This is a genomic window from Streptomyces sp. NPDC003027 (assembly GCF_053591435.1).
Genome location: NZ_JBSFTU010000039.1, coordinates 1 through 55,906, shown reverse-complemented (window position 1 = coordinate 55,906; position 55,906 = coordinate 1). Strand labels below are relative to the sequence as shown.

General features: G+C 71.7%; 52 protein-coding genes, 1 tRNA gene and 1 riboswitch (1 of these 54 cut by a window edge). Of the genes, 21 read left to right on the top strand and 32 right to left on the bottom strand.

Translation table 11 applies throughout. The features are described from left to right. From ACWDX6_RS24580 to ACWDX6_RS24550, 7 genes are all read left to right on the top strand, one after another. Positions 1 to 628, top strand: partial view of a diaminopimelate decarboxylase gene (locus tag ACWDX6_RS24580; protein WP_451487047.1) — the 3' end only. It extends 701 nt beyond the left edge of the window; the window shows 628 of its 1,329 coding nt (coding positions 702–1,329); its start codon lies off the left edge, out of view; it ends in the stop codon at positions 626 to 628. Positions 629 to 651: 23 nt separating this feature from the next. Continuing rightward, complete coding sequence (locus ACWDX6_RS24575) at positions 652 to 1,116, top strand: SRPBCC family protein (protein WP_451487046.1); 465 nt, start codon at positions 652 to 654, stop codon at positions 1,114 to 1,116. 163 nt (positions 1,117 to 1,279) lie between these two features. After that, positions 1,280 to 2,638, top strand: coding sequence for an APC family permease (locus tag ACWDX6_RS24570; RefSeq protein WP_451487045.1), 1,359 nt, complete (start codon positions 1,280 to 1,282; stop codon positions 2,636 to 2,638). Positions 2,639 to 2,778: 140 nt separating this feature from the next. Continuing rightward, positions 2,779 to 3,192, top strand: coding sequence for a hypothetical protein (locus tag ACWDX6_RS24565; RefSeq protein WP_451487044.1), 414 nt, complete (start codon positions 2,779 to 2,781; stop codon positions 3,190 to 3,192). Next, positions 3,189 to 3,947: a transcriptional regulator gene (locus tag ACWDX6_RS24560; RefSeq protein WP_451487043.1), complete on the top strand. Its 759-nt coding sequence runs from the start codon at positions 3,189 to 3,191 to the stop codon at positions 3,945 to 3,947. The genes ACWDX6_RS24565 and ACWDX6_RS24560 overlap by 4 nt, the downstream gene beginning before the upstream one ends. Continuing rightward, positions 3,947 to 4,381 carry a roadblock/LC7 domain-containing protein gene (locus ACWDX6_RS24555; protein WP_451487050.1) on the top strand — a complete coding sequence of 145 codons (435 nt, stop codon included), beginning with the start codon at positions 3,947 to 3,949 and terminating at the stop codon, positions 4,379 to 4,381. Before ACWDX6_RS24560 ends, ACWDX6_RS24555 begins: the two co-directional genes overlap by 1 nt. Positions 4,382 to 4,442: 61 nt before the next feature. Further along, complete coding sequence (locus tag ACWDX6_RS24550; RefSeq protein WP_451487042.1) at positions 4,443 to 4,814, top strand: hypothetical protein; 372 nt, start codon at positions 4,443 to 4,445, stop codon at positions 4,812 to 4,814. Between the two features lie 32 nt (positions 4,815 to 4,846). Here ACWDX6_RS24550 and ACWDX6_RS24545 read toward each other — a convergent pair whose 3' ends face one another. Beyond that, positions 4,847 to 5,710, bottom strand: a complete 864-nt coding sequence (locus ACWDX6_RS24545) for a MurR/RpiR family transcriptional regulator (RefSeq protein ID WP_451487041.1) — start codon at positions 5,708 to 5,710, stop codon at positions 4,847 to 4,849. 376 nt (positions 5,711 to 6,086) lie between these two features. Between ACWDX6_RS24545 and ACWDX6_RS24540 the strand changes: the two genes are divergently transcribed. Then, positions 6,087 to 6,866, top strand: a complete 780-nt coding sequence (locus ACWDX6_RS24540) for a LuxR C-terminal-related transcriptional regulator (RefSeq protein ID WP_451487040.1) — start codon at positions 6,087 to 6,089, stop codon at positions 6,864 to 6,866. A gap of 95 nt (positions 6,867 to 6,961) precedes the next feature. Here ACWDX6_RS24540 and ACWDX6_RS24535 read toward each other — a convergent pair whose 3' ends face one another. The 6 genes from ACWDX6_RS24535 to ACWDX6_RS24510 all read right to left on the bottom strand — a co-directional run bounded on the left by ACWDX6_RS24535 (position 6,962) and on the right by ACWDX6_RS24510 (position 12,038). Then, positions 6,962 to 7,345 carry a hypothetical protein gene (locus tag ACWDX6_RS24535; RefSeq protein WP_451487039.1) on the bottom strand — a complete coding sequence of 128 codons (384 nt, stop codon included), beginning with the start codon at positions 7,343 to 7,345 and terminating at the stop codon, positions 6,962 to 6,964. Then, the gene (locus ACWDX6_RS24530) at positions 7,342 to 8,397 is read right to left on the bottom strand and encodes a fatty acid desaturase family protein (protein WP_451487038.1); all 1,056 of its coding nucleotides are present in this window, start codon (positions 8,395 to 8,397) and stop codon (positions 7,342 to 7,344) included. Before ACWDX6_RS24530 ends, ACWDX6_RS24535 begins: the two co-directional genes overlap by 4 nt. A gap of 31 nt (positions 8,398 to 8,428) precedes the next feature. Further along, entirely contained in the window at positions 8,429 to 9,385 is a 957-nt protein-coding gene (locus ACWDX6_RS24525) for an iron-containing redox enzyme family protein (protein ID WP_451487037.1), read from the bottom strand. Positions 9,386 to 9,499: 114 nt separating this feature from the next. Beyond that, a complete protein-coding gene (locus ACWDX6_RS24520) occupies positions 9,500 to 10,528 on the bottom strand; it encodes a DMT family transporter (RefSeq protein WP_451487036.1) in 1,029 nt (342 codons plus the stop codon). Further along, positions 10,525 to 11,250 carry an aspartate/glutamate racemase family protein gene (locus tag ACWDX6_RS24515; RefSeq protein WP_451487035.1) on the bottom strand — a complete coding sequence of 242 codons (726 nt, stop codon included), beginning with the start codon at positions 11,248 to 11,250 and terminating at the stop codon, positions 10,525 to 10,527. Before ACWDX6_RS24515 ends, ACWDX6_RS24520 begins: the two co-directional genes overlap by 4 nt. Positions 11,251 to 11,411: 161 nt before the next feature. Continuing rightward, positions 11,412 to 12,038 carry a short chain dehydrogenase gene (locus tag ACWDX6_RS24510; protein WP_403293440.1) on the bottom strand — a complete coding sequence of 209 codons (627 nt, stop codon included), beginning with the start codon at positions 12,036 to 12,038 and terminating at the stop codon, positions 11,412 to 11,414. A gap of 71 nt (positions 12,039 to 12,109) precedes the next feature. Between ACWDX6_RS24510 and ACWDX6_RS24505 the strand changes: the two genes are divergently transcribed. Continuing rightward, positions 12,110 to 13,030: a LysR substrate-binding domain-containing protein gene (locus tag ACWDX6_RS24505; protein ID WP_451487034.1), complete on the top strand. Its 921-nt coding sequence runs from the start codon at positions 12,110 to 12,112 to the stop codon at positions 13,028 to 13,030. A gap of 259 nt (positions 13,031 to 13,289) precedes the next feature. On the opposite strand, the gene ACWDX6_RS24500 is transcribed toward ACWDX6_RS24505, so the two are convergent. Next, complete coding sequence (locus ACWDX6_RS24500) at positions 13,290 to 14,687, bottom strand: cystathionine beta-synthase (protein ID WP_451487033.1); 1,398 nt, start codon at positions 14,685 to 14,687, stop codon at positions 13,290 to 13,292. A 104-nt stretch (positions 14,688 to 14,791) separates the two neighbouring features. On the opposite strand from ACWDX6_RS24500, the gene ACWDX6_RS24495 reads away from it, so the two are divergent. The 3 genes from ACWDX6_RS24495 (at position 14,792) to ACWDX6_RS24485 (ending at position 18,621) form a co-directional block, all read left to right on the top strand. After that, complete coding sequence (locus ACWDX6_RS24495; RefSeq protein WP_451487032.1) at positions 14,792 to 15,901, top strand: SGNH/GDSL hydrolase family protein; 1,110 nt, start codon at positions 14,792 to 14,794, stop codon at positions 15,899 to 15,901. Positions 15,902 to 16,161: 260 nt separating this feature from the next. Further along, complete coding sequence (locus ACWDX6_RS24490) at positions 16,162 to 17,382, top strand: acetyl-CoA C-acetyltransferase (RefSeq protein WP_403293433.1); 1,221 nt, start codon at positions 16,162 to 16,164, stop codon at positions 17,380 to 17,382. A gap of 387 nt (positions 17,383 to 17,769) precedes the next feature. Beyond that, positions 17,770 to 18,621 carry a hypothetical protein gene (locus ACWDX6_RS24485; protein WP_451487031.1) on the top strand — a complete coding sequence of 284 codons (852 nt, stop codon included), beginning with the start codon at positions 17,770 to 17,772 and terminating at the stop codon, positions 18,619 to 18,621. 65 nt (positions 18,622 to 18,686) lie between these two features. Here the strand turns inward: ACWDX6_RS24485 and ACWDX6_RS24480 are convergent, their stop codons facing one another. Continuing rightward, positions 18,687 to 19,016, bottom strand: a complete 330-nt coding sequence (locus ACWDX6_RS24480; protein ID WP_403293429.1) for a hypothetical protein — start codon at positions 19,014 to 19,016, stop codon at positions 18,687 to 18,689. A 100-nt stretch (positions 19,017 to 19,116) separates the two neighbouring features. Here ACWDX6_RS24480 and ACWDX6_RS24475 point away from each other — a divergent pair, with 100 nt between their 5' ends. Next, on the top strand, positions 19,117 to 19,347 hold the full coding sequence (locus tag ACWDX6_RS24475; RefSeq protein ID WP_331919624.1) for a DUF4287 domain-containing protein: 231 nt from the start codon (positions 19,117 to 19,119) through the stop codon (positions 19,345 to 19,347). Between the two features lie 574 nt (positions 19,348 to 19,921). Here ACWDX6_RS24475 and ACWDX6_RS24470 read toward each other — a convergent pair. Both ACWDX6_RS24470 and ACWDX6_RS24465 read right to left on the bottom strand, forming a co-directional pair. Next, complete coding sequence (locus ACWDX6_RS24470; protein WP_451487030.1) at positions 19,922 to 20,803, bottom strand: Bax inhibitor-1/YccA family protein; 882 nt, start codon at positions 20,801 to 20,803, stop codon at positions 19,922 to 19,924. 142 nt (positions 20,804 to 20,945) lie between these two features. Beyond that, positions 20,946 to 21,026, bottom strand: a tRNA-Leu gene (locus tag ACWDX6_RS24465). Positions 21,027 to 21,437: 411 nt separating this feature from the next. Between ACWDX6_RS24465 and ACWDX6_RS24460 the strand changes: the two genes are divergently transcribed. Both ACWDX6_RS24460 and ACWDX6_RS24455 read left to right on the top strand, forming a co-directional pair. Then, positions 21,438 to 22,208 (top strand): ABC transporter ATP-binding protein, encoded by a 771-nt coding sequence (locus tag ACWDX6_RS24460; RefSeq protein WP_403293424.1) that lies wholly within the window; start codon positions 21,438 to 21,440, stop codon positions 22,206 to 22,208. Between the two features lie 156 nt (positions 22,209 to 22,364). Continuing rightward, on the top strand, positions 22,365 to 24,890 hold the full coding sequence (locus ACWDX6_RS24455) for an ABC transporter permease (protein WP_451487029.1): 2,526 nt from the start codon (positions 22,365 to 22,367) through the stop codon (positions 24,888 to 24,890). 93 nt (positions 24,891 to 24,983) lie between these two features. On the opposite strand, the gene ACWDX6_RS24450 is transcribed toward ACWDX6_RS24455, so the two are convergent. The 10 genes from ACWDX6_RS24450 to ACWDX6_RS24405 all read right to left on the bottom strand — a co-directional run bounded on the left by ACWDX6_RS24450 (position 24,984) and on the right by ACWDX6_RS24405 (position 36,950). Continuing rightward, positions 24,984 to 26,234: a phospholipase D-like domain-containing protein gene (locus tag ACWDX6_RS24450; RefSeq protein ID WP_451487028.1), complete on the bottom strand. Its 1,251-nt coding sequence runs from the start codon at positions 26,232 to 26,234 to the stop codon at positions 24,984 to 24,986. Positions 26,235 to 26,379: 145 nt separating this feature from the next. Then, positions 26,380 to 27,684, bottom strand: a complete 1,305-nt coding sequence (locus ACWDX6_RS24445; RefSeq protein WP_451487027.1) for a class I SAM-dependent methyltransferase — start codon at positions 27,682 to 27,684, stop codon at positions 26,380 to 26,382. 191 nt (positions 27,685 to 27,875) lie between these two features. Continuing rightward, entirely contained in the window at positions 27,876 to 29,258 is a 1,383-nt protein-coding gene (locus tag ACWDX6_RS24440; RefSeq protein WP_356889146.1) for an NAD(P)/FAD-dependent oxidoreductase, read from the bottom strand. 369 nt (positions 29,259 to 29,627) lie between these two features. After that, positions 29,628 to 30,542 carry a Ppx/GppA phosphatase family protein gene (locus ACWDX6_RS24435; protein ID WP_451487026.1) on the bottom strand — a complete coding sequence of 305 codons (915 nt, stop codon included), beginning with the start codon at positions 30,540 to 30,542 and terminating at the stop codon, positions 29,628 to 29,630. Further along, positions 30,539 to 31,093 (bottom strand): DUF501 domain-containing protein, encoded by a 555-nt coding sequence (locus ACWDX6_RS24430; RefSeq protein WP_451487025.1) that lies wholly within the window; start codon positions 31,091 to 31,093, stop codon positions 30,539 to 30,541. Before ACWDX6_RS24430 ends, ACWDX6_RS24435 begins: the two co-directional genes overlap by 4 nt. A gap of 104 nt (positions 31,094 to 31,197) precedes the next feature. Continuing rightward, positions 31,198 to 31,662, bottom strand: coding sequence for an FtsB family cell division protein (locus tag ACWDX6_RS24425; protein WP_451487024.1), 465 nt, complete (start codon positions 31,660 to 31,662; stop codon positions 31,198 to 31,200). 108 nt (positions 31,663 to 31,770) lie between these two features. Continuing rightward, entirely contained in the window at positions 31,771 to 33,063 is a 1,293-nt protein-coding gene (gene eno, locus ACWDX6_RS24420) for a phosphopyruvate hydratase (protein ID WP_451487023.1), read from the bottom strand. Positions 33,064 to 33,444: 381 nt separating this feature from the next. Further along, positions 33,445 to 34,140 carry a transglycosylase family protein gene (locus tag ACWDX6_RS24415; protein WP_451487022.1) on the bottom strand — a complete coding sequence of 232 codons (696 nt, stop codon included), beginning with the start codon at positions 34,138 to 34,140 and terminating at the stop codon, positions 33,445 to 33,447. A gap of 3 nt (positions 34,141 to 34,143) precedes the next feature. After that, a riboswitch (cyclic di-AMP (ydaO/yuaA leader) is annotated at positions 34,144 to 34,319 on the bottom strand. A 258-nt stretch (positions 34,320 to 34,577) separates the two neighbouring features. Next, positions 34,578 to 35,573, bottom strand: coding sequence for a transglycosylase family protein (locus ACWDX6_RS24410; RefSeq protein ID WP_451487021.1), 996 nt, complete (start codon positions 35,571 to 35,573; stop codon positions 34,578 to 34,580). 114 nt (positions 35,574 to 35,687) lie between these two features. Continuing rightward, positions 35,688 to 36,950 (bottom strand): cytochrome P450 family protein, encoded by a 1,263-nt coding sequence (locus ACWDX6_RS24405; RefSeq protein ID WP_451487020.1) that lies wholly within the window; start codon positions 36,948 to 36,950, stop codon positions 35,688 to 35,690. A 187-nt stretch (positions 36,951 to 37,137) separates the two neighbouring features. On the opposite strand from ACWDX6_RS24405, the gene ACWDX6_RS24400 reads away from it, so the two are divergent. After that, positions 37,138 to 38,349, top strand: a complete 1,212-nt coding sequence (locus ACWDX6_RS24400) for a globin domain-containing protein (RefSeq protein WP_451487019.1) — start codon at positions 37,138 to 37,140, stop codon at positions 38,347 to 38,349. A gap of 110 nt (positions 38,350 to 38,459) precedes the next feature. Here the strand turns inward: ACWDX6_RS24400 and ACWDX6_RS24395 are convergent, their stop codons facing one another. The 4 genes from ACWDX6_RS24395 to ACWDX6_RS24380 form a co-directional block, all read right to left on the bottom strand. Beyond that, entirely contained in the window at positions 38,460 to 39,428 is a 969-nt protein-coding gene (locus ACWDX6_RS24395) for a nucleoside triphosphate pyrophosphohydrolase (RefSeq protein WP_451487018.1), read from the bottom strand. Between the two features lie 44 nt (positions 39,429 to 39,472). Then, positions 39,473 to 40,117: a SurA N-terminal domain-containing protein gene (locus ACWDX6_RS24390; RefSeq protein WP_451487017.1), complete on the bottom strand. Its 645-nt coding sequence runs from the start codon at positions 40,115 to 40,117 to the stop codon at positions 39,473 to 39,475. A gap of 81 nt (positions 40,118 to 40,198) precedes the next feature. Next, positions 40,199 to 40,615, bottom strand: a complete 417-nt coding sequence (locus tag ACWDX6_RS24385) for a GtrA family protein (RefSeq protein ID WP_451487016.1) — start codon at positions 40,613 to 40,615, stop codon at positions 40,199 to 40,201. A 10-nt stretch (positions 40,616 to 40,625) separates the two neighbouring features. Next, positions 40,626 to 41,588: a glycosyltransferase family 2 protein gene (locus ACWDX6_RS24380; RefSeq protein ID WP_451487015.1), complete on the bottom strand. Its 963-nt coding sequence runs from the start codon at positions 41,586 to 41,588 to the stop codon at positions 40,626 to 40,628. 125 nt (positions 41,589 to 41,713) lie between these two features. Here ACWDX6_RS24380 and ACWDX6_RS24375 point away from each other — a divergent pair, with 125 nt between their 5' ends. Then, a complete protein-coding gene (locus ACWDX6_RS24375; RefSeq protein WP_451487014.1) occupies positions 41,714 to 44,137 on the top strand; it encodes a YfhO family protein in 2,424 nt (807 codons plus the stop codon). Here ACWDX6_RS24375 and ACWDX6_RS24370 read toward each other — a convergent pair. From ACWDX6_RS24370 to ACWDX6_RS24350, 5 genes are all read right to left on the bottom strand, one after another. After that, complete coding sequence (locus ACWDX6_RS24370) at positions 44,127 to 44,534, bottom strand: LppU/SCO3897 family protein (RefSeq protein WP_451487013.1); 408 nt, start codon at positions 44,532 to 44,534, stop codon at positions 44,127 to 44,129. The two genes, ACWDX6_RS24375 and ACWDX6_RS24370, sit on opposite strands and share 11 nt — an antisense overlap. 172 nt (positions 44,535 to 44,706) lie before the next feature. Then, the gene (locus ACWDX6_RS24365; protein WP_451487049.1) at positions 44,707 to 45,978 is read right to left on the bottom strand and encodes a phospholipase D-like domain-containing protein; all 1,272 of its coding nucleotides are present in this window, start codon (positions 45,976 to 45,978) and stop codon (positions 44,707 to 44,709) included. A 59-nt stretch (positions 45,979 to 46,037) separates the two neighbouring features. Further along, entirely contained in the window at positions 46,038 to 47,555 is a 1,518-nt protein-coding gene (locus ACWDX6_RS24360; protein WP_451487012.1) for a protein kinase domain-containing protein, read from the bottom strand. After that, positions 47,552 to 48,148 carry a hypothetical protein gene (locus ACWDX6_RS24355; RefSeq protein WP_451487011.1) on the bottom strand — a complete coding sequence of 199 codons (597 nt, stop codon included), beginning with the start codon at positions 48,146 to 48,148 and terminating at the stop codon, positions 47,552 to 47,554. Before ACWDX6_RS24355 ends, ACWDX6_RS24360 begins: the two co-directional genes overlap by 4 nt. A 118-nt stretch (positions 48,149 to 48,266) precedes the next feature. Beyond that, entirely contained in the window at positions 48,267 to 50,405 is a 2,139-nt protein-coding gene (locus ACWDX6_RS24350; RefSeq protein WP_451487010.1) for an N-6 DNA methylase, read from the bottom strand. 185 nt (positions 50,406 to 50,590) lie between these two features. On the opposite strand from ACWDX6_RS24350, the gene ACWDX6_RS24345 reads away from it, so the two are divergent. Continuing rightward, positions 50,591 to 51,412, top strand: a complete 822-nt coding sequence (locus ACWDX6_RS24345; protein WP_451487009.1) for a DUF4352 domain-containing protein — start codon at positions 50,591 to 50,593, stop codon at positions 51,410 to 51,412. Positions 51,413 to 51,611: 199 nt separating this feature from the next. Beyond that, positions 51,612 to 52,370 (top strand): hypothetical protein, encoded by a 759-nt coding sequence (locus ACWDX6_RS24340; RefSeq protein ID WP_451487008.1) that lies wholly within the window; start codon positions 51,612 to 51,614, stop codon positions 52,368 to 52,370. A 107-nt stretch (positions 52,371 to 52,477) separates the two neighbouring features. Here the strand turns inward: ACWDX6_RS24340 and ACWDX6_RS24335 are convergent, their stop codons facing one another. Continuing rightward, positions 52,478 to 53,224, bottom strand: a complete 747-nt coding sequence (locus ACWDX6_RS24335; RefSeq protein WP_451487007.1) for an N-acetyltransferase — start codon at positions 53,222 to 53,224, stop codon at positions 52,478 to 52,480. 43 nt (positions 53,225 to 53,267) lie between these two features. Then, positions 53,268 to 53,969, bottom strand: a complete 702-nt coding sequence (locus tag ACWDX6_RS24330) for an HNH endonuclease family protein (RefSeq protein WP_451487006.1) — start codon at positions 53,967 to 53,969, stop codon at positions 53,268 to 53,270. Between the two features lie 119 nt (positions 53,970 to 54,088). On the opposite strand from ACWDX6_RS24330, the gene ACWDX6_RS24325 reads away from it, so the two are divergent. Next, positions 54,089 to 54,289, top strand: a complete 201-nt coding sequence (locus ACWDX6_RS24325; RefSeq protein WP_451487005.1) for an antitoxin — start codon at positions 54,089 to 54,091, stop codon at positions 54,287 to 54,289. Positions 54,290 to 54,544: 255 nt separating this feature from the next. Further along, positions 54,545 to 55,870, top strand: coding sequence for an SGNH/GDSL hydrolase family protein (locus tag ACWDX6_RS24320; RefSeq protein ID WP_451487004.1), 1,326 nt, complete (start codon positions 54,545 to 54,547; stop codon positions 55,868 to 55,870). Positions 55,871 to 55,906 lie beyond the last annotated feature (36 nt).

The window sequence follows — 55,906 nt, the reverse complement described above, 5'->3', positions numbered from 1 at the left end:
CACGCTCGACATCGGCGGCGGACTGCCGGTGAACTTCGACACCGACGAGGAGACCCCGACCTACGCCGAGTACGCCCGGCTGCTCGCCGCGACCGTCCCCGGCCTGTTCGACGGGCGCTACGCCCTGGTGACCGAGTTCGGCCGGTCGCTGCTGGCCAAGCACGGCACGATCCTGGCCCGCGTCGAGTACACCAAGACCTCCGGCGGCCGCCCGATCGCCGTCACCCACGCCGGGGTCCAGGTCGCCACCCGGACCGTCTACGCCCCCGAATCCTGGCCGTTGCGCATCCTCGCGTACGACGCCGACGGCCGGCCCCGCACCGGTCCCGAGATCCCCCAGGACGTCGTCCAGGACGTGGCCGGACCCGCCTGCTTCACGGGCGACATGCTCGCCACCGCCCGCGCCCTGCCGCTGCTCCGGCCGGACGACATCGTCGCCGTACCGGACACCGGCGCCTACTACTTCGCCCACCACTACGCGTACAACAGCCTGCCCAGACCCGGCATCCACGGCTTCACCGTCACCGACGGGGGAGGCGTCGCCTTCGCGACCGTGCGCGAACCCCAGACGCTCGACGAGATCGTCGCCGAGTCGGGCGGCGGCCTCGCCGACGCGTTGCTGGACTGACGCACCGGTGGTTCCGTGGAGCCATGGCTACCAAGAGCGTCGTCGTCGAGCGCCGGATCCGGGCCACTCCCGGCCCCGTCTGGGAGACCATGACGGACCTGAAGGACATGGAGCGGATCCTCACCGGCGTCGACCGGGTCGAGGTGCTCACCGAGGGTGCCTTCGGGGTCGGCACCCGCTGGCGCGAGACCCGCAGGATGTTCGGCAAGGAGGCCACGGAGGAGATGACCGTGACCGAGAGCGTTCCGCCCGACCGGTACGTGACGGTGGCCGACTCCCACGGCATGCACTACGTCTCGGAGATCGCCCTGCGCCCGGACGGGGCCGACGCGACGACCGTACGGATGACGTTCTCGGCCCGCCCGGCCGACGGCCGCTCCACGGGCCTGTTCACCAGGCTCCTCGGCGGACTCGGCGTCCGGGCGGTGCGCCGGGCGCTCGCCAGGGACCTCGACGACGTCGCCGCCTCGGTGGAGCGCCGCGGCTGAGCCCGCAACCCGTGCCCGCACCGCACAGCCCGTACGGACGGGCCCGCACCCGCGAGCCCGTACCCCCCAGTCCGTACGTCCGTAGGAGTGACAGCGCGGCGGGCATCAGGCGTGTGCCGCCGGGGCAGGGACCTTCCCATCGGCAAACGGGAAAGGGGTCTCCATGGCCACATCCGCGTCCACCACCGAGCCCGCAGAGCCCGCGCAGCCGCCGCTCAAGCGCGCCATCGGGCCCAAGCTCCTCATCCTCTTCGTCATCGGCGACATCCTCGGCACCGGCATCTACGCGACCACCGGCAAGGTCGCCGGGAAGGTCGGCGGCGCGCTCTGGCTGCCGTTCGCGATCGGCTTCGTCGTCGCCCTGCTGACCGCCGCCTCGTACGTGGAGCTCGTCGGCAAGTACCCCAAGGCGGCCGGCGCCGCGCTCTACACCCAGAAGGCGTTCAAGGTCCCCTTCCTCACCTTCATCGTGGCGTTCATGGTGATGTGTTCGGGGCTCTCCTCGGCGAGCGCGGCGGCCCGGGCGTTCAGCGGGGACTACTTCCAGGAGTTCACGGACGCGATCCCGCCCACCCTGATCGCGATCGTCTTCATCGTCGCCCTCGCCTCTCTCGCACTGCGCGGGGTCTCGGAGTCCGTGAAGACGAACGTCGTCCTCACCCTCGTCGAGCTGACCGGACTCCTGATCATCCTCGCGATCGGAGCCTGGGCCGTGTTCACGGGCGACGGAGAGCCGTCGCGGCTCGGCGAGTTCGAGGCGTCCGGCACCGGATTCGCCCTGATGACCAGTGTGCTCGGAGCCACCGCGCTGGGCTTCTTCGCCTTCGTCGGCTTCGAGGACTCGGTCAACATGGCGGAGGAGACCCAGGATCCGGTCCGCACCTTCCCCCGGGCCATCTTCACCGGCGTCGCCGTCACCGGCACCATCTACGTCCTGGTCGCCCTGGTCTCCTCGCTGCTGGTGGACCACGGCACCCTGGAGAGGTCCAGCGGTCCGCTCCTGGAGGTCGTGAAGGCGGGCGGGGTCGACTTCCCGCCGAAGCTCTTCGCGCTCATCGCCCTGTTCGCGGTCACCAACTCCGCGCTCATCAACATCATGATGGCCTCCCGGCTCTGCTACGGCCTGGCCAACGAGAAGGTCCTGCCGCGCGCGATGGGCAAGGTCCTGAAGAACCGCCGTACGCCTCTCACCGGCATCGTCTTCGTCACCCTCCTCGCCATCGGCCTGGTGTCCACCGGCGAGATCGAGGGCCTCGGCGACACCACCGCGTTCCTCCTGCTGTGCGTCTTCGCCGTGGTCAACATCGCCGTCCTCGTCCTGCGCAAGGACCGGGTGGAGCACGCCCACTTCCGCACCCCGACGGTGCTTCCGGTGCTCGGCGCGATCACCGCCGTGATCCTGGCCAGCCCGCTCGCGGACCGTTCGGCGGACGTGTACATCCGGGCCGGGGTGCTGCTCGCCATCGGTATCGGCCTGTGGGCGGTCAACAAGGCCGTGCTGCGGATGCGCCGGGAAGGCTGACGGCGGAGGGCTCAAGTCCGGGACTGATCGACTGGCATGTTCCGATGGAAAATGCCAGAACTCCTGACGGCAGGCACGACGTTGAGTAACGTCACCGTCACTGCCGTACGCCCGCGCGCCGCATCGGGAGGGGAGTCCGCGTGCCCGGAATCGACGAGTGCCTGCGGGAGGCCATGGCCGTGCCGGGTGCGCGGGGAGCCTCCCTGGTCGACTGGACCAGCGGGCTGGCTCTCGGCACGGCGGGCGAATCGCCGGTCGGCGACCACGAGACGACCGCCGCCGAGACGGCCGAACTGGCCCGCGCGGCGGCGGAGTACGACTCCTTCACGGCCGGAGGCAAGGAGTCCGCGGAGTCTGCGGAGTCCTTATCGAAGGGGCCACCCGTCGAGGACCTGATCGTCACCACCCGCGGCGGCTACCACCTCCTCCGCTTCGTCGAGACGGCCTTCGACAGCAGCGTCTTCCTGCACCTGTGGCTGGATCGCGACACCGGGAACCTGGCCCTCGCCCGGATCCGGCTGCGCGACCTCGCCGAGAGGCTGGTCCTCGGATGACCGTCTCCCCGATGCTCACCCGCCTCGCCGCCGAACGCGCCACCGGCGCCCTGCTGCGCGACCACGGCACGCTCTACCTCGTCGACGGCCGGGTGGTGCACGCCGAGAGCCCCGCCGCACCCGGTCTCGACGTCCTCCTCACCGCCGGCGGCCGGCTGCCCCGGGAGGGCTGGGACGAGGCGGTGGACCGGGCCGGGGCCCGGCAGGCGGTGGGCCGGTTCCTGGTGGACAGCGGCCGGCTGGGCGACGGCGAGCTGGAGATCTGCCATCTGGAGGCCGTCTTCGACGCGGCGTTCTTCGCCCTCTCGCCCACCGCGGGCCCGACCCGCTTCCGGTACGGCGTGAGCCACTGGCTCGGCACGGTGCGGCCGGTCTCCACCGAGGCCGTCGAGCGCGAGACCGTACGCCGCCGTGAACTCCTCGACAGCGTCTGGCCGTACGACGCCGTGGACACCGCCCCGGTACGGCCCCGCGCCCCCGCTCCCGGCCAGACGGCGAGCCCGCGGCAGCGGTCCCTGCTGGCCGCCGCCGACGGAGCGCGCACCCCCGCGGACATCGCGCGGCTGCTCGGCCGCCCGGCCTTCCACACCCTCCTCGACGTCCGCCGCCTCGCGGCCGCCGGCCTCGTCGAGACCCCGCCCGCCCCCGTGCCGACCGCCCCGCCCGCCGTGCCCGCCTGGGTCGGCGAGGCCACGGCGGAACCGGACATCGCCCTGCTGCGCCGGCTCCGTGACGCCCTGGAGGCAAGTCCGTGATGCGACGCGCCCTGCGCCTGCGCGCCGAGAGGAGACAACTGATGTCGGCGGAAGCCGAGGTACTCGCCGAGCTGAGACGGCTGCGGGCCCGGCTGCCCCAGCTGACCGGGGCGCTGGCGGCCAGCGCCGACGGCCTGGTCCTCGCCCAGGACACGGTCGGCACCGAGACGGAGGCCATGGCCGCGCTGACCGCGGCGGCCCTGGGCGTCGGCCGGCGGCTGACCGAGTCCACCGGGCAGGGCGGCTTCCGCGAACTGCTGGTACGGGGCGAGCTCGGCTATGTCGCCACGTACGCGGCGGGCGGCTCGGCCGTCCTCACGCTGCTCGCCGAGCCACGCGTCAACGTGGGCCGGCTCCATCTGGAGGCCCGCCGGTCGAGCGCCCGGATAGGCGAGCTCGTCGACGGGGCGCTGGACCGCACGGACCTGAACTGACCCCCGCGCCCCGCACACCCCACCACCCCACACACCATGACGAGAAGGAAGTGCGACACCCATGGCGAACACCGAAACGGCCCTCAAGGAAGCCGCCGCGATCGACGGCGCCATCGGCGCGGCGCTGGTCGACTACACCAGCGGTATGGCCCTCGGAACGATCGGCGGCGGCAAGGGGCTCGACCTCAACGTGGCGGCCGCGGGCAACACGGACGTGGTCCGCGCCAAGGTCCGGGCGATGGAGATGCTGGGCCTCGACGACGAGATCGAGGACATCCTCATCACCCTCGGCGGGCAGTACCACCTGATCCGGCTGCTCAAGGGGCGCGGCGCCGCCGGCCTGTTCCTGTACCTGGCGCTGGACAAGGAGCGCGCGAACCTGGCGATGGCCCGCCACCGGCTGAAGGGGATCGAGGCGGAACTGGACGTCTGATCCCGCCCGGTCCGGGCCCCCGCTTCGGTCCGCTACTCGACGAACAGGCCCCGCGCCGCCGCCTTCGTGTCGAACTCCTCCAGGCGGGCCTGGGCGTCGGGCAGTTCGTCCGCCATCGCCTCCAGGAGCACCCGGCCGAGGAGCATCGGCGCGCAGGCCGTGTCGAAGGCGAGCCCGGTGCCGACGGCGGCCGGGATCAGCAGGTCGCTGTGGGCGGCCACGGGCGCGAACGCGGACTCGGCGACGGTCACGACGGTCAGCCCGGCCCGCCGCGCGTACTCCAGGGTCTCCACGACCTCCCGGGGGTGGCGGGGCAGCGCGAAGCAGAGCAGGGCGGTGGAGCCGGCCCGTACGGCCGCGTCGATGCGGTCGGTGAGCATCGAGCCGCCCTCGTCGAGGAGGCGCACGTCCGGGTGCACCTTGGCGGCGAAGTACGCGAAGCCGCGGGCCTGCGAGGAGGCGGCGCGCAGCCCGAGCACGGGCAGCGGCCGGGAGGCGGCGAGGATGCGTCCGGCGCGCTCGACGGGCGCCGGGTCGGCGAGCAGCTCGGCGAGATGGCGCAGGTTCTCGATCTCGGCCAGGACGGCCTGCTGGTACTCGTTGTGCCCGCTGCCCTCCCCCGCGGTCTTCTCGGCGGGCGCGACCTCGCGCAGATGACGGCGCAGGGCGGGGTAGCCGTCGAAGCCGAGGGCGACGGCGAAGCGGGTGACGGAGGGCTGGCTGACGCCGGCGAGCTCGGCGAGCTCCACGCTGGACAGGAACGGCACGTCGGCGGCCCTGCGCACCATGCAGTGCGCGATCCGCCGCTGTGTCGGTGTCAGCCGGTGCCCCTCGAAGAGCGCCTGCAGCCGGCCGGCCGGGCTGTCGCTCACGCCGTCCCCCTCTCGCCTATTCATGCACTAAGAACTCTGCATGAGGATATGCAGTGAGGCAACGGCGGAGTGACCCCGCGCTATGGCTGATTCTTTTCCATCGCCACGGACCCCGGCGAGGCCGCCCGGACAGAGCGTTGACACGCTGCCATGCCCTGGTCAAGATTGGCGCCCATGGCCACGGGCATGAGCCTTTCCGGGCGCCACTGTGTCGACCTCGCGCGACGGAGCGGCGCCGTCTGTCCGCGCGTGCCGCTCTGACGGCGGGCCAGGGCCGGCGCCCTCCTCCGGCTCCCCCCTCATCGCCGCGCGGCCGGCCCACCAGGCCCTTTCGCGTCCGCGCGGTCAGCACCGCCCACCCACGTTCAGCACCCCCTCCCTATCCAGGAGCGAACGTCAGATGCGCGATCACACCCCCACAGCCGTGCGTGACCTGCCCGGGCTGACCACGACCCTGGTCGAGATCTCTCGACAGCTGCACGCCCAGGTCAGCGAAGTGGCGATGGCGCCGCCGGTCCGGCCGGAGGAGAACGGGTCCCTCGTCTATCTGGAGGGCCTGCCGGAGATCAACAGCGCCATCCGGGCCGCCGTCGACGGAGCCCGCACCCAGATACTCACCGCCCAGCCCGACGGGCCGCGCACCAGGTCCGTACTGACCGCGGCCCTGGAGACGGTCCGCGCCCAGCTCGACGCCGGGGTCGCCAACCGCACGCTCTACCAGCACAGCGCCCGCTTCGACGAGGCGACCAAGGAGTACGTGCGCCAGGTCACCGAGTACGGCGCGGAGGTGCGCACGCTGCCCGAGTTCTTCGAGCGGCTCATCATCGTGGACGGCACGGTCGCCTTCATCCCGGGCCGCGGCGACCGGACCAGGGCCCTGCGGATCACCGAACCCTCGATGGTGCGTTTCCTCAAGGACGTCTTCGAACGGTCGTGGGACCGGGCGGAGGCGTACCCCTTCGTGCCGGCCCGTTCGGTGGAGGCGGCTCCCGAGGTGATCCCCTCCCTGCACGAGTCCATCAAGCAGCTCCTGATCGCCGGCCATTCCGACCGGGCCATCGCCCGCCGCCTGGGAATCAGCGAACGTTCGCTGCAGACCCATGTGGGGCGGATCAAGGCCCACTACGGGGCGGAGAACCGGTTGCAGTTGGGGTACCTGCTCGGCCGGGCCGCCTCCTGATCCCTGCGGTGTGCGGCACCCCCTCCCGGGAGTGCCGCACACCGTTCGTCGCCTCGTCCGCCGACGGGTGGGATCCGGCCCGTCGCCTCGCGGGTCTACGCCGCCCGGTCGGCCTCCTCCAGGAGTACGGCGAACCGGCGCCGGGCCGCGACCACGTGGTCGACCAGGACCCGCATCGCCTCGGCGGTGACGTCCCCGCCCTCCGGGCCCGGCGGCTCCACCGTCACCTGCCAGCTGTCCCACCAGGTGCCGCCCGCCGCGTTGTCCTGGCCGCGCTCGCGGAAGACCGCCTCGAAGGTGAGGTGGAGACCCGCGGGCACGGCGGTGCGGAGGCGGATGTTGATGTCGGCCTCGGGCAGCCGCAGCTGGACACGGTTGCGGACGAAGGAGGAGCCGACCAGGTCGGGCAGCCGCCCGTCCCACACCGCCGGGGCGAGCCGGGCGGCCAGCCCCTCCACCCGGAAGCCGCCGCGGATCACGCCGCGCCTCCCGCCGACTTCGCCCTGGTCCCGCGCCGGGTGGAGTTGCGGGCCGCCTCGCGCAGTACGGCGAGGTAGAACGCCGGGTAGCTGCGCTCGACATGGGCGGCCAGACGGCTGACCTCGTCGTGCCGCTCACGCAGCCGGTTGATCGCCACCGTCATCACGGCATGGTGCTCGACGTGCAGGTTGTTGCCGTTGGTGTACCAGGTGCTGAACCAACTGCCCTTGATCGACCGGGTGTTGCGCAGTACGTCGGTGGTCTCCGTGTCGCACAGGATGTGCTCGGGCAGCTCCAGGAAGAAGTGCATGGGAGCCGCCACGAGCAGCGGAAGCACCCACAGCTCCAGAACGGGCCCGCCGTATCCGGCGACCGAGAGCGCCACGGCGGCGAGGACCGGCACCACCATCCACCGGTACTCCGCGACGACCTCGCGGCGCCGGCGGTCGGAGATCTCCCCGGCGTCGTACTGCCAGCTCCCCCGCCAGCTGCGCCCGATCTCGCGGGCGATCGTGAGGAGCCGGCCGTAGTCGAAGGCTCCGCGCAGCAGCATGCCCCAGGTGAGCGGGGCGCGGGTGTCGAAGCCGAAGAACTCCGAGTCCTGCGGGGTGCCCAGGTGCTTGTGGTGCTGCAGGTGGCGTACGCGGTAGTGCGTGTACGACACCAGCAGGGGCAGGCCGAGCGGCACGCCGACCAGCCGGTGCGGCCGGGCCGTGGTGAAGGCGCTGTGGTGCAGGCACTGGTGCTGGAGCTCCACCATGTGCGTGTAGACGGCCGCGAGCAGCACGATCCCGGCCGCTGAGAGCAGCAGCCCGTCGCTCAGGGCGAGGTAGACGCCGACGGCTGTCAGGGCTGCTGCGACCAGGAGCTTGCCGATGAAGACGGTCTGGTCGTGGCGGGTCACCCGGGCCCGGGCGAAGAGCAGCACCGGCTCGACGGTGTCCGGAGAGGTCTGTCTCGGCGGGTGGTTCAGGGTGGGACCGGCCGCGGGTGCGGGCGGTGCCTGGTCCGGTTCGATCGTGGAGTTCTGCGGTTTCTCCGCTGTGGTCATCGGTTCCCCCTCGTATCCCCTGTCGGCCCGGTCAGCGCAGTTCCTTCATGGCGTCCCAGATCCGGGCGTAGTAGCCGTTGGCCACCCGCACCCGGGTCAGGACACCGAGGGAGATCTCGCGCAGCAGCTCCGGGGAGTGGTCCACGAGCGGGACGAAGACGCCCTCGAACCACTCGGCGCCGTGGTCGGCGTCCACGTGGACGTGGATGCGCTGGTAGTCGATGACGTCCGCGGGGACGCCGAGGCGCAGGCAGCCGTCGACCATCGCCTGGAAGCGGGGCGAGGCGCTCTGCTCCAGGACGCCCATGGCGCCGAGCGCGCGCGGGTTGAGGTGGCGGTGGATGCCGTACTGGAGGAGCAGCGCGGCGTTCTCGTACGCCTCGGGGAAGTGCAGGTTGGCGTAGTCGACGCCGGACTTGTCGAGGTGGGCGCGCATGTAGCGGGCGGAGTGCTCGAACATGCGCGTGTGCACCTGCTCGATGTTGCCCTCGCCCATCTCGTCCCAGTAGTTCTCGGCGATGGTGAGCTTGGTGTGGCCCTGGGTGCCGATCTGCACCAGCGCCATCAGGTCGTCGAACTTGCTGTCCACCAGCTCCTCGCCCATGAAGAACAGGGCGATCTCGTCGAGGGTGGCCTCCTCGGCGAGGTAGGTGCAGAACTCCGGCTGGGTGTGCCGGTCGGCCGTGGTGAGGAACCAGTCGCGGAACTCCGCGCCGGTGGCGGGCAGGTCCTGACGGTCGACCTGGCGGTCCTCCCACGCCAGCCAGGCGTCCTCGATGGCCGTGATGGCGGGGTCGTGGTTGAGGCGCGGGATGACGGAGAACTCCTCCGGGCCGCCCATGTAGGCCACGTAATGGGCGTGCAGCCGGCGGAGCAGTTTCAGGCGGATTTCACGGTCGTGGGGCCCGGAGGCCGGGAACGCGATCTCGATGTCCCGTGCGAGGGAATCGGATCCGGTGTCCTGCGCGACGGCGAATGCGGTAGCCATGACCAAGGTCCTTTCTCGGCTTTCGGTATTACACGGCGACTCTGCCGTGGGCAGGGCGGCCGAGAAAGGACTCCGATGGTTCAGATCACCGCAGTGCGGGAAATCAGGGGATGGTCAGGCGGGTCCGGTAGCAGACTTTTCCCTGGTCGCCGCGTTTTCCGCCACATTTTCCTCCGCTGTGACGGCCGGGGGGACTCCGGCCACCAGACCGGTAGCGGATCTTCCGGATTTCGCATCCCGTTCATCCGCGCGTTTCCCGGTCTTCTCGTTGGCGACGACATAGACGCCGGTCACCACGAGCACCATTCCGGCCAGATGGTAGGCGTGCAGTTCCTCGCCGAGCAGCAGCACGGAGAGGATGGCCCCGCTGACCGGTGTGAGCGCCGTGAAGGCGGCCACCACCGCCGTGTCGACGCTGTCCAGGCTGTCGTACATGAGGACCACGGCCACGCCGTTGATGGCGACACCCGTGTAGACCATCAGCGCCCAGGTCTGCCAGGAGATCTGGGTCAGTTCGGCCAGGCTGGTCTCCACCGCGGCGGGTCCGAGGAACATCAGCGCGCCGACCACCGAGAGGATCAGCGAGAGCGTGGCGGGCGGGATCGGCCGCGACAGCAGCTTGCCGAAGGTGACGAAGACCGCCTCGCACAGGACGGCGCCGACCAGGAGCAGGGCTCCGAGCACCTCGTTGGAGCCGCCGCCGCCCGAACCGCCCGCGCTGAGCGCGTTGATGCCGGCCGCGCCGAGGACCGCGATCACGATGCCGATCCTGCGGCGCGCCGACAGCCGCTCCCGCAGGAACAGGACCGCCACCAGGCAGATGGAGATCGGCACCATGCCGAGGATGACGCCGGCCTCGATCGCGCCGGTGTACTTCACGCCGTACATCGCGAGGACGCTGAAGAGGAAGACGCCCAGGAGCGCCTGCGCGAAGATGACGGTGCTGTCCCTGCGGCCCGGCCGGACGCGGCCGCCCGGAGACTTCAGGGCCACGTACACCGCGAGGACGGCGACGGCGCTGACGAGGCGGAAGAACGTGGCCGTGAAGACCGGTACTTCCTCCAGGATCAGCTTGCCCGCCACGAGGTACGAACCGAGCAGCACGGTCGCCACGGTCATCTTGACGTGGACGGCACGCATCATGTGACCTCCGTGAGGGGGGCGAGCGCCCGCTCGACGATGGCGGCGGTGTGCACGTCGACGGTGTCGATGACGGGTGCGTCGAACTCCTCGGGACGGATCACCAGAGGCACTTCCGTGCAGGCCAGGACCAGCGCTTCGGCGCCGGCGTCCAGCACGTCGTGGGCGATGCGCGAGAACCGCTCGCGGGTGGCCCGCGAGATGTCGCCCGTGCACAGTTCGCGCTCGATGGCCTCCTGCATGAAGGCACGGTCCGGCGGCTCGGGCACCACGACCTTGATGCCCTCGGCAGCGAACTCGTCGCGGTAGAAGGCCTCTTCCATGGAGAACGCGGAGCCGAGCAGCCCCACGGTGGAGACCTCCCGGCGGGCCGCCTCCTGCGCGGTGGCGCGGCAGATGTTGATGAGGGGCAGCGCGACGCGCTCCTCGACGAGATCCGCGAACTCGTGGACGGTGTTGCAGCAGATGGCGAAGAAGTCCGCGCCCGAGACCTCCAGGCGCCGGGCGGCGGCGGCGATCTCCCCCGCCACCGCGTCACCGTCACGCGCCGCGATCCATTCCACCATCGGCTGGAAATCCAGGCTCTCCAGGACGATCCGCGGGGAATGCGCTTTTCCGAGCCGTCGGTTGATCAGACGGTTGATGCGGTCGTAGTACGTGATCGTCGAAGGAAAGCTCAGCCCACCGACCAATCCGATCTTCAGCACCTTGCCGTTATCGGTCATATCGACTCCCCCCGGAACGCGAGTGCGGGCAGGAAGTCCCAGCCGACGTCGTTACTCATGAAATCCCCCTCGGTGCCGATGCTTGCCCCGACTGTCCATTCAGGGACAGCCGGCGGAAAGCCCCGTCATGGTTCGGATTTGCGCAGCGTCCCGGATTTGGCTCATTCCACTCGGTAGATCTGGCCGGTCTGGTGGCCCTCGATGGAGCGGACGTAGGCGGCGGCGGCGCGGCGCACCGGCACCGGGTCGAAGCCGGGGAAGAAGTCGCCGTAGGCGTCCAGGGACTCCTCGAAGACGGTGGGGCTGACGGCGTTGATCCGCTGCTCGCGGGGCAGTTCGATCGCCGCGGCCCGTACGAAGGACTCGACCGCGCCGTTGGCGAGCGAGGCGACCGCGCCGGTGCGGATGGGTTCCCGGGCGAGGATGCCGGTGATGAGGGTGAAGGAGCCGTCCTCCGCCACCGACGACAGGCCCTGGCGGACCAGCTCGACCTGGCTGAGAACCTTGCCCTCGAACCCGTCGCGCACGTCCTCGGCGGCGAGGTCGCCGAGCCGCTTCCAGGGCACGGTGCCCGCCGCGGAGGCCACCGCGTCCACACGGCCGACCTGGCGGTACAGCTCGGCGACGGAGGCCGGATCCGTGATGTCCAGCGCGATGTCGGCGTCCTTGCGGGAGGCGGTGACGACCTCGTGGCCGCGTTCCCGCAGGGCGGTGAGGACCGCCCTGCCGAGGGTGCCGCTCGCCCCCACGAGGACGATCTTCTTACGGGGAGTGGTCTGCTCGCTCATACGCCCGAGGATGGCCCCACACCACCGTGCAGTCCAGCTACCTTTTCTACCGTACTCGTTAAGCTGTACTCATGATTGATGTGAAGCGCATGGTCATGCTGCGTGACCTGGCCGAACACGGGAAGGTCAGCGCGGTCGCGGATCTGCACGGCGTCACTCCGTCGGCGGTCTCGCAGCAGCTGCGCGCCCTGGAGGCGGAGGCCGGAGCCGCCCTCATGCACCGCGAGGGCCGCGGGGTGCGGCTCACGGCGGCGGGCACCGCGCTGGCGGCCGCGTGCGAGCACGTCCTGGCCGCGCTGGAGCGGGCGGAGGGCGCGGTGCGCGCCCTCGACGACGATCTGAGCGGTGAACTGACCCTGGGCTGCGCCCCGAGCGCTTTGAACGCCGTCGCCGCGCCGCTGGCGGCCGAAGTCGCCGGGCGTCATCCGCGGCTGGCTCTGCGGATCGTCCAGGCCGATCCGGAGGAGTCGGTGCCGCGGCTGCGGCAGCACGAGCTCGACCTGGCCGTCTCGTACCGCTACCACCAGCTGGGCGCCCCGCGGCCGGCCGGCACCACGGCGGTCGCGCTCTTCGACGACCCGCTGGTGCTGGCCGTGCCGGACGCCCTCGCGGGGGCGGTGCGGCGCGACGGTCTCGGGGCGCTGCGGGAGACGCCGTGGATCTCCGCGCCGGCGCCGGGGAGCTGCCACGAGATCCTGGTGCACGCCTGCCGGGACGCCGGCTTCACGCCGCGTATCGCGCACACCTACGAGGACCTGCGCTCGGCGCTCACGCTCGTCGCCACGGGCCTGAGCGCGACGATCCTGCCCCGCCTCATGTGCGACGCCCCGCCCGCGGGCGTGACGCTCCTGCCGCTGCCGGGCCGTGGCCGCACGATCGAGGCCCTGGTCCGGGCGGGCTCGGAGGGCCAGCCGGCGATCGCCGGAGCGTTGACGGCCCTCCAGGCGGTCACGGCACCCCTCCGGGCGGGGGTGACCCCAGCGGGCGAGTGAGCTGATATAGGCGGGGACCGCCGCACCCCCGTGGTCGGGGGGCGGGACGACGGCGGTCCCCGCGAGGGACACGGGCCCGGGTCAGGGCCGGTCTCCGCGTCCGCGGCGTGCGCAGGAGGTCCGGGAGCCGCTCCGTAGTCCTTGACGCCGACAACGACCAATGTGCCGTAGGCGTGTTAAGCGGGTGCTGCGGGTACGTGTCGCGCTCGTACCGTTTGCGCGAACGCCCCGGGCACCCGCTCCACGCGCCCCGGTGAGGTTACTTCGCGGCGCCCTTGGCTCCGCCGCTCGCGAGGAAGGCGAGCAGGTCCTGGCGGCTGACGACGCCCGTGGGCTTGCCTTCGACCAGCACGATCGCCGCGTCGGCCGCGCCGAGGACGGACATCAGGTCGGCGACGGGCTCGCCGGAGCCGACCTGGGGCAGGGGCGCGCTCATGTGCCGTTCCAGCGGGTCCTCCAGGGAGGCGCGCTTGGTGAACAGCGCGTCGAGGAGCTCGCGTTCGACGACGGAGCCGACGACCTCGGCCGCCATGACGTCGGGGTGTCCGGCGCCCGGCTTGACGATGGGCATCTGGGAGACGCCGTACTCCCGGAGGACCTCGATGGCCTGACCGACCGTCTCCTCGGGGTGCATGTGGACGAGGGACGGCATGCCGCCCTCCTTGTGGCGCAGTACGTCGGCGACGGTGGCGGACTCGGTGTCCTCCAGGAAGCCGTAGTCGGCCATCCACTCGTCGTTGAAGATCTTGGAGAGGTAGCCGCGGCCGGAGTCCGGCAGGATGACGACGACGATGTCGTCGGGGCCGAGGTCCTTGGCGACCTCGAGCGCGGCGACGACCGCCATGCCGCAGGAGCCGCCCACGAGGAGGCCCTCCTCCTTGGCGAGGCGGCGGGTCATCTGGAAGGAGTCCTTGTCGGAGACGGCGACGATCCGGTCGGTGCCGTCCCGGTCGTAGGCGGTGGGCCAGAAGTCCTCGCCGACGCCTTCGACGAGGTAGGGCCGGCCGGAGCCGCCGGAGTAGACGGAGCCCTCGGGGTCGGCGCCGATGATCTGGACGGCGCCGCCGCTGACCTCCTTGAGGTACTTGCCGGTGCCGGAGATGGTGCCGCCGGTGCCGATGCCGGCGACGAAGTGGGTGATCTTCCCGTCCGTCTGGTCCCACAGCTCGGGGCCGGTGGTCTCGTAGTGCGAACGGGGGTTGTTCGGGTTGGAGTACTGGTCCGGCTTCCAGGCGCCGGGCGTCTCACGGACGAGCCGGTCCGAGACGTTGTAGTACGAGTCGGGGTGCTCGGGGTCGACGGCGGTCGGGCAGACGACGACCTCGGCCCCGTACGCCCGCAGGACGTTGATCTTGTCGGTGGACACCTTGTCGGGGCAGACGAAGATGCACTTGTAGCCCTTCTGCTGGGCCACGATGGCGAGGCCTACGCCCGTGTTGCCGGACGTGGGCTCGACGATCGTTCCGCCGGGCTTGAGAGCACCGCTCTCCTCGGCCGCCTCGATCATGCGGACCGCGATGCGGTCCTTGACCGAGCCACCGGGGTTGAAGTACTCGACCTTGGCCAGGACGGTCGCCTGAATGCCGGCTGTGACGTTGTTGAGCTTCACCAGCGGGGTGTTGCCGACGAGGCTGATCAGCGAGTCGTGGAATTGCACCGTAATCTCCGGGGTCTCCGTAATGGTGCGGCCAGCGTATGCGTAGTCGGAGCGTGTTACGGGGCAGTTAGACCCTGAACGGCTTGAAGGAGGTGACCGCCCCTATGTCGAGGGCGAGGGTGGCGCGGCGGATCGCGGCGGGCGCGGCGTACGGCGGCGGGAGCATCGGGCTGCTCGGTGTGGCGGCGGTGGGCGTGCTTCTGGCCGAGGTGCAGCTGGCGAAGAGGTCGGTGGGGGGCGGGGTGGCGCCGCTGCCACCGGCGGCGGAAGGTCTGTACGGACGCTCTTTCGCGGCTGCGGATCCCGGCTCCGCCCCTTTTCGGCTGGCCCTTCTGGGTGATTCGACGGCGGCGGGTCAGGGCGTGCGCCGGTCCGGCCAGACGCCGGGGGCGCTGCTCGCCTCGGGGCTCGCGGCGGTGGCGGAGCGGCCGGTGGATCTGCGGAACGTGGCGTTGCCGGGGGCGCGGTCGGACGATCTGGAGCGTCAGGTGTCTCTTCTGCTGTCGGCGTCGACGGGGCCGCCGGACGTGTGCGTGATCATGATCGGGGCGAACGACGTGACGCACCGGATGCCGCCGACGGAGTCGGTGCGGCATCTGGCGGCGGCGGTGCGGCGGCTGCGGACGGCGGGGGCGGAGGTGGTGGTCGGAACCTGCCCGGACCTGGGGACCATCGAGCCGGTGTACCAGCCGCTGCGGTGGCTGGCGCGGCGGGTGTCACGGCAGCTGGCGGCGGCGCAGACGATCGTGGTGGTGGAGCAGGGCGGGCGGACGGTGTCGCTGGGGGATCTGCTGGGTCCCGAGTTCGCGGCCAATCCGCGCGAGATGTTCGGGGTGGACAACTTCCATCCGTCGGCGGAGGGGTACGCCACGGCGGCGATGGCGGTGCTGCCGACGGTGTGCGCGGTGCTCGGCGTGTGGCCGGAGACGGACCGCCTGGAGCCGGACCGGCACGAGGACATGCTGCCGGTGGCGAAGGCGGCGGCGGAGGCGGCGAAGGAGGCCGGTACGGAGGTGACGGGGGTACGGGCTCCCTGGGCGCTGCTCAAGCACCGCCGGCGCCGGCGCCTCCCGGAGGCGGCGGTCGAGGCGGAGGCGGCGGTCGCGGCGGCCGAGGCGGAGGCGGCGGTCGCGGCGGCCGAGGCGGGCCGGGGGCCGGAACCGGGATCGGAGCCGGATGCGGCTGCGTCGGCGGAGGACGTCCGCCGGTCGTGACGGGGGGTCTTCGGGGAGGACGTCGCCGGTCCTGAAGGGGCCTTCGGGCAGGACCTCCGCCGGTCGTGACGGAGGGCCCGGGAGCGCGGCACTCTGGGAGGTGCGGATGCCGCTCCCGACGGTCCTCCGCACTCCCGACTGAGCGCCCGCTTAGAAAAGAGGCCCTCGTCACACGGTCAGCCCGGTGACCAATGCGATACGTACGGGTAACTTCCCCTTCAGTCCTGCCAGAACCGCACCGCACCCCTCCTGGAGCCGTGATGCCCGAAGCCGTCATCGTCTCGACCGCCCGCTCCCCGATCGGCCGGGCCTTCAAGGGCTCACTGAAGGACCTGCGGCCCGACGACCTCACCGCGACCATCGTCCAGGCCGCCCTGGCCAAGGTCCCCGAGCTCGACCCGCGGGACATCGACGACCTGATGCTCGGCTGCGGCCTGCCCGGCGGCGAGCAGGGCAACAACCTGGGCCGGATCGTCGCCGTCCAGATGGGGATGGACCACCTCCCCGGCTGTACGGTCACCCGCTACTGCTCCTCCTCGCTCCAGACCTCCCGCATGGCGCTGCACGCCATCAAGGCGGGCGAGGGCGACGTCTTCATCTCGGCCGGTGTCGAGATGGTCTCGCGCTTCGTGAAGGGCAACTCCGACTCCCTGCCGGACACGCACAACCCGTTCTTCGCCGAGGCCGAGGCCCGCACCGCCGCCGTGGCGGCCTCCGAGGGCTCCAGCTGGCACGACCCGCGCGAGGACGGCCTCGTCCCCGACGCGTACATCGCGATGGGTCAGACCGCCGAGAACCTGGCCCGCCTGAAGGGCATCAGCCGCCAGGAGATGGACGAGTTCGGCGTACGGTCCCAGAACCTCGCCGAGCAGGCCATCAAGAACGGCTTCTGGGAGCGCGAGATCACGCCGGTGACGACCCCGGACGGCACCGTCGTCTCGACCGACGACGGTCCGCGCGCGGGCGTCACCCTGGAGGGCGTCCAGGGCCTCAAGCCGGTCTTCCGCCCCGACGGCCTGGTGACCGCCGGCAACTGCTGTCCGCTGAACGACGGCGCCGCGGCGCTCGTGATCATGTCGGACACCAAGGCGCGTGAGCTGGGCCTGACCCCGCTCGCCCGCATCGTCTCCACCGGCGTCTCCGGCCTCTCCCCCGAGATCATGGGCCTCGGCCCGGTCGAGGCGTCGAAGCAGGCGCTCAAGCGCGCCGGCCTGACGATCGGCGACATCGATCTGGCCGAGATCAACGAGGCCTTCGCCGCCCAGGTCATCCCGTCCTACCAGGACCTGGGTCTGGACCTGGACAAGGTGAACGTCAACGGCGGCGCCATCGCCGTCGGCCACCCCTTCGGCATGACCGGCGCCCGGATCACCGGCACGCTCATCAACAGCCTCCAGTTCCACGACAAGCAGTTCGGCCTGGAGACGATGTGCGTGGGCGGCGGCCAGGGCATGGCGATGGTCATCGAGCGGCTGAGCTGAGCCGTAGCGGAGGGTAGGGGTCGCCTGAGGCACGAAGGCGGCACCTGCCCGCAGCGGTGACGAAGTTCAGCGCGACCGACGAATCGAGCGGCTGAGCTGAGCCGTAGCGGAGGGTAGGGGTCGCCTTCGTGAGCGGCGCCTCCATGGCCTGTGGGCGCCGATCCCAACCGTCCCGCGTCCCAGCCGTGACCGAATCTCCCCCAGGATGTGACCTACGTCCCGGGGGAGATCCGTTCCCGCAGGTCACAGCCGCCCCGGGACTAAACACCAGGCACAAATACCTGTCCAATTCGTGACGTAATGCACTGACAGGGGGCGCGCTCCCGGGACACTCTGATGTAGGAAGTCGGGGGATCGACTCGAATCGGGAGTACGTCAGTGAGCGCCATGTCTCTTGCCCTGCTGGTGACCACGGCCGCCGCCACGGCCGTGGGCGCCGCCGCCCTGCACGCCGCCCACGGTCTCCGTAAGCAGGTCGCCGCTCTGCGTAGCGAACTGTCCACCGGACACGGCGTGTCCGTGCCGCACGCCCGCCCGACGCCCGCCGCCGAGATACGCGCCGCGGTCGCCGAGGCGCTGGCCGAGGAGCGGGAGCGCGAGCTGGCCGAGGCGCGGGCCTTCTGGGCCGCGCAGGAGTCCCGGGACGCGGCCGACTCCCCCTCGCTGCTCGGCGGTCTGTCCGGCACCGCCGAGGACGGCCCCTTCTTCGTGCCGCGCCAGGCCGACTTCGTGGGCCTGGAGGCGATGGCCCTGGAGGCGATGGAGGCGGAGGCCGCCGCGCTGGACGGCGCGGGCCCCGAGAGCGTCCTTGAGGAGTTCCCGGAGCTCGTGGAGTACACCGAGTACCCGGAGGACTCCCCGGAACTGGCCGCCGCCCGCCGCCGGCACCCCTCGCACCCCGACTTCGTGCCGGTCCAGACACCGGTGGTGACGGACCATGAACGCACGGTGGCCCGCCTTGAACAGCTCGCCGACTCCGGCACGGCGCTCACCGATGTGCGCCCCGGCCCGCTCGGCACACTCGACGTGTACGTCTTCGCCGACGGCACCACGCTCTGCATGACCCCCGGCCACCGGGAGACCGCGGAACGCCTCGCGGAGGCGCTGCGCGCGGGCCACACGCCGGTGCTCCTGGGCGGCTCCGGCGTCTCGGGCGCGTACGCCCTGACGTTCTCCTGCGGCGACGCGGACGACGAGAACGTCTACATCCTCGCCGACCGCGTCATCGCGTCTCTCTAGCGCCGTGGAGGCGCGCCTCAGGGCGCGCCAGGCCCCCTCTGCCCCCGACCGGCCGCCGGTCGGCGCTACAGCCCCGCCCGCTCCGTCGCCCGCCGTACGAGATCCACGGCCTCGCCCAGTTCCCGCTCCGGGGAGCCGGCCGGGGCCGTTCGCAGAATCTCCGCCAGATCGTTTCCGGCGACCACAAGTTGGTCCGCGACGGTGAAGACGCCCGCGTCCGGCATGATCCGAGCGGCGCCTCCGGGCTCCTCGATCCGCTGGGCCCGTAGCGCCAACTCCCTGGCCAGCTCCAGCCCTTCGGCGGCGGCCCCCCGCTGGAGGCGGCTCTGCGGGGCGGTCCGCAGCCGGTCGGCGAACCGCTCCACGGCGGCGGTCAGTTCACTCGTATCAAGCACTCCGCGACCCTACGCGCCCTCCAGGGACTGTTGCCAACGAGCCGACGCTCAGGCACGGTGACGGGAAGGAGCACACGGCAACACGCGTCCGGAGGCGCCGATGTCCCACGTCTTCTCCGAAGAGACCCACCGCAATCTGCTCGCCCGCATCCCCCATTGCACCGGTCGTGAAGTGTCCGACTGGCTTCGCACCGTCGAGGAAGGCCCCTCCCTCGTCCGCTTCGAGGAGAAGGTGAGCTGGCTCCGGGGCGAACACGACCTCGCGTACGGCCACGCGAAAGCGATCATCCACGAGTACGACCTCCGCCGGGCAGCCCGCAGACTGCTCTGACACCCACCGTGGACGGCCTTCCGGCCTCGCGCCGGAGGGCCGTCACGTCGCGTTCCGCCCCGCGACAGCGCCGTGCGCGAGGCCATCGCCGCCCACGGGGCGCCCGCGCCACCACGCCGCACGAGCGGGTCCTCGCGGTCTTCGACTCTCTGGGCGACTGGTTCGCGGACCCCGGTTTCCGAGGCTGCGCCTTCATCAACACCTTCGGCGAGATGGGCGGCATCTCCCCGGACGTCGCCGGCATCGCCCGTGGGCACAAGCGGGCGCTGCGGCAGTACCTCGCCGAACAGACCGACGCGCTCGGGGCGCCCCAGGAGCTCGCCGACCAGCTGCCGACCCTCGCCAACGGCGCCATGGCCGTCGCGGGCATCAGCGGCTCCGCCGAGCCGGCCGGCCAGGCGAAGAGCGGCGAAGACCCTGCTGGACGCGGCCCTCGCACCGTAGGACCTTGTCCTGCGGATCAGAGAGGCGGCCAGGGCCCCTCGGGAGGGCTTCGGACACGCGGAAGGGCCCGCCCGGCGGAAGCCGGACGGGCCCTTCGTCACCACGGTCACAGAGGTGACCCGGGAGTGCGTCAGTCGTCGCCCTGCAGGATCGACAGCACACGCAGCATCTCGAGGTAGATCCACACCAGGGTCATGGTGAGGCCGAAGGCCGCCAGCCAGGACTCCTCGCGCGGGGCGCCGTACGTCACGCCGTCCTCGACCTGCTTGAAGTCGAGGGCGAGGAAGCAGGCGCCGAGGATGATGCCGATGACACCGAACAGGATGCCGAGGCCGCCGCTGCGGAAGCCGAGACCGTCACCGCCGCCGAAGACGGCGAACAGCAGGTTGACCATCATCAGCAGCATGAAGCCGATGGCGGCCGCCATCACGAAGCCGTAGAACCGGCGGGTGACGCGGATCCAGCGCATCTTGTAAGCGATGAGCACACCGGCGAAGACCGCCATCGTGCCCAGGACCGCCTGCATCACCACACCCGGGGAGATGTAGGTGGAGACGGCGCTGGAGATCACTCCGAGGAAGACACCCTCGAAGGCGGCGTACGCCAGGATGATCGCCGGCGAGGCCTTGCGCTTGAAGGACTGGACCATCGCCAGGACGAACGCCACCAGGGCGGCGCCGATGGCGATGCCGTAGGACTTGCCGATGTTCGCCGGGTCGACGGGCAGCAGCACCCACGACAGGACGGCGGTCAGCACGACCGTGCCGAGCGTCATGGCCGTACGGCTCACGACGTCGTCGATCGTCATCACATTGCCGCGGACCTGCGGCGGGGCGCCTACCTGGGCGTCCGGGGCGTAGGGGTTGCTCGCGTACGGGTTCGCCGCACCCTCGGCGTACGGGTTCGTTCCGACGGCGGGGCCCCCGGCCTGCGGCTGCTGCGCGTTGAAGCCGGCGTAGCCGTTGTCGCGGCTGAACCCCCGTCGCGAGAAGACCGGGTTACTGCTCCTCATCTCACTCCTCCATGGCCGCACTGCGCGGCCTTGCGTCAAGAGTAATGCGGAAGCAAAAGAATCTCCCTAGTGCTCGGGGAGGATCTTTCCTCGATCGTTAAGGAAGCCCGGCCGGGAGCGGCGGGGCTTGAGGGGGGAGCTGTGCCCGGAACCGGACTCGAACCGGTACGGCCAAAGGCCAGCGAGGTTTAAGCTCGCCGTGTCTGCATTCCACCATCCGGGCGTGGCGCGCGGCTCCGCGTTGGCACATGAGCCTATCGGGACGCTTCCCCCGTTCAGCGGAACAGCGACCCGATGTTGTCTTATTTTATTGACGTCTGAGGGTGCGTCAGTGCAGGTGGGGGCCGATCTGACGAAGTGTGACGCGGCTCGCAGGCGCAAAGGCGCACACGTGGGAATGACGGAAAGTCGCCGCCGCGCGACGCATTCCCCCACGGGGTACCCGCCTGGTCGGCGCTCCCGTGGGTTCCCGTGGACGCCTCAGGGGCGCCGTCATACCTCAGGAGGAGGGCCGGAGCATCCGGTCCGACTCGAGACTGCCCCGGGAACGGGCATGTGGACGGACGTCCCGGCCCGTAACGCTCGACACGATGGAGTGGTTCCCGAACGCACCGTTCCGACAGGAGTCACCCTCGTGAAGACCACCTCCACCGTGCCCCGCGCCACCGCGGTGGCAGCCCGCGCCACGGATCTCTCGAAGGTCTACGGACAGGGCGAGACCCAGGTGGTCGCCCTGGACCGGGTCACCGTCGACTTCCGGCAGGGGGAGTTCACCGCGATCATGGGCCCGTCCGGCTCCGGCAAGTCGACCCTGATGCACTGCGTCGCCGGTCTGGACTCCTTCAGCTCCGGCTCGGTCCGGCTCGGCGAGACGGAGCTCGGCACCCTGAAGGACAAGCAGCTCACGCAGTTGCGCCGGGACAAGATCGGCTTCATCTTCCAGGCGTTCAACCTGCTCCCGACGCTGACGGCGCTCGAGAACATCACACTGCCGATGGACATCGCGGGCCGCAGGCCCGACAAGCAGTGGGTCGACCGGGTCATCGACATGATCGGACTCTCGGGCCGGCTGAGCCACCGTCCCGCGCAGCTCTCCGGCGGCCAGCAGCAGCGCGTCGCCGTGGCCCGCGCGCTGGCCTCCCGCCCCGAGATCATCTTCGGTGACGAGCCCACCGGAAACCTGGACTCCCGCTCGGGCGCGGAGGTGCTGGGCTTCCTGCGCAACTCGGTACGGGAGCTGGGGCAGACGGTCGTCATGGTGACCCACGACCCGGTGGCCGCCTCCTACGCGGACCGGGTGATCTTCCTCGCGGACGGCCGGATCGTCGACGAGATGATCGCCCCGACGGCGGACGGCGTGCTCGACCGCATGAAGGCCTTCGACGCCAAGGGCCGCACGAGCTGAGGCGACCGCGCGGCCTCCCCCGGCCCGGCCGGACCGCCCAGGCCTCCGCGACCGGCCGCCAGGCCGGACGCCGCCCAGGGGCGCGTCGCCCCCTTCCGCCCTGCCCTCTCCTCACCCGGCCCGCCGCTGGCGCCGGCCCCACTCCAGGACACCTCCATGTTCCGTACCGCCTTGCGCAACGTTCTCGCGCACAAGGCCAGGCTGCTGATGACCGTGCTCGCCGTGATGCTCGGCGTGGCCTTCGTCTCCGGCACGCTGGTCTTCACCGACACCCTCTCCAACGCCTTCCGCAACCAGTCGGCCAAGAGCTACGACGACGTCGCCGTCGCCGTCTCGGCGCTGCACGGCGACGACCCCGACAAGACGCCCGGTCTCTCCGAGGACGTACGGCGGAAGATCGAGGCCGTCGACGGGGTCGCCGAGGCGACCGGCCGGGTCAGCGGCTTCGCCGGGGTGCCCGACAAGGACGGCAGGCTCATCGGCGTCGGCTGGTCCAACAAGGGCACGAACTTCGCCCCCGGCAAGGACGGCGAGGACCCCGCGTACCGGTTCACCGACGGCTCGGGGCCGGTGCGGGACGACCAGATCGCCCTCGACCGGGACACCGCCACCAAGGGCGGCTACCAGGTCGGCGACACCGTCCGGGTCGCCACCAACGGCCCGGTGAAGGAGTACGGCCTCGCCGGCGTCTTCACCACCGAGGACGGCGCCGTGAGCGCGGGCGGCAGCCTGGTCCTCTTCGACACCGACGTGGCGCAGAAGCTGTACGTCGAGCCCGGCTTCTACCAGGACATCACCGTCGCCGCGAAGCCCGGCGCCGACGCCGCGAAGATCCTCGACGCGGTCGAGCCGCTGGTCGGCGAGGACGGCGAGGCCCAGACCGGTCAGGCGCTCGCCGACCAGCAGGCCAGGGACATCGAGTCCGGCCTGAGCGCGCTCAACCAGATGCTGCTCGCCTTCGCCGGCATCGCGCTCTTCGTCGGCGTCTTCCTGATCTCCAACACCTTCACGATGCTGGTCGCCCAGCGCACCAAGGAGCTGGCCCTGATGCGCGCGGTCGGTGCCTCGCGCAGGCAGATCACCCGCTCGGTGCTCGCCGAGGCCGCTCTGGTCGGTCTGGTCGCCTCCGTCGTGGGCTTCGGTCTCGGTGTGCTGCTCGCGATGGGGCTGCGCTCGGGGATGTCCGCCTTCGGTCTGAAGGTGCCGGGCGGCGAGCTTGTCGTCACCTCCACTCCGCTGGTCTCCGCGCTCGCCGTGGGTGTGCTGATCACGATGCTGGCCGCCTGGCTGCCGGGCCGGCGCGCGGCGAAGATCCCGCCGGTGGCGGCGATGAGCAGCGTCCACGCGGTGGCGACCACCAAGTCGCTGGTGGTGCGCAACTCCATCGGCGCGGCGATCACCGCCCTCGGCGCCGCCGGCATCGTCGCGGGGGCCGGCAAGGGCGGCGAGTCGGGCCGCATGCTGATCGGCGCGGGCGCGTTCCTCACCCTCGTCGGTGTGATCGTGCTGATCCCGCTGCTGTCCCGCCCCGTGATCGCCCTCGCCCGGCCCGTCCTGAAGTCGTTCGGGGTCGCGGGCAAGCTGGCCGGGCAGAACGCGGTCCGCAACCCCCGCCGCACCGGCGCCACGGCCTCCGCTCTCGCCATCGGCCTGACCCTGGTCACCGGTCTGTCGGTGCTGGGCGCCACGGTCGGCTCGGCACTGGACAGGATGACGACCGACCAGATCAAGGCCGACTACATGGTCTCCATGGCCAGTGGGGACGGCATGAACCAGGCGGCCCTGGACGCGCTGGAGAAGGTGCCGGGCGTCTCGGCGGTCTCCCCGCAGCAGGCCGGCTACTTCGAGATCGAGGGCGACTTCGCGTCGGTCTCCGGTGTCACCCCCGGTGACATCGAGAAGGTCCTCAAGCTGCACGTCACCAGCGGCTCCCTCGCCTCCCTGGCGGACGGGAAGGTAGCCGTCGCCGACAAGACGGCGGACAAGCAGGGCTGGAAGGTCGGCACGGCCCTTCCCGTGGAGTACGGGGACAAGAAGAAGGAGAAGCTGACGGTCGGCGCGGTCTTCGAGAGCAGCGAGTTCGTCTCGCCGGTCCTCGTCGACACGAAGATCCTCAACGCCCACGACTCCAAGCCGTACATCCCGCAGATCTTCGTGGCGATGGAGGGCGGCCAGACGCCGGCCGGCGAGAAGGCGCTGGTCCAGGCGCTGGGCGACAACCCGGCCATCACGGTGATGGACCACAAGGACATCCGGGACGCGTTCGGCGGCCAGATCAACCTGATGCTGAACATCATGTACGGGCTGCTGGCGATGGCTCTGATCATCGCGGTGCTCGGTGTCGTCAACACCCTCGCCATGTCGGTGTTCGAGCGGCAGCAGGAGATCGGCATGCTGCGGGCGATCGGCCTCGACCGGCGCCGGGTGAAGCGGATGGTCCGACTGGAGGCCGTGGTCATCGCCCTGTTCGGCGCGGTGGTCGGCATCGGTCTCGGCTCCTTCCTCGGCTGGGCGATCGGCGAGACGATGCGGAGCAGCCTGCCGGACTACGCGCTGGTGCTGCCCTGGGACCGGATCGGCGTGTTCCTGCTCCTCGCCGGCCTGGTCGGTGTGCTGGCCTCGCTGTGGCCGGCCCGGAGCGCGGCACGGCTGAACATGCTCACCGCCATCAAGGCGGAGTGACGGCGGTACGGACACGGTGAAGGGCCGGACACCCGCGCTTGGGTGTCCGGCCCTTCGCCGTTCGCGCGCGGTCGCCGCCGTGCGCTCCGGTCGTCAGCTGCCTTCGCAGTAGCTCATCAGCCGGTCGTGGTTGGCCCGGTACTGGTCGTACAGCGCCGCGTCGTCGATCTTCAGCAGGGTTTCGTCGTTGGCCCGCAGTGCGGGGTAGGTGTAGTTGTGGCTGCCGGTGAAGACCAGCTTCCGGCCGGAGGTGCCGTTGTACGTGCCCTCCACGAGCAGGTACTTCGAGTGGAGTCCGACCTTGGCGACGCCGGTCCCCCGGTCCTCCTGGCACTCCACGCGCTTGGTGAGCTTGCCCGAGATGATGCTCTCGACACCGCTGCTCATCGATTCCGCCGCGCCGTCGTGGGCGAGGATCACCGAGCACCCGGCGTTCTTCAGGGCGACCAGCTTGGTGGCGACCTCGTCACGGGTGAAGAGGTTGGCGGCCATCCGCACCTGGGTGCCGCCGGAGCAGCTCACGTTGTCCAGGATCAGCTTGATCGTGTCGGTGGACGCGTCGTTGTCGAAGGTGGTGCCGGCGGCTTCCTTGCGGGGGAAGAAGTACGTCTTGTACGCGCCGCTCTCCGGGGTCTTGTAGTAGTGGCTCAGGCCGGTGGAGGAGGTTCCGTAGGCGAGGAGGTCGGCCCAGTAGGCGCGGTAGATCGCGTAGAGGCCGCTGTCGACGATCGTGACCGCGTTGTTGAAGAGGTCCGTGCGCTGGACGTTGGTCATGTTGGCCGAGGTCTGCACCACCACGTCGTTCGCGCCGCCGGTGGACGAGAACAGGAAGAACTTGTTGTGGTTGATGGCGCCGTCGGGGTCGTTGGGCAGCTTGCGGGTGCCGATGCAGCCACGGCCCGCCGGGCAGGCGAAGACCCATGAGCCCTGGGTGCGGTCGGTGCCGAGCCGCTCGGCGAGCCGGGTGTACTCGCCGCCGCTCATGGTGGTGGAGGTGTGGTCCACGATCACCTTGACGTCGACCCCGCGGGTCTTCGCGGCGTGGAGGGCGTCGGTGACCGTGTCCTCGGTGAAGGTGTAGAGGCCGGCGGTGATGCTGGAGCCGGCGGGGGCCTGGTCGATCAGTCCGAGGATGTGGTCGCGGACGCGGCTCTGGGCGGTGCTGTCGCCGGCCGGGTCGTTGAAGGTGGCGGTGGTGGTCACGGCCGCGGCGGCGGTGACGGCGGCCGGGACCGCGGAGGCCGTGGCGGCGGACGTCGGGGTGGCGTTCCCCGGGACGGCCGCGACGGACAGGAGTCCGGCGCCGACGGCCAGGGTGAGCAGCAGACGGATCGGGCGGTGCACGATGGGTTTTCCCCCTAGGGCCTGGGCGGCGCGTATCCGGCATACCGAAGCATGCGGCGCATACATGACAATCCCGGGCTCGGAGAAGAGGGGGCGTCGGCGACGGCCGGCACCCCCTCTCGACGAGCCCGAAGGCCCGAAGGTATCAACGCGGGAGCGACTCGTTCCACATCCGCGGGCGCAGCGCCACGCCGGACGTTCCCTCCTCCGGTGTCTTCACCGCGAGGAACTGGTTGACGCCGATCCGGTTGCGTTCGAAGGAGACGGCGGAGGCCGCCATGTAGAGGCGCCAGATTCTCGCCCGGCCCGGTGAGACCAGCCGGACGGCCTCGGCCCAGCGCGCCTCCAGGTTGGCCACCCAGCGGCGCAGCGTGAGGGCGTAGTGCTCGCGGATGGCCTCCACGTCCCGCACCTCGAAGCCGGCGTCCTCCAGGGTGGCGAGCGTGCGGCCCATCGGAGCGAGCTCGCCGTCGGGAAAGACGTACGCGTCGATGAACTCGTCCACCTCGTAGGTGGCTTCCTCGGGAGTGGGGCGGCGGGAGATCTGGTGGTTGAGCAGCCGGCCGCCCGGCTTGAGGAGCGCGTACAGGGTGTCGGCGTACTCGCGGTAGCGGACCTCGCCGACGTGCTCGGCCATGCCGATCGAGGAGATCGCGTCGTACGGACCGTCCTTGACCTCGCGGTAGTCCTGCACCCGGATCTCGATCCGGTCCGTCAGCCCCTCCTCGGCGATCCGCTTGCGGGCGAAGGCGGCCTGCTCGCGGGAGAGGGTGACGCCGACGACCTGGGCGCCGTACTCGCGGGCCGCGTGGATGGCCATGGAGCCCCAGCCGCAGCCGACGTCGAGGAGCCGGTCGCCCTCCCTCAGCCGCAGCTTGCGGGCGATGAGGTCCAGCTTGTCGCGCTGGGCGTCCTCCAGCGTGCCGTCCTCCGTCCAGTAGGCGCACGAATAGACCATCGAGGGCCCGAGCACCAGCGCGTAGAAGTCGTTGCCCACGTCGTAGTGGTGACTGATCGCCTGCTTGTCGCGGTGCTTGCTGTGCCGGGAGCCGGTGCGCCGCCGCATCTCCTCGGCGGGCGGCGCCGGCGGCGGGAAGGGCCCGCCGAGCTTCAGCAGGGCGCGGGCGGCGGCCCGCAGCCTCGGGTCGCGTACGGTCTCCAGGGCGCTCCTGGACTCCCCGCCGCGCTCCCAGATGAGCCCCGCGAGCCGGTCCAGGACCTCGTACAGATCGCCCTCGACGTCGATCTCACCGGCCACCCAGGCGCGGGCGAGGCCGAGCTCGCCGGGCTTCCAGAGCAGCCGGCGCAGGGCACGGCGCTCACGGACGACCAGAACGGGGCCTCCCACGGGTCCGGCTTCGCTGCCGTCCCAGGCCCGCAGGCGCACCGGGAGCGGGGCTTCCAGCAGATCCTCGGCGAGAGTGGTCAGCCGCAACGCGGCATCGGCCATGGTGCACACCTCCGTGATGTCGTGCCCCAGTAAGGTTCGTCACCACGTAAACACCCTCGGTAGGCGAATACACTCCCGCCGTCGCGCAACGAGTCGGCAAAACACCCGGCCGGACATGCCGAAGGACCGTCCGCACCACGGATGGCGGACGGCCCTTCGGCATCTACGGTCGTACGGGCACAGCGGTGGGGCTAGGAGGCCTTGGCCTTCTCCTGGCTCGCCTGGGCGACGGGCGCCGGGGCGGGCTTGGCGGCCTCGTAGAACTCCTCGCGCGGCGTCTCCATCGCACCGAGGGAGACGACCTCGCGCTTGAGGAACATCGCCAGGGTCCAGTCGGCGAAGACGCGGATCTTGCGGTTCCAGGTCGGCACGGCCATGCCGTGGTAGCCACGGTGCATGTACCAGGCGAGACGGCCCTTGAGCTTGATCTTCATCTTGCCCATGACGATCATCGCGACGCCCTTGTGCAGGCCGAGGCCGGCGACCGCGCCCTTGTTGGCGTGGCTGTACTCCTTCTGCGGGAAGCCCCGCATGCCGGAGACCACGTTGTCGCCGAGGACCTTCGCCTGGCGCAGCGCGTGCTGGGCGTTCGGCGGGCACCAGGCGTTCTCCACACCGGCCTTGCGGGCGGCGAGGTCCGGAACCTGGGCGTTGTCGCCCGCGGTCCAGATGTAGTCGGTGCCGGTGACCTGGAGGGTCGGCTGGGCGTCCACGTGGCCGCGCGGGCCGAGCGGGAGACCGAAGCGGGACAGCGCCGGGTTGGGCTTGACGCCCGCGGTCCACACGATCGTGTTGGAGTCGACCTCCAGGCCGTTCTTCAGCACGACGTGACCGTCGACGCAGGAGTCCATCGACGTCGAGAGGTAGATCTCGACGCCGCGGCCCTCGAGGTGCTCCTTGCCCCAGCGGCCCAGCTCCGGGCCCACCTCGGGAAGGATCTTGTCGGCGGCGTCGACCAGGATGAAGCGCATGTCCTCGCGCTTCACGTTGGTGTAGTACTTCGCCGCGTCGCGGGCCATGTCCTCGACCTCGCCGATGGTCTCCGCGCCGGCGAAGCCGCCGCCCACGAAGACGAAGGTCAGCGCCTTGCGGCGGACCTCCTCGTCGGTCGTCGAGTCGGCCTTGTCCAGCTGCTCCAGGACGTGGTTGCGCAGGCCGATGGCCTCCTCCACGCCCTTCATGCCGATGCCCTGCTCGGCGAGGCCGGGGATCGGGAAGGTGCGGGAGACCGCGCCCATCGCGATGACGAGGTAGTCGAAGGGAAGGTCGTAGGCCTCGCCGACGAGCGGCGCGACCGTGGCGACCTTGCGGTCCTGGTCGATGCTGGTGACACGACCGGTGAGCACCTCGGCTCCGCGCACGACGCGTCGCAGCGGGACGACGACGTGACGCGGCGAGATGCTGCCTGCGGCGGCTTCGGGGAGGAAGGGCTGGTACGTCATGTACGACCGCGGGTCGACGACCGTGACGGTCGCCTCGCCGAAACGCATCTTCTTCAGAATGCGTCGAGCCGCGTACAGGCCTACGTACCCACCGCCTACTACGAGGATCCTGGGACGCTCCGTGGTGCTCATGCCATCGAGTATCCACCCCTCCGAGGGGGGTCGCTCGTGCGCCCCTTCACAAGCTTCCCGGGTACCTCTGCTACACTGCGCGGCCCACGTGTCCCAGGTCATGGCGCAGCAAAGGAACCGCGGTGTTGCGGCGGACGTTGTTCACCCCTGTTGAACTGGCCCGGAGAGCCCTCGTTAACCCTGAACCACGAGGTGTGTTCACACGATGGAAACAGAGCGCGAACGGGGCTCCGAACCTGCGAAAGCGCCCCGACAGGGGCCTTGGGGGCCGTGAAGACCCGCCATGACCCCCGTCGGGGCGCTTTTCCTTGTGAAGAACTTCACGAAGTTTTCCGACGGCCCGTCGCCGGACGTGGCGCGGTGCGCCCGTTATGCCACGGACAGGGCGATTCCGTCGAGGATGTCGTGCTCGCTGACGACGACCTCCGGGGCCCCCGTGCGCTCCATGATCTCCAGGAGGACCAGGGCTCCGGCGGCGATGACATCGACCCGGCCGGGGTGCATGACGGGGATCGCGGCCCGCTCGTCGTGGGTCGAGGCGAGCAGCCGGCCGGTGACCTCGGCGACCTGGTCGCGGGAGATCCGGGAGTGGTGGATCTTCGTGGAGTCGTACTCCGGGAGCCCGAGCGCGATGGCGGCGACGGTCGTCACCGATCCGGCGAGCCCGACGAGGGCACGGGCCTCGGCGATCGGCACCGTCCTCTCGGCCAGGTCCAGCGCGGCCCGGATGTCGGCGCGGACGGCCTCGATCTCGGCGGCCGCCGGCGGATCGCTGCGGATGTGCCGCTCGGTCAGGCGCACGCACCCGATGTCGACGGAACGGGCCGCCTCCACGTGCCGGCCGCCGACGACGAACTCCGTGGAGCCGCCGCCGATGTCCACGACCAGACAGCGGTCGGTGCCGTGCAGCTCGGCGGTGGCGCCGGTGAAGGAGAACTCCGCCTCCTGGTCGCCGCTGATCACCTCGGGCTCGACGCCCAGGATCTCCACCACGCCCTTGACGAACTCGTCCCGGTTCTCGGCGTCCCGCGAGGCCGAGGTGGCCACGAAACGGAGCTTCTCGGCGCCGAGTTCCGCGATGACGGCCGCGTACTCCCGGCACGCCGCGAAGGTCCGCTCCAGAGCCTCGGGCGCGAGCCGGCCGGTCCTGTCGACACCCTGGCCGAGCCGGACGATCGTCATCCGCCGGTCCAGCTCGATCAGCTCGCCCGTCTCCGGGTGGACGTCGGCGACGAGGAGACGGATGGAGTTCGTCCCGCAGTCGATGCCCGCGACCCGGGTCATTCGGCGGCCCCCTTCTCCGTCTGCTCCGCGTTCTCCCCGCACGGGGTGACGCAGGGGCCCTTGGCCCACCACTCCGGCAGCATGGCGATCGCCTCGTCGCCCAGCGGGTTGACCCCGGGGCCGGCGGCCAGCGAGTGGCCGACCAGGACGTGCAGGCACTTCACCCGGTCGGGCATGCCGCCGGCGCTCGGGAAGCCCTCCAGGACCTCGATGGCGTCACGGCGGGCGATGTAGTCCTCGTGCGCGGCCCGGTAGGCGGCGGCCAGCTCCGGGTCGGTGGCGAGCCGGGCCTGCATCTCCTTCATCACACCGTTGGCCTCCAGGGTGCCGATGGCGGAGGCGGCGCGCGGGCAGGTCAGGTAGTACGTCGTGGGGAACGGGGTGCCGTCCGGGAGGCGCGGCGCGGTCTCCACGACGTCCGGGTTGCCGCACGGGCAGCGGTGCGCGATGGCGCGCAGACCCCGGGGCGGGCGGCCGAGCTGCGCCTCGAAGGCGGCGACGTCCGCCTCGGTGGGCTCGGTGCGGGGGGTCTGCGGAGGGGGCGTTTCCATGCGTGCGTCTGTCTTCTCGTCGAGGGGCGGTTCGGTGGGTGGTGCGGTGCGCGGCGCGGTCGGCCGTGCGAGGTGCCGTCACACCATCATCTCGCGCCGCCGGGTCAGCGGGGCGCGTCGGCGCGGTCGACGCCGTTCCAGAGGCCGGAGTACCAGGGGGTGCCCGCCTCGGACTGCTCGGCGCGGCGGGCGCGCTCCGCCTCGGGGTCGTTCACGGTGAAGCCGGTCTCGCCGGGCATGACGTAGTGCAGGTGCTCACGGGCGAGGCGGCGGACGTACGCCGGGTCCTGGAGCCGGGCCTTCTCGTCCCGCAGCTCCTCGACCCGCTCGGCGGCCTCGGCGGCCTGGCGCTCCTGTTCGGCGATCTCGCCCTGCTGGGAGACGTACTGGCGCATGGGGTAGGCGAGCGCCACCACCAGCGAGCAGACGACGAGCGCGAGGAAGGCCGCGCGGCCGGTGAGCCGGGAGCGGCGGGCCTGGCGGCGGGTCTGGGAGCGGTAGACACGAGCGGCGGTCTGCTCGCCGAGCAGCTTGATCCTGGTCGCGGTCGAGAACCGGTCCCGGGCCATGTGCGCGCCTCCCCTTTACGTACGAACGTCCCCGCACACGGTACGGGACCGGGTGCGGGGACGTATGTACGACGCTGCCTGCGCGAGGTTCAGCCCTCGCTGGGCCGATCAGTTCGCGGAGCGGAACCGCGGGAACGCGCTGCGGCCGGCGTAGACCGCCGCGTCGTCGAGGATCTCCTCGATGCGCAGCAGCTGGTTGTACTTGGCGACGCGCTCGGAGCGGGCCGGGGCGCCGGTCTTGATCTGGCCGCAGTTGGTGGCGACGGCGAGGTCGGCGATGGTGACGTCCTCGGTCTCGCCGGAGCGGTGGGACATCATGCACTTGAAGCCGTTGCGCTGGGCCAGCTCGACGGCGTCGAGGGTCTCGGTCAGCGAACCGATCTGGTTGACCTTGACCAGCAGGGCGTTGGCGGAGCCCTCCTCGATACCGCGGGCCAGGCGCTCCGGGTTGGTGACGAACAGGTCGTCGCCGACGAGCTGCACCTTGGTGCCCAGCTTCTCGGTGATGGCCTTCCAGCCGGCCCAGTCGTCCTCGAACAGCGGGTCCTCGATGGAGACCAGCGGGTAGGAGGCGACGAGCTCCTCGTAGTACTCGGTCATCTCGGCGGCCGAGCGGGACTTGCCCTCGAACTCGTACGAGCCGTCCTTGTAGAACTCGGAGGCGGCGCAGTCGAGCGCCAGCGCGATGTCCTTGCCCGGGACGTAGCCGGCCTGCTTGATGGCCTCGACGATGAGGTCGAGCGCGGCGCGGTTGGAGTCGAGGTTCGGGGCGAAGCCGCCCTCGTCGCCCAGGCCGGTGGACAGGCCCTTGGTCTTCAGGACGGACTTGAGGGTGTGGTAGACCTCGGTGCCCCAGCGCAGGGCCTCGGAGAAGGACTCCGCGCCGATCGGGGCGATCATGAACTCCTGGATGTCCACGTTGGAGTCGGCGTGCGAGCCGCCGTTCAGGATGTTCATCATCGGAACGGGCAGCAGGTGCGCGTTCGGGCCGCCGAGGTAGCGGAAGAGCGGCAGGTCGGACGCCTCGGAGGCGGCGTGCGCGACGGCGAGGGAGACGCCGAGGATGGCGTTGGCGCCGAGCGAGGACTTGTCCGGGGTGGCGTCCAGGTCGAACATCGCCTGGTCGATCAGGCGCTGCTCGGTGGCGTCGTAGCCGACGAGCTCCGGGCCGATCTGCTCGATGACGGCGAGGACGGCCTTCTCGACACCCTTGCCCTGGTAGCGGTTCGGGTCACCGTCGCGGAGCTCGAGGGCCTCGAACGCACCGGTGGAGGCACCGGACGGAACAGCAGCACGGCCGGTGCTGCCGTCGTCGAGGCCGACCTCGACCTCGACCGTGGGGTTGCCTCGGGAGTCCAGGATTTCCCGGGCTACGACGACGTCGATGGACGGCACGAGCATCTCCTTCTGGGATGTGAAGCTAGATGTGACGCATGCGGTGCAGGGTCTCTTTGGCCTTGCGGCAAGAGCCTAACCGGCTCCCGCCCTCCAGTCGGCCGGGCGCCCGCCCGCTGGGACGAAAAAGGACCCAAGGGCATGCATCTGCGGACGAACGACCTCAGAACTACTGGGCGGTAACGAGGTGGGGCCCTGCGGGCGGGGCTCGGCCCCGGGAACCCGGGGGGTCACCCGCCGGCCGGTGGCCCCGAACGCGCGGAACCCCGGTCCGGCGCGCACGGGGGAAGGGCGCGCCGGACCGGGGTGGTCACCGCGGGAGAGTCGTGGGGGCGAGACGCCCCCTGGGGCCCGTGCGAGCCGCCGGACTCACGCGGGCCGCCGGACTCACTTCAGGTGGAGCTGCTGGCCCGGGTAGATCAGGTCGGCGTCGTCGACGATGTCCTTGTTGAGCTCGAACAGCTTGGCCCAGCCGCCCTTGACGTCGTGGGCGGCGGCGATCTTGCTCAGCGTGTCGCCGGCCGCGACCTTGTACTCGCCGTCACCCTTCGCGACCTTCTTGCCGGTCGGGGTGGTGACGGTCTTCTTCGGCTCGGCCTTCTTGGGCGCGGCCTTCGGCGCGGTGCGCGACTCGCTGCGGGTCGTCGGCTGCTCGGCCTGACGCTCCTGCTGCGCGGGGGCGGCCTGCTCGGCGGAGCCGCCGTTGTACGCGGCGCCGGAGAGGCCCACGCCGCAGCTCGGCCAGGCACCCTTGCCCTGGCCGGCCAGGACCTTCTCGGCGACCGCTATCTGCTGCGACTTGGAGGCCTGGTCGGCGGTCGAGGCGTACGCGGTACCGCCGTAGGCGGCCCAGGTGGAGGCCGAGAACTGCAGGCCGCCGTAGTAACCGTTGCCGGTGTTGATGGACCAGTTGCCGCCGGACTCGCACTGGGCGACGGCGTCCCACTCGGAGGCGGTGGCGGCCGAGGCGGACCCGGCCGTCATCAGCGGGGCGGCGACGGCGACGCCGGCGACGCCGACGAGTGCGACGGCGCGGGTGGCCTTGGAAGCACGACGGTGCTTGCCCTTACCGGAAAGCAGCATGCGATTTCTCCTCACCGACGCCTGCGAGGTGAGCTGTCGGGTTCGGACCAAGTGAGTTGTCCGGCCGCGTGACCAGCACGCGGCTCCACCCCAAGCCGGCCTTCCGTCCGTCTGTCTCGACGGCCGGGAACCGGCGCTTACCTTGGGTCCCCCGCTCCTGCCTACGGCGCTTGCGCGACGACTGTTCCCATCAACCGACGGCAGGATTCGGCGTTTCGGTCGACGGGGCCCGCGGTGGCGAGCAGTCACGACCGTAGACACAGACCCCCACGAAGTTCAAAGGCGTCCATTAGGGAGAAATCGCCCTTACCCGCCCTCGACCGAACAGCGTTTACGCAGGTGAGAGGTGACGGGAGCAAAGTTTGCGGACGGGATACGCCGGTCGCGACAAAGAGACCCATGTCTCACTTGCTCAGAACCGGACATAAGGTCCCGAACTAGCCCTGCGCGGGAGCGGTTTCGGGCGTCAGGTCGAGGCTCTGACCAGGGAGGATGAGATCCGGATCGCCGCCCACCGTCCGGCGGTTGGCGTCATAGAGCGCGGCCCAGCCGCCGGGGAGCTCGTTCTCCTGAGCAATCTCGGTGAGATTGTCTCCGGGCTTGACGGTGTATTCGTCCGCGGTGCCCTGAGTGTCCGCATTCTCCGCACCCGTACCGGCGGTCACGCCGCCTGTCGGCCCGTCAGCCGCTTCGAGCGGCGAGGCGTGGCGACCGGTTTCTCCGCTGCCGTCCGCAATGCCCGTCTCTTCGGGGGCCGCGCCGCCACGGTGCTTGCCGGTGCCCGGGGCGGCCGGCGCGGACGGCGTGACCGATGCCCCGGGGGCGGTGGGGGACGGCGTGCCGATGCCCGTCGAGGCGTCCGGCGCCACGGGCGCGGTGGGGGCGGCGGAGGTGGTCGGGACGGCCTCGGGGGCCGTCGGGAGGACCTCGGGGGTCGTCGGGGCCGCCTCGGGCGCCGTGGGGGCGATCGGCAGACCCGTGGTCCGGTTCGACTCCTCGACCGGGCCCGTGGGCTCCGCCGGCACGACGGCCGGCCCCGGGTCCACCTCGGGGGCGGTGCCGTCGTTCGTCAGACCGGCGATCGGGGCGCAGGTGTCCCACTCCGTGCCACCGGCGGCGAACGCCTTCTCGGCCACCACGATCTGCTGCGCACGGCTGGCCAGGTCGGCGCTGGACGCGTACGCGAGGCCGCCGTGCCGCTCCCAGGTCTCCTGGGTGAACTGGAGCCCGCCGTAGAGCCCGTTGCCGAAGTTGGCGCTCCACAGGCCGCCCGACTCGCACTCGGCCACCCGGTCCCAGGTGGCGGCGTCGGCGGCGGAGGCGGAGCCCGCGCCGAGCAGCGGCAGCGCGAGGGCCGATCCGGTCACGCCTGCGGCGACGACGATGGCGGGGGCCTGGCGGGGTCTGCGGTGACGTCCGTTCCCGGAGCGCATGCGGAATGCCTTTCGCGTGACGGCTGAGAATGACGGTGAACGTAGCGGCATTCGAACGTCAGTCACAAGTCGATGCAGCGGAGATCACGTAAAAGTCACAGTCCTGACGGTTCGTCAGCGGACAAGGGGGTCGAACTCCACCGGAAGAGTGCGCAATCCGCGCATGATGAGCCCTCCCCGCCACCGCAGATCGGCCGGATCCACGGCAAGTCGCAGATCCGGCAGCCGCGTCAGGAGGGTGGCGAGGGCGATCTGTCCCTCCAGCCGGGCGAGCGGGGCGCCGATGCAGTAATGGATGCCGTGCCCGTACCCGAGGTGCTGGTTGTCGCGCCGGGACAGGTCGAGCGTGTCCGGCCGGTCGAACCGCGCCGGGTCGCGGTCGGCGGCGGCGAGTACGACGAGGACCGGATCGCCCGCCGGGATCTCCTGCCCGCCGATGGTCAGCGGCTCCATGGCGTACCGCCAGGTGGCCAGCTCGACCGGTCCGTCGTAGCGCAACAGCTCCTCGACCCCCGTCTCCAGGAGCCCCCGCTCCCCCGCCGCGAGCGACGCCTGGAGCCGCTCCCGCTGGTCGGGGTTGCGGAGCAGCGCGTACACCCCGTTCCCCACCAGATTGACCGTGGTCTCGAAGCCGGCGAAGAGCAGGATGAAGGCCATCGCAGCGGCCTCGTTCTCGGTGAGGTGCTCCCCGTGGTCGGAGGCCTTGATGAGGCCAGAGATCAGGTCGTCCCCCGGATCGAGCCGCTTGCGGTGGATCAGCTCCGCGAGATACCCGCGCATCTTCTTGACCGACCGCGCGACCCCGCCGCGCGGCCCTCCGCCGTGCCGGATCATCATCCCGGCCCAGTCACGGAAGTCGTCCTGGTCCTCGCGCGGGACGCCGAGCAGGTCGCAGATCGCGTAGATGGGCAGCGGAAAGGCGAACTCGTGGATGAGGTCGGCGCTCCCCTTCTCCGCGAACCCGTCGATGAGCTGATCGGTCAGCTCCTGCACCCGCGGCGCGAACTCGGCCACCCGGCGCGGCGTGAACGCCTTCGACACCAGGCGTCGCAGCCGGGTGTGGTCGGGCGGATCGATGTTGAGCAGATGCGTCATCAGCTCGGCCTTGCGCTCGCCGGGGATCCCCGTCTTCCCCTTGGCGTGCGCCGGCTCGTCGTGGTGCGCGGGGTTCTTCGACAGCCGCTGGTCCGCGAGCGCCTGCCGCGCGTCGGCGTACCGCGTCACCAGCCACGCCTCGACCCCGCTGGGCAGCTCGGCCCGGTGCACGGGCGCGTGCTCGCGCAGCCAGGCGTAGGCGGGATACGGATCGGTCGCGAACTCCCAGGTGAAGAGCGCGGGGGCGGCGGAACCGCCGGGGGCGGGGGGCTGGTCGTGCATGGCCCCGACAGTAATCGGCGCCCCTGCCCGGCTGGGCGGCGACCACGGTGTGTCCGTTCCCCAGGTGCGGTGCGCGGCCGGGGGGCGGCGCGGGTGTGTCCGTTCCCTACGCGGCGCGCGACCGGGCGGCGGCGACGGGTGTGTCCGTCCGCGTCCCCGGCGTGGAGATCCGGGATTAGATGCTCCCGTGGACGCTCAGTTGCTCAGAAGCACGTTCGCCGTCGTCGAGAGACGGGCGGAGCATGCCGTCACCTTCTTCTACTCCCATCTGTTCTGGCACAACCCGGGCATCCGCGAGCTGTTCCCCGAGGACCTGCGGCCCCAGCGCGACCGGCTCTTCGCGGCGCTCACCCATGTGGTGAACCGCCTGGAGGACCCCGGGCTCCCCGGCTATCTCGCGCACCTGGGGCGCGATCACCGCAAGTTCCTCGCCGCGCCCGTGTTCTACACGGCCGTCGGGACCAGCCTGGTCGCCGCGTTCGCGCACGCCGCCGGGGCCGCGTGGAGCGTCGAGGCCGAGAAGGCGTGGACCGAGGCGTACGGGCGGATCGCCGATCTGATGATGCGCGGGGCCGAGGAGGCGGCCGGGCGGGGCGAGCCGCCCTGGTGGGACGCCGACGTCGTCGCGCACGCGCGCCGCGGGGAGGACCTGGCGGTGCTGACCCTGCGGCCGCGGCAGCCGTTCCCGTACCGGGCGGGGCAGTACACCGGCGTCAGCTCGCTGCGGGTCCCCCGGGTCTGGCGGACGTACTCGCTCGCCAACGCGCCCCGCGCGGACGGGACGGTGGACCTTCACATCAGCCGGGTATCGCGCGGCGTGATGAGCACGGCGCTCGTCGCCCGGACCCGCGCGGGCGAGACGCTGCGGCTCAGCGCCCCGGGCGGTGCGCTGACCGCGCGGACCGAGCCCGGCGCCCCGCGGACCTATGTCGCCGCCGGCACCGGCTGGGCGCCGGTGAAGGCGCTCCTGGAAGAGGTGGCGTCACGGGAGGACGGCACCGAGGCGCGGCTCTTCGTGGTCGCGCGGGCGAAGGAGTACCTGTACGGGCGGGAGGACGCCGAGCGCCTGAGGGAACGGATACCCGGGCTGCACGTCACCTACATCGCCTCCGCGCCCGGCCGCCCCCGCGACCAGGCCACCGAGCGGCTGGTCCACGCCCTGCACACGTGCGGGAACTGGCCCCGGCACGACGTCTACCTCGCCGGGCCGCCCGGCTTCCTCCACGAGGTCACGCCCGTCGTGGAGCACCTGGGCGCCGACCCGGCGCGGATCTTCCACGACCGCCTCCCGGCGGTGGACCGGCTCCACCCCCGCCCGGCCACCCGGGCGGAATGGCTCATCGAACCGCCGGCCCTCCTCTGGCACGACCCGGAGGCCCGGGACCCACGCGGGCGGTGAGCGACGGGAGGCCGGGGCGGGCGCCGGCGCGCAGCCGGACGGCCCCGGGGGCCGGGAGCCGAGGCGCACGACGGGTGCCCAGCCGGACGGCCCGGGGCCGGGCCCGCGCGCTACAGGCCCTCCGCCGCGCGGATCGTGTCGCGGTAGGCGCGGGCGGCGGCCCGCAGCGCGGCCTCCGGGTCGACGCCGTCCGCCTCCGCCTGGGCGGCGAGGGCGAGCAGGGCGTAGCCGACGCCCTCACCGGACGGCGGCTTCACGTCCAGACCGGCGGTGCGGACCCGGCCCGCCAGCTTCGCGGCGAGCGCCAGACCCGGCTGGCCGAGCGGGACCCCGTCCGTCACCGAGTCGCGCTGCTTCTCGATCGCCTTGGTGCGGTGCCAGTGCGCCTTGACATCCTCGGGCGTCTCGGCGGTCGCGTCGCCGAAGACGTGCGGATGGCGGTGGATCAGCTTCTCGACGATCGTCCCGGCGACGTCGTCGATCGAGAAGGGCTCCTCCTCGTGCTCCTCGGCGATCCGGGCGTGGAAGACGACCTGGAGCAGTACATCCCCCAGCTCCTCGCGCAGCTCGTCGCGGTCGCCGTCCTCGATCGCCTCGACGAGTTCGTACGCCTCCTCGATGCCGTACTTGGCGAGCCCCTTGTGCGTCTGCCGCGAGGACCACGGGCATGCGCGGCGGATGCGGTCCATGACCTGTACGAGGTCGAGGAGGCGGGCGCCGGGCAGGTCGTACGAGCCGGGCAGCAGTTCCAGGTCGGGCATGGGGACCCGGCCGGAGCCGGCCAGCCGGGCGAGGCCGTCCGTCAGGGCCTGGTCGCCCTCGCCGGACGGCAGGACGACGACGGTCCGTCCTCCGGCGCAGGCGTCGACGAGGTCCCGCGCGTCGGGACGGACCTGCTCGACGGTGATCCCGGCGTCCCGCAGATAGGGCAGCTGGGGGTGGTGCTCGTCGGCGCACACCACCCGGTCGGCGGCGTGCAGCGTCTGCCAGGCGGGCCAGGACAGCAGTCCGGGGGCCACGCGGTGGCTGGCGGTCAGCAGGACGACACGACCGGTCTCGACGGGTGCTTCAGCGTTCACCCTTCGACCTTACGCGGGGCCGCGAGCGGACCGGACGAGAGGCCCTACGCGCCCGCCTCCGGCGCCTGCGGGTCCCGGCTGATCTGCCGCAGCCAGGGCGCGGTGTAGGTGCCGAGCTGGATCTTGTCGTGGTCCCAGGCGCCGAAGCGCGGGTTCACGTCGATGTCGAGCGCCTTGGAGGCGGCGGTGAAGACCTCGGTGAGCTTCTTCTGGCCCTCGGGGGTGTTGGCGATGCCGAGCTTGGCGGCGATCTTGTTCATCAGGACGGTGCGGCGGACGACCCCGTCGATCTGGTCGGGAGCGACGCCCTGCTGCTGGAGCAGCATCCCGGCGAGCTGCGCCTCGCCGCCGCTCTGCTTGGCGAATTCGCCCCGGGCCTTCTGGATCTCGCCGCGTCCCACGGTGATCCCGTGATCGGCGGCGACCCGCTCCACGACCCGGTCGAAGATCATCACGTTGAGCTTCTCGCGGCTGAGGTCACCGGTGGCCTTGATCAGCTCCGCGGCGTGCGGCGAACTCTGCTGGGCGGTCCGCACGTCCCGCACCTGCGCCTGGAGGTTGGACACCTCGATCCGCTCACCACCGACGACGGCGGCGGCCCCCGGGTGGGCGTCGCTGCCGCAGGCAGCGAGCAGCGGGGCCACGGCGAGAAGCGCGGCGGAGACGGAGAGCGCAGTGCGGCGGTGCAAAGGAGCCTCCCGGCGTGGGTCGTGCGTACGTAGAACGACCTTGCGGTGATCGATGTTAGGCAGTCGGCGTGGTCTGGGCCACTACTTCGAAGCGACTGTTTCGGACAACGACTCCCGCGTTCGGGTGGTGTCGGGTCGCAACATGATCGTCCGGGAGACCAGGAAGGTCACCGGGACCGCCGCGGCGGCCGCCAGGAGAGGGGCGTAGCGGGTGTCGAGGCCCGCGATGCCGACCATGAGGTAGATGCCGACCGTGGTGATCACGAAGTTCGCCGCGTTGGTGAGCGGGAAGAGCAGGAACTTCCGCCACGTGGGGCGGGTGCGGTACGTGAAGTACGAGGTCAGGAAGAACGAGCCGACCATGGAGAGCAGGAAGGCTGCGACGTGCGCGGCCAGGTACGGCATCGCCCGCATGAAGAGCAGGTACAGGCCGTAGTACGTGGCCGTGTTCACGACCCCGACCAGCGCGAAGCGCACCACCTGCCAGGTCACCGTCATCGGGTCACCGTCATCGCCGTACGAGCTCCTCCGGGCGCCGCTGCCGGGCGGGCGCCCCCGCGTTCGTCGCCTTCACCAGGAAGTGCGGGCGCCGCTTCACCTCGTAGTAGATCCGGCCGACGTACTCCCCCACCAGTCCGAGCATCACCATCTGGACGCCGGCGAGCGCCGTGACCGTGACGAGCAGGGTGACGTATCCGGGGGTGTCCACGCCGTTCACCAGTGCGACACCGACGATCCAGGCCGCGTACGCCAGCGCCACCGAGACCAGAATCATTCCCAGATAGACGGCGGCCCGCAGCGGCTTGTTGTTGAAGGAGAGAAGGCCGTCGAGGCCGTAGTTGAGGAGCTTCCCGAAGGTCCATTTCGAGCGGCCCTCCTCGCGCACCGCATTCTCGTACTCGAATGTGGTGGTGCGGAATCCGACCCAGGCGAAGAGACCCTTCGAGAAACGGTTGTACTCGGTGAGTTCGAGTATCGAATCGACCGTACGGCGGGAAAGCAGCCGGAAATCGCCGACCCCGTCCACCAGCTCGACGTCCACCAGCCGGTTGATCGCCCAGTAGTAGGCGCGCGCCGTGACCGTACGGGTCACCCGGTCACCGGTCCGGGTCCGGCGGGCGATGACCTGGTCGTATCCCTCCGCGTGCAGCGCCACCATGCGGTGCACGAGCTCCGGCGGATGCTGGAGATCGGCGTCCATGATGACCACGGCGTCCCCCCGGGCATGCTGGAGCCCGGCCAGCATCGCCGCCTCCTTGCCGAAGTTCCGGCTGAAGGAGACATAGCGGGCGCGGGGGTCGGAGGCGGCGATCTCCTCAAGCAGCGGGAGCGTACGGTCGTGACTTCCGTCGTCCACATAGACCAGCTCGAATTCACCGTCGAAGCGGGCGAGTTCGGTGATCACATGGTCGTGGAAGCGGCCGATGATCTCCTCTTCGTTGAAGCACGGAACCACAATCGAGAGCAGCACGGTGGAAACGACAACGGAGCCGGATGGCGGCGGCGGATTCGCGACGTGACCGCGAGGCGACCATTGCATGAACTGGCCGCGGTCGGGCACGATTTCGCCTCTCGCACTGGCATATTCGAACCACCATGGACATCCGGACAGCGCGCGCGGCGGGACTCGCCTCGCTCCTCACCGTGCTCGCCGTGTGCGCCGGGGACGCCGTCGCCCGCGCCTTCCCCTTCGGCCCGCGCCGGCGCGGCGTCAACGACCTGGCCAACCAGTTCGTCCCGTACCACGCCCGGCTCTGGGACCTGCTGCACGGACGCGCCGACGGCGGATTGCAGCTCAACTGGGGCTCCGGCTGGGGCACCGGCTTCCTGCCCGACCTCGGCACCTATCTGACCAGCCCGTTCGCCCCGCTGGTCGCGCTGTTCCCGCGCCAGGACATCGAGTACGCCGTCTACGCCGTCACCGTCCTGAAGATGGCGGTGGCGGCCGCCGTGATGGCCGGCGTGCTGCTGCGCACACGTCCGGGCGGATGGTGGGCGGCCGGGCTGCTCGGCGCCTCGTACGGCCTGTGCGGCTGGGCCGTCACCGAGGCCACGTACAACCCGATGTGGCTCGACGGGCTGATCGCCTTCCCGCTGCTGTGCCTGGTGGGCGAGTGGGTGCGGGAGGGACGGCGGCCGCTCCTGGGGCCGCTCGTCGTCGCCGTGTGCTGGGCCGCGAACTTCTACACGGCGTACATGGCCACCCTGGCGGCCGCCCTGGTGCTGCTGGTCCGGCTGGCGGAGACGGACTCCTTCGGGGTACGGGCGGTGGGGCGGGCGGTCAGGACGACCGGCCTCGGCGTCGGGCTCGCCGCACCCCTCCTCGTACCCGTCCTCCTCGGTTCCCGGCACGCCTACCCGGGCCTCACCAGGGAGTTCGCCCCCGCGGACTGGCCGGACCTCCTCGCCCGGCTGTTCCCGGTCACGTACAGCTACTCCACCCCGGCGATGTTCGTCTTCACCGCCGTGCCGCTGCTCGCCGGATCGCTGCTCCTGCGCCGGGACGTGCCGCGGCGGGCACGGTGGCTGTGGGCCGGCCTGGTGGCGACGGTCGCGGTGTCGACGCAGTGGGCGCCGACGCATCTCGTCTGGCATGTCTTCGCCACGCCCAACGGCAGTCCGTACCGGCAGACGTTCGTCCTCACGGGGGTCCTCGTCCTCGCCGCCTGGACCGGTCTCGCGCGGGGCCTGCCGGACCGGCGGGCGCTGCTCGGCGGTGCGGGCGTGATGGTGCCGATCGCCGCGGCGGCCCTGGTCAGTCCGCTGGTGAACGGCTGGGCGCTGCTGCTGTTCGGGGCGGGGTGCGCGGCGGTCGTGGGGGCGCTGCTGCTGCCCCGGCGCGGGCGGTACGCGCTCCTGGCGGCGGTGCTCCTGTCGGGGGCGCTGGTCGGACAGGCGGCGGCGACGACCGCGTACGCGGACCGGAAGCGGCTCTCCCACCTCGACGACTACCCGGCGTACGGCGCCGCGCACGAGCGCCGGGCCGCGGCCCTGGCGAAGGCCGACGGCTGGCCCGCGTACCGGACGGACTCGGGGCTGCCCAGGGTCGCGGGGAACGATCCGCTGCTCCTCGGCGGGCAGGGCGGCGCGTACTACAGCAGCCACACCCCGGCGGTGCTGACGCGGACCATGGCGGCGCTGGGCGGCGGCTGGACCTCGCGGGGGCGGAATCTGCCGAGCCTGGACAATCCGGTGACGGACGCGCTGTTCGGTGTGGGCGCGCGATGGCGGGACGGCCGGGTGGTCCGGGCGGAGACGGTGCTCCCCCTGGTGACGGTGCGACCGGAGGGCGCCGCGCCGCCGGCGTACGGGTCCTCCCCTTTCCGCAACCAGGAGCTGCTGCTGGGGGCCCGCGTGTACGAGCTGCCGAGGTCCGGGGGCTGCCCCGTCGGCAGCGAGGTCTTCCTCTGGGCCCCGGACTTCACGGGCACGGCCCGCCTCGGGGAGCGTGCGGTGGAGCTGCTGGGCGGGCAGCCGAGGAGACGGGCGGCGATGGTCTCCCTGGGCCCGCAGCGGGCGGAGGGCGGGCGCCCTGTCCTGACGGGCCGAGGCCCCCGGGGCGAGGTCGGCTGCCTGGACCGGTCCCGGCTGGCGACGGCGGTGACCGCCCTCCGCGCCACCGCTCCGACCGCCATACGGGTCACGGACACCGGCATCCGGGCCGAACTCGCCCCAGGCACGCGGGGAACGGTCGTGGTGGCGGCCCCCCGGATCGCCGGCTGGCGCTGCGAGGGCCGCCCGGCGGAGTCGTACGGCGGTCTGCTGGCGGTCCGTACGGACGGCGGCACATCGGTGCACTGCGCCTTCCGGACTCCGGGCCTGCGGGCGGGACTCGCCGTGGGGATCGCGGCGTCACTCGCCCTGCTGTGGGCGCACGTGCGACGACGGCGGGGGCGGGGCGGCCGTCGGGGGCGTACGCCACGGGTCCCGGCGGTCACCGACACTTCCGGTCACCGGCACGCCGAAGGGGCCGGACCCGGGCGGGTCCGGCCCCTTCGTGCGGGTGGCGTCAGTTCTTGACGGGCTCCAGGCAGAGGACGAACTTCTCGTAGTCCCACTCCTGCGCGAGCGCGGTCACACCGCCGCACTTGTTCACGTCGAAGGTGCCCTTGTGGACCTTGGTGACCTTGTAGAGGTCGGGTGCCTTGTCGGTGCACGCCTTGGTCTCGACCTTGGGGTCGTTGTCCGGGCCCGTCACGGTGATGCAGTCGCCGGCCTCGGCGTGCGTGGGGAGGTCGCCGCTGATGGCCGCGTAACCGAACTTCACGCCGAGGGCGACCACGATCGCCACGACGACGCCCAGGATCTTCTTGCCCAGGCCGCCCTTCTTCTTCGCGGGCGCGACGGGCTCGGCGGGTACGACCGGCTCGGCGGGCGCGAGCGGCTGGTCGGGGGTCTGCTGGGGCGGCGTGGTCATGAAGGATTCCTTGGGGACGTGTACATGATCGAACGCGAACGCTACATCCCGCGGAACACACAAAACGGACCCAACCGATCCGCTTCGGAATCAGATACGGAGTCGTGATTCTGCCGACCCGTCAGCCCGCGTCCCCTTCTCGCGCCCTGCCCGGCCCTACGCGCGCGTCCGCCTACGTACCCTCCGCGACGGCCGCCGCCCGCTGAGCCTCGAAGTTCCGTGCGTACGCGTCGAAGACGGCCGCGTCCTCGTACTTCAGCATCGCCTCGTCGTTCACCTTGAGCGCCGTGACCGTGTACGTGTGGCTGCCCGTGAAGACGATCTTCTTGTTCGCGCCACCGAGGTACGTGCCCTCGATCAGCAGGTACTTCGTGTGCGTCCCCGTGCCGCCGCGCTCGTCGTTGTGGAGCTGGTGCAGGGTGATGCGGCCCTTGGCGGTCGGCCTGGCGAGCCAGTCCGCCACGCGCAGGGGGAACTTCTGCGTGTCGACCGGCCAGTTGTCGAGCTTGCGGTAGACGATCTCGACGTGGCAGCCGGCGTCCGCGAGCATCCACAGCTGCTCGGCCACCTCGGGGCGGGTGATGTGGCCCTGCGCGATCCGGATCCTCGTCCGGCCGTCGGAGGTGCCGACGCCCGGGGCGTTGCCGTGGCAGGCGGCCGCCGTGCCGACCGGCTGGGCCACCGTCCTGAGGACGTCGACGACCACGTCGGTGGTGGAGCGCGGGAAGAAGTAGACCTTGGCCTGGCCGGCCTGCGTGGTCTGCGGGTAGTCGTCGACCTGCGGCCTCTCCCCGGCAGCGGCCCCGGCCTGGTCCGCGAAGTACGCCGTGTACGCGTCGAAGAGCTCCTTGTTGCCCGCCACCGTCATCGCGTCGTTCCACAGCTTCGTGCGGTCCTGCTCGATGAGGTTGCCGGAGGACTGCACCACCACGTTGTCCACGGGGACGGTGCCGTTGCCCTTGGTACGGGAGAACAGGAAGTACTTGTTGTGGTTGACGTTGGCGTACCAGCCGTCCGGGTCCGTCGACGTGGTGCCCGGGTCCTTGGCGAGGCAGGCCTCCTCCGCCTTGCAGATCCGGACCCAGGAACCCCCGCTCAGCCCGTTCCTGAGGTTTCCGACGGCCGGATAGCCGGCGGTGTCGTGGTCCAGGACGACCTGGACGGTGACCCCGCGCGCGTGGGCGGCGAGCAGCCGATCGGTCAGCCACTGCGAGCCGTAGAGGTACAGGGACATCCGGATGGACGACCCGGGCTCGGCTCCGTCGACGAGCCGTCCCAGGTGGCTGAGGATCCGCCCTTCGGCGGTCACGTCGCCCGACGGGTCGTTGAACACGGGGCCGGTGGTGACGGCCACGACCGGCTCGGCGCTCGCCGCCGGTGTGGCCGCCAGCAGCCCGCCCAGCGCGAGGGAGGCGGCCAGGGTCTTGAAGCTTCTTCTCCGCATGGTCACTTGCCCATCATCGCCCGGGCTTCGATCTTGGTGTGGTGACACGGGTCACACCCTCAGCCCAGGGGTCCCATCTGCTGCTGCCGCGCCAGCGCTCGCCGGAGGTCCGTCGGGAGGGCGTGGTACGGGCCGTAGACGCGCTCGGTGTCGTAGAGCAGGGCCCGCAGGTGCTGGTGGGCCGCCGTGTGGTCGCCCGTCGCCAGCAGCAGGTTGCCGATCCGCCTGCGGATGTCGAAGGCGCGGGCCGGGTCCGTGCCGTTGTCGACGTACGGCAGCAGGGTGCGGTACTCCGCCAGCGCCTCCGCCGTCTCGCCGAGCTGCTCCAGGCACTGGGCCGCGTCGTAGCGGAACTCCAGGGTCTGCGGATCGCCCGGTCCCGCCTCCGCCGTACGGTCCGCGGCGAGACGGCGCAGCTCCGGCAGGGCCCGGCGGTACTGGCCGTCGTCCATCAGGGTCGTCGCGTACTGCTTGCGCAGGATGCGGACGACGGGCGAGTGCTCGCCGTGCTCGGCCGCGGCGGCGGGCAGGATGCCGCCGAGGATGTCGACGGCCTGGGTGATCGAGCCCTCGCCGAGCAGGCGCTTGACCTCGTCGACGGCGGCGGCCACGTCCGGGCGGGAGACGGGCGGCGGGACGGGCGGCGCGAGCGGTGGCGGCGGTGCGGAGGCCCGGTCGGGCCAGGGGGCGTGCGGGCGCAGGAAGGGCCGGGTCGGATCGAGCGGCCCCGCGGGGGCACCGCGCGCGGGCAGCAGCGGGAGCAGCGCCTCGTACACCTCGTGCGCGCCGGACGGCCGGTGCTGGGGGTCCTTGGCGAGCAGCCGCAGGACGAGCGCCTCCAGCGCCTCCGGCACCTCGGGCCGCAGCCGGCGGACCGGCACCGGCGGCTCGTACAGATGGCGGTGCAGCACGCCGAGCGCCGTGGATCCGGCGAAGGGCACGTTCCCGCTGAGGAGTTCATGGAGCAGGACGCCGAGCGCGTACAGGTCGGTGTACGGGCCGACGGCGCCGCCCATGGCCTGCTCGGGCGCCATGTAGGCGGGGCTGCCGATCGGTGAACCGGTGTGGGTGAGGCGGGTGGTGTCGGTGTCCAGGACGGAGGCGACGCCGAGGTCGAGGACGGTGACGCTGCCGTCGGGGCGCACCATCACATTGCGCGGCTTGAGGTCGCGGTGGACGATCGGCACCGCGTGCACGGCGGCGAGCACCGCGCACAGCTGGGCGGCGACGGAGACCGCCCAGGGCCAGGGGTAGGGGTCGTGCTCGGCGAGATGGTCGGCGAGGTCCGCGCCTTCGACGTACTGCATGACGAGGTAGAGGTCGTCGCCGTCGCCGCCGGCGTCATGGACGGTGACCAGGCCGGGGTGGTCGACCTGGGCGGTGACCCGGCACTCGCGGACGAAGCGGCGCCGCATCTCTTCGGCGGCGGTGGCGGCGGCCATGTGGTCGGGGCGCAGGAGCTTGACGGCGACGCGACGGTCGAGCCGTCCGTCGTACGCCGTCCAGACCTGGCCCATGCCGCCTTGGCCGATCATCGCGGACAGTTCGTAACGACCGGCGATGACGCGTCCGTTCACTTCCCCTCGTCCTTGCGGAGGAGGTGGCTGAGCTCGTCCAGCTCGGCGCGGACCTGGTCGATCCGGGGGCCGGCCCGAGGCGGAACCTCCGGCGGGGGCGGGGTCTGGGGCTGGGGCTGGAGCCGCGGCTGCGGAAGGCTCTGCGGCTGGGGCTGGGGCTGGGCGGTTGCCGGGGGGTAGGCGGGCGGGTAGGCGTGACCGGCCTGGTGCCGCGGGACCGTCGTCGCGTACGGCGGGTGGCCCGCCCCACCCGACGGGCCGAGGCGCACCTTGTCGTGCCGGATGTCGGCGACGAGGAAGTACGCCGTGAACGCGATGGCGTTGAGGATGATCAGGCCCACGGCGATGTCCGCCTGCGTCGTCTCGACGTTCTCGGGCAGCAGGACCCCGCCGGTGATCATGACGGCCACCGAGACACCGCAGAGGACCCAGTCCAGCGCGCGGCGGGTCACGACGGCCAGCCGGAGCATCGTCGCCCAGGTCAGGAACCCGATGCTGAGCAGCGGCAGCACGGTGAAGAGGACGCGGAGCACGACGACGGACGCCGGAAGGGCGCGCGGAGGTGGCGGGGGCACATGGCCGGGGCCGTACATTCTGCTCCTGCTCGAAAGGGTCGGTGGCGGGGACGAGCGTATACACCGACACGGACAGCGGCCTCCGGGTTGTACGGAACCGTTGCCGAACCGAGCACCGGCGGTGCCGCGGCCGCCGTCAGGGGGCCACCGTCCCGTCCGCGAGACCGTCGTACAGGCCCTGGACCAGCTGCTCCCCGAGCCGGCCCGCCAGGCGCAGGGCCTCCTCGAACTCGGCGAGTCTCCGGAACCGTTCGCCGTACCGCTGCTGCTCGGCGAGGGGCAGGCGCGGGAGTTGCAGGCGCCGGACGTCGAGCCGGGTGGCCGTGGAGGCGTAGCTGCTGGCCTGGCGGTTGTTGGCGGTGCCGCGCAGGAATCCGGCCAGGAACCAGGGGTCGAGGGCGGCCGGGTCGGGGCGCAGGAGCTGGAGATTGCGGCCGAGGGCGGCTCCGGCGGTGGCGGCGTCGACGACCCGGGCGACGGAGCCGCCGCCGAGGACGGGGACGACGACGTCACCGGCGCGGAGGAGGACGGGCTCCTCGGGGGCGCCTTCGGGGAGGGTGCCGGACGGGGGCTGGGCGGCGAGGACGTCGTGCTCGGTGAGCAACCGGACGGGCCGGGCCGGGCTGTCGGGGCCCGTACCGGCCGGGTCCGTGGCGTTCGCTCCCGCACCGGCCGCCGACAGGCCGGCGGTGGCGGTGGCGCCGGCGAGCGTGCCCGCGCCGCCCGCGCGCAGTTCCAGGGCGCCGGTGCGGGCGAGTTCGCCGACGGTGACGCCGGTGAGACGGGCGGCGGCGGCCGGATCGGCGGAGGAGGGCGGCGGGGCGAGGGCGACGGTGCGGCCGAGAGTCTCGGCGAGGCGGTCGCGGACCCGCGCCAGGTCCGCCGCGCCGCCGCCGGCGGCCGGGGACGGCAGATGGCGGGCCGGAGCCAGGTCGACGTCGTCGTCGAGGAGTTCGATGACGGGCACGGACCGGCTCGCGCCGGGGGCCGGCCCGACGGTGCCGTCCTCGGCGAACGGCAGCCAGGCGTCGAGGACGGCGGTGTGCACGGCCTGCCAGTCGAGCCTGTCGCGGCCGCCGGTCTGCTCGGCGGCGAGGGACGTGGTGTCGACGAGGAGGAGTTCCTGGGAGGCGCCGACACCGGCGGCCGGCTTGCGCAGCACCCAGAGGTGGAGCGGGATGCCGTACGGCGGTGCGGCGCCGGCCGGCAGCGCGACGACGGCCCGCAGGGCGCCCCTGCGGAGCAGGTCGGCGCGGATGCGGCGGCCGGAGCGACGCGAGGCGACGGCGGGCGGCATGAGCAGGACGGCCGTGCCGCCGGGGCGCAGACGGGCCAGGGCGTGCTGCACCCAGGCGAGTTCGGACTCCGTGCGGGCCGGGAAGCCGTACTCCCAGCGCGGGTCGTAGGCCAGTTCGTCGTGGCCCCAGTTGCGTTCGTTGAAGGGCGGGTGGCACAGCACGACGTCCGCCGCGAGGTGCGGGAAGGCGTCGGCGCGCAGGCTGTCGCCGGTCCGTACGTGGATGTCGGCGTCGCAGGCCAGGGCCAGGCGCAGGGCGGTGAGGGCCGCCAGGTCGGGGTCGGCGTCCTGGCCGTGGAGGGCGGCGGGGTGCTCGACGGCGCGCAGCAGGGTGCCGGTGCCCGAGGCGGGGTCGAGGACGGTGGGACGGCCCTCGGTGCCCGTGGCGGCGAGCGCGGCCATGAGGGCGGCGGGGCCGGGCGGGGTCAGCGTGTACTGGCGGGGGTTGGCGTCGAGATGCCGGCCGAGGAGGAACTCGAAGGTCTGGCGGGCGCCGGTCTCGGCGGCGAGGTCGGCGGTCGCGCGCACGAGCGGGAGGGAGGGCGCGAGTTCGGCGGCGGTGGGGGTGCGTACCGCTCGTTCGAAGCCGAACCGCTCGGTGAGCGCCTCCTCCAGGGCGACCGCCAGCGTCCCGGGGAGCCGCTCGTCCGGGACGGCGGCCAGCACCGGCCACGCCGCGGACCGGTCGCGTACGAGCAGCAGGACGGCGCCCGCGTGGGCGAGGGCGGTGACGGCACCGGCCGGGTGGCCCGCGATCCGCTGCCAGACCCGCTCGCGCAGGGGGACCTCGGCGAGCTTGCCCTGGGCGCGCAGCCACTCCTCGACGTCGGCGAGGGCGAAGGAGGGGCTGGTCTCCGTGCCGCCCACGGGCCGGGGGAAGTCGGGGTGGCGGCGCCGCCAGTTGCTCACGGCGGCCCGGCCCACCCCGGCCAGCCGGGCGATCCCCGCGGCGGTCACCTCTGTCGCGCTGTCCGGCACCTGACCGACTCCCCTCGTCCCCCGCTGCTGCCGCTGTGGCCCCGATAGTACCGACGAACTCGGGGCAGGCCACTTCACAACGTGAGCTCCATCAAGCACGGTGAATCATGTTGACTCGGTTCACAGACTCTGCTGTTATTGATCCATCGCTCCAGCCCATTCGACCGGTCCGGGAGGACACAGCCATGTCCCATGACGCCTCGCCCTTCCAGCCCGCACCGCCCACCCCGCCGATCGCACCGGTCATGACGGCGTTCCGCAACGGGCTCGGCACCGCGGCCCTGGTCCTCGGCATCATCGGCGCGGTCTCCGGACTCGTCCCCTTCCTCTTCTGGCTGGCGGGCGTCCTCGGCCTGCTCGCCCTGGTCCTGGGTCTGGTCGGCAAGGGCCGGGTGAAGCGCGGCGAGGCGAACAACAAGGGCGCGGCGCTCACGGGCGCCGTCCTGGGGCTCGCGGCCCTCGTCCTCTCGGTGGTCGGCGCGGTGATCACGTACACGGCGGTCAGCGAGGCGGTCGACGAGATCGACAAGGCCGTGGGGGACGCCGCGCCGAAGAACCCGTCGTCGGGGCGGTCCGGCGCGGCGGAGGGCGGCGGCAAGGCCACTGACCCGGTCAAGGGCCTCGCAGCCGGAAAGACCTCGCTCTACGACGACGGGATCAAGGTCACGGTCTCGGAGGCGAAGGCGTACTCCCCGGGCGAGGACGCGGCCGGACACACCAAGGGCAACAAGGCGTACCAGGTCACCGTGGTGATCGAGAACGGCGGCAAGGAGAAGTTCGACGCCACCCTGGCGACGCTGGACGCCCGCGCCGGCAAGGACGGGGTCTCGGCCGAGCAGATCTACGACGAGAAGGTCGGCACCGGCTTCAGCGGCACGATCCTGCCGGGCAAGAAGGCCACGGTCGTCTTCGCCTTCGACGCCCCGGCCGACGCCAGGAGCCTCTCGGTCGACGTGTCCCCGGGCCTCGGGCACAACGCCTCCCAGTGGGAGCTGAAGATCGGCTGACCCCAGGCAGCCCCACGGCAGCAGCCGTCCCACGTCGGCAGGACCGGGCCGTACCCGTCACACCCCGGCAGGACCCAGCACACCCGTCAACACCCGTCAGCACCATCAGCATCCGTCAGCACCTGACAGAGCACTCGTCACACCCGCACCATCCGGCGCCACCCGTGCCGCTCGGATCCCCACCCCCGGAGTACCACTCATGTCTGTCACCGCCCACCGCCCCCGGATCCGCCGCACCGCGCTCGCCGCCGCGTTCTGTGCCGCCGTAGCGCTCGGTGCCGCCGCCTGCGGGCCCTTCTCCGACGACCCGAAGGCCGCCGGCCCCTTCGGGGAGCTGTCCGGACCCCAGATCGCCGACAAGGCGATCGCCGCGACGAAGACCGCCGACTCCCTCACGCTCGACCTGGCGCTCAAGACGACCGACGGGCCGATCAAGGCGTATCTGGCACTCGACACCCAGGGGAAGTGCGCCGGGACCCTGACCGTCGGGACGACGGGCACGGCGGAGCTGATCAAGCCGGACGCCAAGGTCGTCTACCTGCGCTTCGACGAGGCGTTCCTGCGCGAGGAGGCGAAGGGCGAGTCGGCCGAGACGCGGGAGGCGATGCTCAAGGAGCTCAAGGGCCGCTGGGTGAAGACGCCGGTGACGGACCCGGAGGCGAAGGACAGCCTCGAACTCTGCGATCTGAAGGCGCTCCTGCGCGACTTCGAGCAAGGGCTCGACCTCTCCGTGAAGGGCGAGGAGACCACCGTCGGCGGCAAGAAGGCGCTGATGCTCACCCAGGCGTTCGACAAGGAGAAGACGACGCTCTACGTCGCCACGGAGGGTGAACCGCGGATCCTGAAGATCGTGACGGCGGGCGGCGAGGAGCCGGGGACGATCACCTTCGCCGACTACGACAAGCCGGTCGTGGCCAAGGCCCCGCCGGCCAAGGACGTCCTCGACGAGCAGAACTAGTCGAGGGGGCGGGGGCTCGTCCGGGGGGGGGAGCCCCACGGGGGGTGTGAAGGACGCCGGAGGAGGCGACCTTCACACCCCGGCCGCCGTTCACACCTCGCCGCTGTTCACAGCCGGTGGCGCACCCAGACGTTCGGTTCGACGTACACGGCGTAGCCGCGCGCGGTGTCGCAGTGGACGGGGACCAGCGCGCCCTCGACCTCGACCGGGCCGTCGGTGTCGAACGGCAGCCCGGTCCACTTGCGCCAGTCCTCCAGGGCGGCGGCGAGCGTCATCGAGACCGGGGCGACGCCCTCCACCGTGCCGCCCGCGCGGACGTGGACGCGCAGCCAGGGGTCGTGGGGCAGACCGTCCGCCTCGCGCGTACGGAAGGCGTACTCGCTCATCGGCGCGCCGGCCTCCAGGTGCTTGGCGTTGGGGCGCACCGGGGCGACGAGGTCGGTGAAGCCGAGCCGCTTGGCGTTGTCCCGCAGGGCGGTCAGCATCATGGCCGAGATGCCGCGGCCCATCACGCGGCTGTCGACGGTGACCTCGATGGCGCTGACGGTGTCGGGGATCCGTCCGTGCCGCTTGTCGGAGAAGGCCCAGAGGAGCATCTGGTCCCAGCCGGTGGCGGGCAGTTCGCCGCGGCCCTCGGCGCGGAGCTGGAAGGGCACGCTGAAGGCGCGCGCGACGACCTTCCCCTCGGCGTCGGTGGCGAAGAGGACGTACTCCGGCAGCTCGGCGACGATCCGGCCGATGTTGGCCCAGCCGATCGGGTCGTGGAGCATGAACTCCGGCCACACGTCGAGCATCCGCCACATCGGCCCCTGGAGTTCGGGGCGTTCGGCGAGGGTGGTTATCTTCAGCTCCATCCGCGCAGGCTAACCACCGTCCCGGCACCCCCCAACCGGTTTTCTACGGAAGCTTCTGCTGGGGGCAGCCGGCGAGGACGCGCTTCATCGCGTCCCGCTCGCCACGGGTGACCCACACGCCGTACTTCTTCTTCACGGCGACCTGCCCGGCCACATACGTGCAGCGGTACGCCTTGTTCTGCGGCAGCCAGGTCGCGGCGTCGCCGTCGGACTTGCGGCGGTTGGCGCCGGCGTCGACGGCGAGGAGATTGAGCGGATCGTTGGCGAAGCGGCGCCGCTTGTCCGCGTCCCACTGCTGCGCGCCCTTCTGCCAGGCGTCGGAGAGGGCCACGAGATGGTCTATGTCGACTCTGCTGCGGCCTCGTACGAAGTCGACGCGGCGGCCGGTGTACGGGTCGTCGGCGAGGACCCCGGAGACGACTTTGCAGCGGCCGTCCTTGAAGCGGACGTCGGCGAGGTCGCGCTTGAGGATGTCGTCGCGGGTGCCGCAGCCGTTGCCGTCGACGTCGGCCCAGGCGTTGCCGAACTTCTCCCGGTCGTAACCGGTCCTGGGGGCGCGGCCCTTGACGGTGAGGGTGTCCACGGCGGCGAGCGCGGAGCCCCGGCCGACGGGGGCGCCGCCGGTGCCGTCCTCCGTTGCCGTGTCCGTACAGCCGGAGACGAGGAGGACGGCGGCGAGGGCACCGAGAGGGAGGGGCGCGCGGGGGGCGCGGCGGGCGGCGAGGTGGTGGCGGTAGCGGGGCACGCCGGGATCCTAGTCAGGCCGTCTCGTGGTCCAGACCATCAGGCCGTTCGGCGCGCGGATCCGGCGGGGGGCGCGTAGCGTCGAATGCGCTGTATGTCCCCTTTCCGAAGGAGTGACCCATGGGGATCATGGACAAGCTCAAGGGAATGATGAGCCAGCATCCGGAGAAGACCGGGAAGGCGTCCGACGCCGCCGAGAAGCAGATCAACGACAGGACGGGCGGCAAGTACACGGACCAGGTCGACCAGGGCCAGCGGCAGGTCGAGGACCGGCTGGGCATGACGGACAGGGAGCGGCGGGACCAGCAGCCGCCGACCTGATCCCACGGATCCCCACGGACGGTGGACCCCGGCCGCGGAGCGCCCACGCGCCCTCCGCGGCCGGGGCCGCGCCGCCCACCCGCCCGCCGGGCCTTGCCTGAAGCCCCATTAAGCCCCCTGAAGTCCCCTGATAGTCCCCCCGAGAGTCCCAAACCCCCAGGGAATAACCGGAGTCGAGCTCCACTTGAAGGTGTGGCGCGCGCAGGACCTCAAGATCGAGATCGGCATCCGGAAACCTTCGACGGGCGGGACTCCATGACCTTCACGCACCCTCTCCGACGCACGGGCGTCGCACTCCTCGCGACCGCCACCCTGAGCGCCCTGCCGGCCGCCGGGACGGCCGGCGCCACCAGCGCGACGGATACGGCAGGAGCGACCAGCGCGACGGGCAAGGCGGGCACGGCAGGCAACCCCGCGTCCAAGGCGACTGCCTGGCGCGGCGGTTGGGGCGCCTCACCGCAGCAGCCGACGGCTCCCTTCGGCCCGAACTGGTCCCGGGACGGCTTCTCCGACCACACCGTCCGACAGGTCGTCCGCGTCAGCACCGGCGGCACCAAGGCCCGTATCGAGCTCTCCACCCGGTACGGAAAGACCCCCCTGCGCATCACCGGAGCCACCGTCGCCCTGACCGGCGAGGGCGCCTCGGTGAAGGCCGGTTCGGTGCGGCCGCTCTCCTTCGGCAAGAGCCGCTCCCTGACCGTGCCCGCCGGCGCCACCACGTACAGCGACGGTGTGCCGTTCACGGTCAGGGCGCTGGAATCGGTGACCGTCACGCTCTACCTCGCCGACCCCACCGGGCCCGCCACCTTCCACCACGTCGCCGCCGCCACCAGCTACCGCGCGGACGGCGACCACCGCGCCGACCGGGACGGTACGGCGTTCAAGGAGACCAGCACGTCCTGGTACTACCTCACCGGCGTCGAGGTGTCCGGCGGCCGGCCCACGCACCGGGACGGCGTCGTGACCTTCGGCGACTCCATCACCGACGGCGTCGGCTCCGGCCTCGACGCGAACAACCGCTACCCCGACGAGCTGGCCGAGCGGTTCGCCGCCGCCGGGAAGCCGCGCTCCGTCCTCAACCACGGCATCGCCGGCAACCAGGTCCGCAACGACACGGTCTGGGCGGGCGAGAAGGGCATCGAGCGGTTCCGGAAGGACGTCCTGACCGAGCCGAACGTCCGCACGGTCGTCCTCCTCGAAGGCATCAACGACTTCGGCGGCAGCCGCCCGAACGACATCGCCGCCCCGACGCCCGAGGTCTCCGTCGAGCGGCTCATCGAGGGGCACCGCGAGCTGATCCGGCAGGCCCACGCCCAGGGCATCCGGGTGGTCGGCACGACCCTGACGCCGGTCAAGGGCTCCGTCTACGACGACCCCGCCGTCGAGGCCAAGCGGGACGCCTTCAACGACTGGGTCCGCACCTCGGGGGCGTACGACGCCGTCATCGACTTCGACCGCGTCGTCGCCGACCCGGCCGACCCGGACCGCATGCTCCCCGCGTACGACTCGGGCGACCATCTGCACCCCGGAGACGCCGGGTACCGCGCGATGGCCGGAGCGCTCGACCTCGGCCGGCTCTGATCACCCCGCCGGCCGTGCCCGCACAGCGGGCACGGC

Coding starts and splice junctions, on each gene's coding strand:
- ACWDX6_RS24575 (WP_451487046.1), top strand. CDS start 652: ATGGCTACCAAGAGCGTCGTCGTCGAGCGCCGGATCCGGGCCACTCCC.
- ACWDX6_RS24570 (WP_451487045.1), top strand. CDS start 1,280: ATGGCCACATCCGCGTCCACCACCGAGCCCGCAGAGCCCGCGCAGCCG.
- ACWDX6_RS24560 (WP_451487043.1), top strand. CDS start 3,189: ATGACCGTCTCCCCGATGCTCACCCGCCTCGCCGCCGAACGCGCCACC.
- ACWDX6_RS24555 (WP_451487050.1), top strand. CDS start 3,947: ATGCGACGCGCCCTGCGCCTGCGCGCCGAGAGGAGACAACTGATGTCG.
- ACWDX6_RS24550 (WP_451487042.1), top strand. CDS start 4,443: ATGGCGAACACCGAAACGGCCCTCAAGGAAGCCGCCGCGATCGACGGC.
- ACWDX6_RS24545 (WP_451487041.1), bottom strand. CDS start 5,710: ATGAATAGGCGAGAGGGGGACGGCGTGAGCGACAGCCCGGCCGGCCGG.
- ACWDX6_RS24540 (WP_451487040.1), top strand. CDS start 6,087: ATGCGCGATCACACCCCCACAGCCGTGCGTGACCTGCCCGGGCTGACC.
- ACWDX6_RS24530 (WP_451487038.1), bottom strand. CDS start 8,397: ATGACCACAGCGGAGAAACCGCAGAACTCCACGATCGAACCGGACCAG.
- ACWDX6_RS24525 (WP_451487037.1), bottom strand. CDS start 9,385: ATGGCTACCGCATTCGCCGTCGCGCAGGACACCGGATCCGATTCCCTC.
- ACWDX6_RS24520 (WP_451487036.1), bottom strand. CDS start 10,528: ATGATGCGTGCCGTCCACGTCAAGATGACCGTGGCGACCGTGCTGCTC.
- ACWDX6_RS24515 (WP_451487035.1), bottom strand. CDS start 11,250: ATGACCGATAACGGCAAGGTGCTGAAGATCGGATTGGTCGGTGGGCTG.
- ACWDX6_RS24510 (WP_403293440.1), bottom strand. CDS start 12,038: ATGAGCGAGCAGACCACTCCCCGTAAGAAGATCGTCCTCGTGGGGGCG.
- ACWDX6_RS24505 (WP_451487034.1), top strand. CDS start 12,110: ATGATTGATGTGAAGCGCATGGTCATGCTGCGTGACCTGGCCGAACAC.
- ACWDX6_RS24495 (WP_451487032.1), top strand. CDS start 14,792: ATGTCGAGGGCGAGGGTGGCGCGGCGGATCGCGGCGGGCGCGGCGTAC.
- ACWDX6_RS24490 (WP_403293433.1), top strand. CDS start 16,162: ATGCCCGAAGCCGTCATCGTCTCGACCGCCCGCTCCCCGATCGGCCGG.
- ACWDX6_RS24485 (WP_451487031.1), top strand. CDS start 17,770: ATGTCTCTTGCCCTGCTGGTGACCACGGCCGCCGCCACGGCCGTGGGC.
- ACWDX6_RS24475 (WP_331919624.1), top strand. CDS start 19,117: ATGTCCCACGTCTTCTCCGAAGAGACCCACCGCAATCTGCTCGCCCGC.
- ACWDX6_RS24470 (WP_451487030.1), bottom strand. CDS start 20,803: ATGAGGAGCAGTAACCCGGTCTTCTCGCGACGGGGGTTCAGCCGCGAC.
- ACWDX6_RS24455 (WP_451487029.1), top strand. CDS start 22,365: ATGTTCCGTACCGCCTTGCGCAACGTTCTCGCGCACAAGGCCAGGCTG.
- ACWDX6_RS24445 (WP_451487027.1), bottom strand. CDS start 27,684: ATGGCCGATGCCGCGTTGCGGCTGACCACTCTCGCCGAGGATCTGCTG.
- ACWDX6_RS24440 (WP_356889146.1), bottom strand. CDS start 29,258: ATGAGCACCACGGAGCGTCCCAGGATCCTCGTAGTAGGCGGTGGGTAC.
- ACWDX6_RS24435 (WP_451487026.1), bottom strand. CDS start 30,542: ATGACCCGGGTCGCGGGCATCGACTGCGGGACGAACTCCATCCGTCTC.
- ACWDX6_RS24430 (WP_451487025.1), bottom strand. CDS start 31,093: ATGGAAACGCCCCCTCCGCAGACCCCCCGCACCGAGCCCACCGAGGCG.
- ACWDX6_RS24425 (WP_451487024.1), bottom strand. CDS start 31,662: ATGGCCCGGGACCGGTTCTCGACCGCGACCAGGATCAAGCTGCTCGGC.
- eno (WP_451487023.1), bottom strand. CDS start 33,063: ATGCTCGTGCCGTCCATCGACGTCGTCGTAGCCCGGGAAATCCTGGAC.
- ACWDX6_RS24415 (WP_451487022.1), bottom strand. CDS start 34,140: ATGCTGCTTTCCGGTAAGGGCAAGCACCGTCGTGCTTCCAAGGCCACC.
- ACWDX6_RS24410 (WP_451487021.1), bottom strand. CDS start 35,573: ATGCGCTCCGGGAACGGACGTCACCGCAGACCCCGCCAGGCCCCCGCC.
- ACWDX6_RS24405 (WP_451487020.1), bottom strand. CDS start 36,950: ATGCACGACCAGCCCCCCGCCCCCGGCGGTTCCGCCGCCCCCGCGCTC.
- ACWDX6_RS24385 (WP_451487016.1), bottom strand. CDS start 40,615: ATGACGGTGACCTGGCAGGTGGTGCGCTTCGCGCTGGTCGGGGTCGTG.
- ACWDX6_RS24375 (WP_451487014.1), top strand. CDS start 41,714: ATGGACATCCGGACAGCGCGCGCGGCGGGACTCGCCTCGCTCCTCACC.
- ACWDX6_RS24370 (WP_451487013.1), bottom strand. CDS start 44,534: ATGACCACGCCGCCCCAGCAGACCCCCGACCAGCCGCTCGCGCCCGCC.
- ACWDX6_RS24365 (WP_451487049.1), bottom strand. CDS start 45,978: ATGCGGAGAAGAAGCTTCAAGACCCTGGCCGCCTCCCTCGCGCTGGGC.
- ACWDX6_RS24355 (WP_451487011.1), bottom strand. CDS start 48,148: ATGTACGGCCCCGGCCATGTGCCCCCGCCACCTCCGCGCGCCCTTCCG.
- ACWDX6_RS24345 (WP_451487009.1), top strand. CDS start 50,591: ATGTCCCATGACGCCTCGCCCTTCCAGCCCGCACCGCCCACCCCGCCG.
- ACWDX6_RS24340 (WP_451487008.1), top strand. CDS start 51,612: ATGTCTGTCACCGCCCACCGCCCCCGGATCCGCCGCACCGCGCTCGCC.
- ACWDX6_RS24335 (WP_451487007.1), bottom strand. CDS start 53,224: ATGGAGCTGAAGATAACCACCCTCGCCGAACGCCCCGAACTCCAGGGG.
- ACWDX6_RS24325 (WP_451487005.1), top strand. CDS start 54,089: ATGGGGATCATGGACAAGCTCAAGGGAATGATGAGCCAGCATCCGGAG.
- ACWDX6_RS24320 (WP_451487004.1), top strand. CDS start 54,545: ATGACCTTCACGCACCCTCTCCGACGCACGGGCGTCGCACTCCTCGCG.